This window comes from Mesonia maritima (assembly GCF_042433895.1).
GTDB lineage: Bacteria > Bacteroidota > Bacteroidia > Flavobacteriales > Flavobacteriaceae > Mesonia > Mesonia maritima.
In genome coordinates this window covers 1-57671 of the sequence record NZ_JBHLUA010000012.1, presented here as the reverse complement: position 1 = coordinate 57671, position 57671 = coordinate 1, and the positions used below count along the sequence as shown (strand labels likewise).

At 33.9% G+C, this 57671-nt stretch carries 51 protein-coding genes and 1 tRNA gene (1 of these 52 running past the window's edge); 30 read left to right on the top strand and 22 right to left on the bottom strand.

Translation table 11 applies throughout. From position 1 onward, the window contains the following. On the bottom strand, positions 1–598 hold the beginning of the coding sequence (locus ACFFGL_RS07035; protein ID WP_309727095.1) for a thioredoxin domain-containing protein. Its footprint begins 1436 nt before the window's first position; the window shows 598 of its 2034 coding nt (coding positions 1–598); the start codon lies at positions 596–598; the stop codon falls past the left edge of the window. Positions 599–769: 171 nt separating this feature from the next. Between ACFFGL_RS07035 and ACFFGL_RS07030 the strand changes: the two genes are divergently transcribed. Continuing rightward, positions 770–3022, top strand: a complete 2253-nt coding sequence (locus ACFFGL_RS07030; RefSeq protein ID WP_309727096.1) for an inorganic phosphate transporter — start codon at positions 770–772, stop codon at positions 3020–3022. A 73-nt stretch (positions 3023–3095) separates the two neighbouring features. Here ACFFGL_RS07030 and ACFFGL_RS07025 read toward each other — a convergent pair whose 3' ends face one another. Then, positions 3096–4007, bottom strand: coding sequence for a NifU family protein (locus ACFFGL_RS07025; protein ID WP_309727097.1), 912 nt, complete (start codon positions 4005–4007; stop codon positions 3096–3098). A gap of 224 nt (positions 4008–4231) precedes the next feature. On the opposite strand from ACFFGL_RS07025, the gene ACFFGL_RS07020 reads away from it, so the two are divergent. Then, positions 4232–5236, top strand: coding sequence for a PorP/SprF family type IX secretion system membrane protein (locus ACFFGL_RS07020; RefSeq protein WP_309727098.1), 1005 nt, complete (start codon positions 4232–4234; stop codon positions 5234–5236). A 3-nt stretch (positions 5237–5239) separates the two neighbouring features. Here ACFFGL_RS07020 and murI read toward each other — a convergent pair whose 3' ends face one another. The 8 genes from murI to ACFFGL_RS06980 form a co-directional block, all read right to left on the bottom strand. Then, complete coding sequence (gene murI, locus ACFFGL_RS07015; protein WP_309727099.1) at positions 5240–6034, bottom strand: glutamate racemase; 795 nt, start codon at positions 6032–6034, stop codon at positions 5240–5242. Between the two features lie 73 nt (positions 6035–6107). Further along, positions 6108–6623: an OmpH family outer membrane protein gene (locus ACFFGL_RS07010; protein ID WP_309727100.1), complete on the bottom strand. Its 516-nt coding sequence runs from the start codon at positions 6621–6623 to the stop codon at positions 6108–6110. 47 nt (positions 6624–6670) lie between these two features. After that, positions 6671–7501 carry an OmpH family outer membrane protein gene (locus ACFFGL_RS07005; protein WP_309727101.1) on the bottom strand — a complete coding sequence of 277 codons (831 nt, stop codon included), beginning with the start codon at positions 7499–7501 and terminating at the stop codon, positions 6671–6673. A gap of 34 nt (positions 7502–7535) precedes the next feature. Beyond that, on the bottom strand, positions 7536–10112 hold the full coding sequence (locus tag ACFFGL_RS07000; RefSeq protein ID WP_309727102.1) for a BamA/OMP85 family outer membrane protein: 2577 nt from the start codon (positions 10110–10112) through the stop codon (positions 7536–7538). A gap of 7 nt (positions 10113–10119) precedes the next feature. Further along, positions 10120–10860 (bottom strand): isoprenyl transferase, encoded by a 741-nt coding sequence (locus ACFFGL_RS06995; protein WP_309727103.1) that lies wholly within the window; start codon positions 10858–10860, stop codon positions 10120–10122. Then, the gene (gene porG, locus ACFFGL_RS06990; protein ID WP_309727104.1) at positions 10861–11553 is read right to left on the bottom strand and encodes a type IX secretion system protein PorG; all 693 of its coding nucleotides are present in this window, start codon (positions 11551–11553) and stop codon (positions 10861–10863) included. It lies immediately after the preceding gene. A gap of 105 nt (positions 11554–11658) precedes the next feature. Continuing rightward, entirely contained in the window at positions 11659–12543 is an 885-nt protein-coding gene (locus ACFFGL_RS06985) for an NAD kinase (protein ID WP_309727105.1), read from the bottom strand. 4 nt (positions 12544–12547) lie between these two features. Further along, positions 12548–13207 carry a CBS domain-containing protein gene (locus ACFFGL_RS06980; RefSeq protein WP_309727106.1) on the bottom strand — a complete coding sequence of 220 codons (660 nt, stop codon included), beginning with the start codon at positions 13205–13207 and terminating at the stop codon, positions 12548–12550. A gap of 86 nt (positions 13208–13293) precedes the next feature. Between ACFFGL_RS06980 and ACFFGL_RS06975 the strand changes: the two genes are divergently transcribed. The 9 genes from ACFFGL_RS06975 (at position 13294) to ACFFGL_RS06935 (ending at position 23525) form a co-directional block, all read left to right on the top strand. Continuing rightward, complete coding sequence (locus ACFFGL_RS06975; protein WP_309727107.1) at positions 13294–14010, top strand: pyridoxine 5'-phosphate synthase; 717 nt, start codon at positions 13294–13296, stop codon at positions 14008–14010. 18 nt (positions 14011–14028) lie between these two features. Beyond that, positions 14029–14802, top strand: coding sequence for an alpha/beta fold hydrolase (locus ACFFGL_RS06970; protein ID WP_309727108.1), 774 nt, complete (start codon positions 14029–14031; stop codon positions 14800–14802). Positions 14803–14905: 103 nt separating this feature from the next. After that, positions 14906–16162: an OmpP1/FadL family transporter gene (locus ACFFGL_RS06965; protein ID WP_309727109.1), complete on the top strand. Its 1257-nt coding sequence runs from the start codon at positions 14906–14908 to the stop codon at positions 16160–16162. 15 nt (positions 16163–16177) lie between these two features. Beyond that, positions 16178–17770: a G-D-S-L family lipolytic protein gene (locus ACFFGL_RS06960; RefSeq protein ID WP_309727110.1), complete on the top strand. Its 1593-nt coding sequence runs from the start codon at positions 16178–16180 to the stop codon at positions 17768–17770. 75 nt (positions 17771–17845) lie between these two features. Then, positions 17846–18196, top strand: coding sequence for a phage holin family protein (locus ACFFGL_RS06955; protein WP_309727111.1), 351 nt, complete (start codon positions 17846–17848; stop codon positions 18194–18196). A gap of 69 nt (positions 18197–18265) precedes the next feature. Next, positions 18266–19588, top strand: a complete 1323-nt coding sequence (tig, locus tag ACFFGL_RS06950) for a trigger factor (RefSeq protein WP_309727112.1) — start codon at positions 18266–18268, stop codon at positions 19586–19588. Positions 19589–19698: 110 nt separating this feature from the next. Beyond that, positions 19699–20385, top strand: coding sequence for an ATP-dependent Clp endopeptidase proteolytic subunit ClpP (clpP, locus tag ACFFGL_RS06945; protein WP_309727113.1), 687 nt, complete (start codon positions 19699–19701; stop codon positions 20383–20385). A 3-nt stretch (positions 20386–20388) separates the two neighbouring features. After that, complete coding sequence (gene clpX / locus ACFFGL_RS06940; RefSeq protein WP_309727114.1) at positions 20389–21621, top strand: ATP-dependent Clp protease ATP-binding subunit ClpX; 1233 nt, start codon at positions 20389–20391, stop codon at positions 21619–21621. Between the two features lie 47 nt (positions 21622–21668). Continuing rightward, positions 21669–23525 carry a mucoidy inhibitor MuiA family protein gene (locus tag ACFFGL_RS06935; protein ID WP_309727115.1) on the top strand — a complete coding sequence of 619 codons (1857 nt, stop codon included), beginning with the start codon at positions 21669–21671 and terminating at the stop codon, positions 23523–23525. Positions 23526–23585: 60 nt separating this feature from the next. On the opposite strand, the gene groL is transcribed toward ACFFGL_RS06935, so the two are convergent. From groL to miaB, 7 genes are all read right to left on the bottom strand, one after another. After that, positions 23586–25226: a chaperonin GroEL gene (gene groL, locus ACFFGL_RS06930; protein ID WP_309727116.1), complete on the bottom strand. Its 1641-nt coding sequence runs from the start codon at positions 25224–25226 to the stop codon at positions 23586–23588. A gap of 67 nt (positions 25227–25293) precedes the next feature. Beyond that, the gene (locus ACFFGL_RS06925; protein ID WP_309727117.1) at positions 25294–25569 is read right to left on the bottom strand and encodes a co-chaperone GroES; all 276 of its coding nucleotides are present in this window, start codon (positions 25567–25569) and stop codon (positions 25294–25296) included. A gap of 153 nt (positions 25570–25722) precedes the next feature. Continuing rightward, positions 25723–26070: a preprotein translocase subunit SecG gene (secG, locus tag ACFFGL_RS06920; RefSeq protein WP_309727118.1), complete on the bottom strand. Its 348-nt coding sequence runs from the start codon at positions 26068–26070 to the stop codon at positions 25723–25725. Continuing rightward, complete coding sequence (locus ACFFGL_RS06915; RefSeq protein ID WP_309727119.1) at positions 26067–26897, bottom strand: hypothetical protein; 831 nt, start codon at positions 26895–26897, stop codon at positions 26067–26069. Before ACFFGL_RS06915 ends, secG begins: the two co-directional genes overlap by 4 nt. 3 nt (positions 26898–26900) lie before the next feature. Then, the gene (locus tag ACFFGL_RS06910) at positions 26901–27428 is read right to left on the bottom strand and encodes an LptE family protein (RefSeq protein WP_309727120.1); all 528 of its coding nucleotides are present in this window, start codon (positions 27426–27428) and stop codon (positions 26901–26903) included. After that, on the bottom strand, positions 27428–28693 hold the full coding sequence (locus ACFFGL_RS06905) for a sigma-54 interaction domain-containing protein (protein ID WP_309727121.1): 1266 nt from the start codon (positions 28691–28693) through the stop codon (positions 27428–27430). Before ACFFGL_RS06905 ends, ACFFGL_RS06910 begins: the two co-directional genes overlap by 1 nt. A gap of 104 nt (positions 28694–28797) precedes the next feature. After that, positions 28798–30243 (bottom strand): tRNA (N6-isopentenyl adenosine(37)-C2)-methylthiotransferase MiaB, encoded by a 1446-nt coding sequence (miaB, locus tag ACFFGL_RS06900; protein WP_309727122.1) that lies wholly within the window; start codon positions 30241–30243, stop codon positions 28798–28800. Between the two features lie 137 nt (positions 30244–30380). Between miaB and ACFFGL_RS06895 the strand changes: the two genes are divergently transcribed. The 8 genes from ACFFGL_RS06895 to ACFFGL_RS06860 all read left to right on the top strand — a co-directional run bounded on the left by ACFFGL_RS06895 (position 30381) and on the right by ACFFGL_RS06860 (position 40898). Further along, positions 30381–31136 carry a hypothetical protein gene (locus ACFFGL_RS06895; RefSeq protein ID WP_309727123.1) on the top strand — a complete coding sequence of 252 codons (756 nt, stop codon included), beginning with the start codon at positions 30381–30383 and terminating at the stop codon, positions 31134–31136. 179 nt (positions 31137–31315) lie between these two features. After that, on the top strand, positions 31316–33850 hold the full coding sequence (topA, locus tag ACFFGL_RS06890; protein WP_309727124.1) for a type I DNA topoisomerase: 2535 nt from the start codon (positions 31316–31318) through the stop codon (positions 33848–33850). Between the two features lie 3 nt (positions 33851–33853). Beyond that, a complete protein-coding gene (locus tag ACFFGL_RS06885; protein WP_309727125.1) occupies positions 33854–35023 on the top strand; it encodes a formimidoylglutamase in 1170 nt (389 codons plus the stop codon). A gap of 115 nt (positions 35024–35138) precedes the next feature. Continuing rightward, positions 35139–36545 carry a T9SS ring complex lipoprotein PorK/GldK gene (porK, locus tag ACFFGL_RS06880; protein ID WP_309727126.1) on the top strand — a complete coding sequence of 469 codons (1407 nt, stop codon included), beginning with the start codon at positions 35139–35141 and terminating at the stop codon, positions 36543–36545. A 75-nt stretch (positions 36546–36620) separates the two neighbouring features. Then, a complete protein-coding gene (porL, locus tag ACFFGL_RS06875) occupies positions 36621–37259 on the top strand; it encodes a type IX secretion system motor protein PorL/GldL (protein WP_309727127.1) in 639 nt (212 codons plus the stop codon). A 47-nt stretch (positions 37260–37306) separates the two neighbouring features. Continuing rightward, complete coding sequence (gene porM / locus ACFFGL_RS06870) at positions 37307–38866, top strand: type IX secretion system motor protein PorM/GldM (protein ID WP_309727128.1); 1560 nt, start codon at positions 37307–37309, stop codon at positions 38864–38866. A gap of 21 nt (positions 38867–38887) precedes the next feature. Further along, entirely contained in the window at positions 38888–39784 is an 897-nt protein-coding gene (porN, locus tag ACFFGL_RS06865) for a type IX secretion system ring subunit PorN/GldN (protein ID WP_309727129.1), read from the top strand. A 70-nt stretch (positions 39785–39854) separates the two neighbouring features. Then, a complete protein-coding gene (locus ACFFGL_RS06860) occupies positions 39855–40898 on the top strand; it encodes an NAD(P)/FAD-dependent oxidoreductase (RefSeq protein WP_309727130.1) in 1044 nt (347 codons plus the stop codon). On the opposite strand, the gene ACFFGL_RS06855 is transcribed toward ACFFGL_RS06860, so the two are convergent. Continuing rightward, entirely contained in the window at positions 40895–41278 is a 384-nt protein-coding gene (locus tag ACFFGL_RS06855; RefSeq protein ID WP_309727131.1) for a DUF983 domain-containing protein, read from the bottom strand. The genes ACFFGL_RS06860 and ACFFGL_RS06855 overlap by 4 nt on opposite strands. Before the next feature lie 68 nt (positions 41279–41346). On the opposite strand from ACFFGL_RS06855, the gene ACFFGL_RS06850 reads away from it, so the two are divergent. The 5 genes from ACFFGL_RS06850 (at position 41347) to ACFFGL_RS06830 (ending at position 49199) form a co-directional block, all read left to right on the top strand. Continuing rightward, positions 41347–43266, top strand: a complete 1920-nt coding sequence (locus ACFFGL_RS06850; protein WP_309727132.1) for an ABC-F family ATP-binding cassette domain-containing protein — start codon at positions 41347–41349, stop codon at positions 43264–43266. A gap of 87 nt (positions 43267–43353) precedes the next feature. Then, a complete protein-coding gene (locus ACFFGL_RS06845; protein WP_309727133.1) occupies positions 43354–44487 on the top strand; it encodes an efflux RND transporter periplasmic adaptor subunit in 1134 nt (377 codons plus the stop codon). Beyond that, positions 44487–47687 carry an efflux RND transporter permease subunit gene (locus ACFFGL_RS06840; RefSeq protein ID WP_309727134.1) on the top strand — a complete coding sequence of 1067 codons (3201 nt, stop codon included), beginning with the start codon at positions 44487–44489 and terminating at the stop codon, positions 47685–47687. The genes ACFFGL_RS06845 and ACFFGL_RS06840 overlap by 1 nt, the downstream gene beginning before the upstream one ends. Continuing rightward, positions 47674–49008 (top strand): TolC family protein, encoded by a 1335-nt coding sequence (locus ACFFGL_RS06835; protein WP_309727135.1) that lies wholly within the window; start codon positions 47674–47676, stop codon positions 49006–49008. The genes ACFFGL_RS06840 and ACFFGL_RS06835 overlap by 14 nt, the downstream gene beginning before the upstream one ends. A gap of 11 nt (positions 49009–49019) precedes the next feature. Beyond that, positions 49020–49199, top strand: a complete 180-nt coding sequence (locus ACFFGL_RS06830; RefSeq protein ID WP_309727136.1) for a CPXCG motif-containing cysteine-rich protein — start codon at positions 49020–49022, stop codon at positions 49197–49199. A gap of 45 nt (positions 49200–49244) precedes the next feature. Here the strand turns inward: ACFFGL_RS06830 and ACFFGL_RS06825 are convergent, their stop codons facing one another. From ACFFGL_RS06825 to ACFFGL_RS06815, 3 genes are all read right to left on the bottom strand, one after another. Then, positions 49245–49406 (bottom strand): DUF1328 domain-containing protein, encoded by a 162-nt coding sequence (locus ACFFGL_RS06825; RefSeq protein ID WP_309727137.1) that lies wholly within the window; start codon positions 49404–49406, stop codon positions 49245–49247. 31 nt (positions 49407–49437) lie between these two features. Next, complete coding sequence (locus ACFFGL_RS06820; protein WP_309727138.1) at positions 49438–49779, bottom strand: hypothetical protein; 342 nt, start codon at positions 49777–49779, stop codon at positions 49438–49440. A 113-nt stretch (positions 49780–49892) separates the two neighbouring features. Next, positions 49893–50921, bottom strand: coding sequence for a helix-turn-helix domain-containing protein (locus tag ACFFGL_RS06815; RefSeq protein WP_309727139.1), 1029 nt, complete (start codon positions 50919–50921; stop codon positions 49893–49895). A gap of 120 nt (positions 50922–51041) precedes the next feature. Here ACFFGL_RS06815 and ACFFGL_RS06810 point away from each other — a divergent pair, with 120 nt between their 5' ends. From ACFFGL_RS06810 to ACFFGL_RS06785, 6 genes are all read left to right on the top strand, one after another. Beyond that, positions 51042–52115, top strand: coding sequence for a glycosyltransferase (locus ACFFGL_RS06810; protein ID WP_309727140.1), 1074 nt, complete (start codon positions 51042–51044; stop codon positions 52113–52115). A gap of 59 nt (positions 52116–52174) precedes the next feature. Then, positions 52175–52247 (top strand) — tRNA-Met (locus ACFFGL_RS06805). Positions 52248–52351: 104 nt separating this feature from the next. Further along, a complete protein-coding gene (locus tag ACFFGL_RS06800; protein WP_309727141.1) occupies positions 52352–53524 on the top strand; it encodes a tyrosine-type recombinase/integrase in 1173 nt (390 codons plus the stop codon). Between the two features lie 312 nt (positions 53525–53836). Continuing rightward, positions 53837–54553, top strand: a complete 717-nt coding sequence (locus ACFFGL_RS06795; RefSeq protein WP_309727142.1) for a hypothetical protein — start codon at positions 53837–53839, stop codon at positions 54551–54553. Positions 54554–54735: 182 nt separating this feature from the next. Beyond that, a complete protein-coding gene (locus tag ACFFGL_RS06790; protein ID WP_309727143.1) occupies positions 54736–55266 on the top strand; it encodes a hypothetical protein in 531 nt (176 codons plus the stop codon). 636 nt (positions 55267–55902) lie between these two features. After that, complete coding sequence (locus tag ACFFGL_RS06785; RefSeq protein ID WP_309727145.1) at positions 55903–56058, top strand: hypothetical protein; 156 nt, start codon at positions 55903–55905, stop codon at positions 56056–56058. Positions 56059–56410: 352 nt separating this feature from the next. Here ACFFGL_RS06785 and ACFFGL_RS06780 read toward each other — a convergent pair whose 3' ends face one another. Continuing rightward, positions 56411–57346, bottom strand: a complete 936-nt coding sequence (locus ACFFGL_RS06780; protein WP_309727146.1) for a cold-shock protein — start codon at positions 57344–57346, stop codon at positions 56411–56413. Between the last annotated feature and the right edge of the window lie 325 nt (positions 57347–57671).

Below are 57671 nucleotides of genomic sequence, written 5' to 3'. Positions count from 1 at the left end.
ATTTAGGCGCACCTTTCATTCCTCCGTGAAGATGATCGAAATTTTCACGCCATTTTTTTAAGACTTCATCGATAAACGAAGTAGAAAATTCTTCTTTTTCGTTTGAAGGGTCAATTATATTTAACTGCTGAAGACCTTTTTCTAATTTTTCAGCATATTCATACATTTTCTCGGGCGCACTTTTATATAAATCTTTCAATTGAAATAAAGTTCCCATCCAATTTTTCTTTGGTAAGTAGGTGCTTGCCCAAATGGGTCTTCCGTCAGGTAAAGCAACTACATTTAATGGCCAACCGCCACGACCGGTCATTGCTTGTAGCGCTTGCATGTAAACATGGTCAAGATCGGGTCGTTCTTCCCGATCAATTTTAATATTGATAAAATTTTCGTTCATTACCGAAGCTACTTCATTATCTTCAAAACATTCTTTCTCCATCACGTGGCACCAGTGACAAGCTGAATACCCAATACTTATGAGCAATAATTTTTTCTGATTGAGTAAATTTTTATCCCAAGCTTGCCAATGTACCGGATTATTTGCGTGTTGAAGCAGGTAAGGACTTGATTCTTTGGCTAAATTGTTTGTTAGATTTTTCATTAATTACAGAATGTTTCTTGCTAGAAAGGTAAAAAAAGTATCTTTACAAGCAAGTATTTACATTTATGCCATTATTTTTGTGCACACTAAATTTTAATGTTTTGATAACAATAGGATGGAGAACATTAAAAATTAAAAACACATTTTTGCAGATTTAGAGATAAGTTTTTTATGGAAAATATGTACTTGGTAATGCTCGTGATTTTATTCGCGCTCGCGATTACCGATTTAGTAGTAGGAGTTAGTAACGATGCGGTGAATTTCTTAAATTCAGCTATCGGGTCTAAGGCTATTTCAATGCGAACTATACTTATTGTCGCTAGTATAGGAGTAGCAATTGGAGCTGTCTTTTCTAGTGGAATAATGGAAGTAGCCCGAAAAGGTATTTTTGTTCCCGGTCAATATTACTTCGACGAAATTATGATAATTTTCATGGCAGTAATGATTACCGATGTCTTGCTGCTCGATTTCTTTAACTCATTAGGCTTACCCACTTCTACAACCGTTTCCATTGTATTCGAATTATTAGGAGCAGCGGTGAGTATTGCAGCTATAAAAACTTACAACGAAACGGAAGATTTTGGTGTAATTTTAGAATATATAAACACTTCAAAAGCTACTGAAATTATAACCGGTATTTTGCTCTCGGTCGTAATTGCTTTCTCGATTGGTGCAATTATACAGTATCTTTCGCGGTTGGTATTTTCGTTTCAGTTTGAAAGAAAAATAAAATATGTAGGTGCCATTTTTGGAGGTCTTTCGATGACGGCCATTACGTATTTCATTTTTATAAAAGGATTAAAAGGAATTTCTTTTGTTCCAGATGAAACAGTTGCCTACGTTACGCATCATACTTTACTGATTACCGCGGCTAGCTTTCTAGTTTGGACACTTATTTGTCAAGTAGCGATGCTAGTTTTAAAAACCGATATTTTACGTGCCATAATTGTGGTAGGAACATTTGCACTCGCATTAGCTTTCGCAGGAAACGACTTAGTGAACTTTATTGGAGTTCCTATTGCTGCGTGGCAATCTTTTATGCTGTGGACAGATTCCGGAATGGAAGCAAACCAAATGTTAATGAGCGGTTTATCTGGTGAAGTGCAAACTCCAGAATTTTTACTAATTATCGCTGGGTTGGTAATGGTGGTGACGCTTTGGTTTTCCAGCAAAGCCAGATCTGTAGTAGATACAGGAGTTAATTTAGCACGACAAGGTGATGGCGCAGAACGCTTCAAACCAAATAATTTATCGCGTGTGATTGTACGATATTCTATGCTGGCAGGAAACGCGGTTTCTGCAATTTTACCTTCAACAGTAAAAACTAAAATTGAAGCTAAATTCGAACGTTCTAACGATGTTTTATCAGATAGACGTATTGATGCGCCGGCTTTTGATAAAGTGCGAGCTTCGGTAAATTTAGTAGTTGCCAGTATTCTAATTTCAATAGGGACAAACTTAAAACTTCCACTTTCGACGACTTATGTAACGTTTATGGTGGCGATGGGTACATCGTTGGCCGATAGAGCTTGGGATCGTGAAAGTGCAGTTTATCGTGTAGCTGGAGTTGTAAATGTAGTAGGAGGTTGGTTTGTAACGGCTTTAGTAGCTTTTCTTGCAGCAGCTTTATTTGCTTGGATAATTTGGTGGGGCGAAATGATTGCAATTATAGCTCTAGTTGCCTTAGCGGCTTTCTTAATTGTTAGAAGCGCGATTGTTCATTCGAAAAAGATGAAAGCTGAAAAAAGCAAAAAACGTTTTAATAGAAGTGATATTATTACCATTAATGAAATTACCATTGAAACTTCCCAAAATATTTCTAGTGTAATCAACGGAATTAATAAGCGTTACAGCAAAGTTGTTGATCATTTAGGATATCATGATTTAAGTAAGCTTAGAAAAGACGTTAAGAAGCTGAATAAGTTGGAAGATGAGGTAGAAGAATTAAAGGATAATGTTTTTTACTTTATTAAATCCTTGGAAGATAATTCTGTTGAAGCGAGTAAATTTTATATTCTGTTTTTAGATCATTTACAAGATATGGTTCAATCGATTAGTCAAATAGCGAGATCGAGCCATAAACACGTGAATAATAATCACAAGAATTTGAAATTTAACCAGATTCGGGACTTAAAAAGTATCGATCGCGAAATGCAAGTGCTTTTTGATGAAATTATCGAAACCTTCGATACCCAAGCTTTTGGAAACATCAATAAATTAATTGATGATAAAAAAGTTCTACTTGAAAAAGTTTCAGGTTTAATTCAGAAGCAAATCGATCGTATTCGAACTTCAGAAACCAGTCCGAAAAACACCAAATTATATTTCGGATTGTTATTGGAAACTAAAGACTTAATAACTTCAACAATGAGTTTATTAAAGTTATTCCAAGATTATTATGAAGACGCTAAGCGAGAATTTTAATTAATAAAATAAGATACAGATAAAAAAAGTCCGATGTTTTTCATCGGACTTTTTTATGATTTAAACTTTTCTTTTATCCATTAATCGCTTCTACGGTTTCCACTTTATCGTGAAGCATTTCTTTCAGCATATTTTCAATTCCATTTTTTAAAGTGAATGTTGAAGAAGGGCAACCGCTACAAGCACCTTGTAAAATAACTTTTACGCGTTTATCTTCAGCATTATACGATTCAAATTTAATATTTCCGCCATCACTTGCTACAGCAGGTTTTACATATTCGTCTAAAATTGCAATAATTTGTTTTGAAGTATCGTCGAGGTAATCAAAATTCTCGGAAACTTTTTCTTCTGTTTGCTGAGGTTGTGCGGTTTCTTGAACATTTTCTTTAAGAACCGTTTTGCCTTCTTGCAAATAATTTCTGATAAATTCACGCAATTCTAGTGTAATTTCTTCCCATTCTGCGATATCATATTTACTAACAGAAATATAATTTTCATCAATAAAAACTTCTTTTACAAAAGGAAAATGAAATAAAGATTGCGCTAAGGGCGAATTGCTGGCTTCGTCAATATTCTTAAATTCTTGGACGCTTAACACCAGTTTTCTGTTCGATACAAACTTCATCACTTTAGGATTTGGCGTGCTTTCAGCGTAAACTGTAACCGGAATATTTTTATTAGAATCTTTAGCAGAATTTACAACAATTCCGCCGTCATTTAAATATTCGTTAATTTGTGTAGCCACTTCATTTTGAACATCATTCCACTCTACAATGTTAAATTTTTCGATCGCAACAAAATTTTGTGCAATAAAAACCGTTTTAACAAAAGGAAGGTGAAAAAGTTGTTGAGCCAACGGAGATTTAGAAGCCTCTTCAATGTTCTTAAATTCAAAGGTTTCGTGTTCTACCAAGAACCGATTTGCTTCAAATTTAACAATAGAATCATTGCTGGTTGGTTTTATTTCTATATTATAGTTGTTCATAAATGCAAATTTTTCAGCAAAATTACTAAAAGAAATACAATGAAATGAATATATTTACGCCTTATTAATTTGAAAAGCAGAAGTAAAGTTATTTTACTTTAAAGAAAAATTGTATTTTTCGCTGTTGAAATGTAAAACTTGATCGATATTTAGTATGGAAATAAGTTTTGCTTGAATAAATTTTAAGTTTATTTTTACTTTTTTGAAGAGATAACCCTTATTATATGAAGTCTATTAAAGCATATCTACTTTTAGCAATTGCATTTTTACCATTAGTAGTATTTTCTCAAGAACGGGGAATTCCTGTTTACTCTGATTATTTAACCGATAATTTGTATTTACTTCACCCGTCTATGGCTGGTGCGGCAAATAGAAATACAATTCGTCTTACAGCAAGGCAACAATGGTTTGATGTGGACGACGCACCAAGTTTACAAACGCTTGCCGTAAATGGTAAATTAAATGAGAAAATAGGTATTGGTGGTATTTTATACAACGATAGCAATGGTAATTTTTCTCAGCAAGGAGCTTACGCTACTTTTGCGTACCATTTAATGTTATCGAGAGATCGAATCGCTTTAAACCAATTATCGTTTGGTTTAAACGTTGGTGTAATGCAAGAAAAATTAGATCAATCCGGTTTTACGCAGCCTGATCCAACTATTGTTCCTGGAGCAGAATTAACCGATTCTTATTTCAATGTTGATTTTGGGATGTCTTATTATTACTTAGATTTTTACACGCATTTTACGGTGAAAAATATTATTCCACAGAATCGTGAAATATTTGATGATCTAGAAACTGACAATCAGCGTCAATATCTAGCATCTGCGGGTTATGTAATTGCACCTTACGGATCTGATTGGTCATATGAGCCTTCATTAATGTTTCAATACAAAGAAGAAACTACAGAAGCTTCTATAGATGCAAACTTTAAGGTTTACAGAAATTTTGATTTTGGAAGTCTTTGGGGTGGTTTATCTTATAGAAGAAGTTTTGATGGTTCAGAATATACCGAAAATCTTTCTACAGTAGAAAGTCAAAAATTACAATACATCACACCGTTTTTAGGAATAAATTATAATGACTTTATGTTTGCTTATACCTATACTTACCAAGCAAATTCAGTTGTGTTGACAAATTCAGGTTTTCACCAAATTACTTTAGGATATAACTTTGGAGAAAGTAACGAACGTTACCATTGTAACTGTCCTGCAATTAATAATTAAGGCTTAAAAATCTAAATAAGAAATATTATTAAACCTTTTTTTGGTAGAGGTTTTTAAAAGCATCTGTAACACATTAATATTAGTATTGGTGTAAAAAACAGGTTCTTTAGAAGCTTTTTCCGAAAGAAGGTTTAAACTTTTTAAAACCGTTTTGGTTTGTCTTGCCACCGCTTCACCGGAATCGATAATAAAAACTTCTTCAGGTAAAATTTCTTTCAGTTGCGGAATTAAATAAGGGTAATGACTACAGCCTAAGACAAGATAATCAATTCCTTTAGTTAGCATTGGTTCTAATAAGCTTTGTAAGTGCTTTTTTGTTTCCGCAGTATTTTGCTCACCTTTTTCAATTGCTTCTACCAGACCGGTTCCAATAACTTCTATTACGTCAATTCCTTTCGCGAATTCATCTGAGGTTTCTAAAAATAATTCACTAGAAAGTGTTCCTTTGGTAGCTAAAATTCCTATGACTTTTTTTCGGCTATTTAGTGCTGCGGGTTTTATGGCCGGTTCAATCCCAATAATAGGAACTTTGTAACGCTGTCTTAACTCTTTTATAGCATTAGTAGTCGCTGTATTGCACGCTACAACAATGATTTTACAATTTTGCTGAAGAAGAAAGTCGGTGTTTTTGAAACATAGATCTATAATTTCCTGCTTGCTTTTATTGCCGTAGGGAGCATTTTTACTATCGGCGAGGTAAATAGTATCTTCATTTGGTAAAAGCTTATGTAACTCCGCGAAAATTGAAGTTCCGCCAACGCCAGAGTCAAAAATTCCGATAGGATCTGTTTTCTTCATAAGTTAAGTTTTGAGCAAAAAAAAAGCACTTCTGTAAAAATAAGAAGTGCTTTTAAATATTTGGAAAATTAGGTTATTGAATTCCTAATTCTTTTTTTACGTCTGGTAATAAATTATAACCATCAGCTAAAATTACGCCGGTTCCAGTAGTAGAATCTAACACGTAATCGTATCCTTTATCTCTCGCTACTTTTTGAATAGCAGTTCTAGCTTTTTCGTAAACCGGTCTTAAAAGATCTGTTTCTTTTTTCTGAAGATCTTCTTGTGCGGTTTGGCGATATTGCATAATTTTTTGTTGCGTAGCTTGCAATTCTCTAGCGCGTTCTGCATTTTCTTCTTCAGTTTTCTGAGTAGCTTCAGCTTGATATTTTTTATTTTTATTTTGAGCTTCTTTTAATAAATCGTCAATATCGCTTCTATACGTATTCTGAAGTTTTTCTAACTGTGACATTGCAGATTGATAACCCGGCATCGACTCAATTAATTCTTGTGTCGCAATATGAGCAACTTTAGAGTTCTGTGCATTTGCAAAGGCAATTCCTCCTACAATAAACGATACGGCTATTAAAAATGTTCTAAATTGTTTCATTTGTTTTGAATTAAATTGTGTTCTTACTTTTTGTTTGATTATTCTATTTAGTTATTATTTCTCTCAGCGTTACGAGCTTTTTCAATTGAATCTCTTCTTTGTTGGCGCTCTTCAAGCATTTTTTGGCGACGTTGTTCGTACTCTAGACGTTTTGCTTCTCTAATGGAATCACGAACACGTTGACGCTCGTTCATTTCATTTTCACGTTTGTCTTCAATCGCTTGTCGTTTTTCTTCTCTTTGTTGCTCTTCTATCTTATCTTCTTTAGCTTGAATAACCGATTTGTATTCTTCTGGAGCAGCATTTTCATCTTCTCCTTCTTTATTTTCAGTTTGTTCTTCGCGTTCTAATTTGCGTGAAGATCGTGTAATTTTTGCTAAAATTTGGTCGCTGATGTCGTGTCTTTTAGCTGAAAATAGCATTAACGCATCTGCTGAATTTTCATAGATAAAATCATATTCTCGGGTTTGTCCAATTTCTTGAACGGCGTTAAAAACTTGATCTTGTACTGGTTGAATTAATTGCCTTTTCTGCGTAATAAAAGCACCTTGCGGCCCAAATTTATCTTGTTGATATTTTACAATTTGGTCTTCTTCATATTTAATTTCCTCTTCGCGTTCTTCAATTAATTCTTTGGTAAGAAGCGGACGCTCATTTTCGAGATTCTGCTTCATATCTTTTACCTTCTGCATTTTCGATTCAATCTCAGCTTTCCATTGTTGAACTCTTCCACTAAGTTGTTGTGAGGCTTGTTTATATTCAGGAACATTGTCTAAAATATAGTCCATATCAACATAACCAATTTTTAAGCCACGTTGCGCTTGCAATTGAAAGCTCGAAATGAACCCGATTAGTAGTATTAAAAGACTTTTTTTCATCATGTATTAGTTTCTTAGAAAATATCGTGCCAAATTAGAATTGTTGCCCTATTATAAAGTGAGGTCTCCAACCACTACTTTCGCCAGAGGAAGTGCCCGGGATTGGATCAAAACCGTATCCGAAGTCAATTCCTAATAAACCGAATGCTGGCATAAATATACGAACTCCAAAACCAGCGGAACGATTTAATTGAAATGGATTAAAATCTCTGAATCCATCATACGATGCTCCACCTTCAGCAAAAGCTAATCCATAGATAGAAGCAGAACGATTTAGTGTGATAGGGTAACGTAATTCTAACGAGTATTTATTATAAATTGTTGCCCCGTCATTTCGAGTTGCTCCAGAAGTTGGATCGCGATCGATAGGCGTTAAAGATTGGTTTGGATAACCACGTAAACGAATAGTTTCTCTTCCGTCTAAACTATAACCGCCTAAACCGTCACCTCCTAAATAAAAACGTTCGAATGGTGGAATTCCTCTTTCGTTATTATAGGCTCCTAAAAATCCGTATTCTACGTTTGTTCTTAATACCAAATCGCCAACAATACTGTTGTACCAATCTCCTTTAAATTTGATTTTATAATATTCTAACCAATCAAAACGTTTCTGGTCGATTTTTGCAGGATCAGGTTGTCCGTTGGTTTGGTATGCTGGATTATTCTCTAGGTTTCCATAATCTACGCCATTCCAAAGTGAATATGGAGGAGTAAATTTTGCGGTAATACTAAATTCAGAGCCGCCTTTAGGATAAATAGGATTGGTAAACTGATTATTTCTTGTTAAACCTAAAGTAATCGCAAAGTTGTTCGCGTGACCGTCAGGGAAATTGAAAAGACCAATATCATAATTTTTTAAAGAATAATGTTGGTAACTAACCGCGCTAGAAACCGTAAAATAATCATCAGGAATAGTTAATCGTTTTGCAAGACCAACTGAACCTCCTGTAATTAAAAATCGACGATCTCTGTTCGCATCACGATTTACAGCATCATAAAAATATTGTACAGTATGCGAAAATGAAGTTGTTAATCGAATTGGTTCTTTTCCGCCTAACCAAGGTTCAGAAAAAGATAGACTATACGTTTGGTAAAAGTTAGCCGCTTGTGCTCGTAAAGATAAAGTTTGACCGTCACCCATTGGAAGTGGATGATATGCATCTTTATCGAAGATTCCTTTTAAAGAAAAATTGTTGAAACTTAAGCCTAAGGTACCGACGAAACCACCACCACCGTAACCTCCTTGAAGTTCAATTTGGCTAGCGCCGCTTTCTATAACATTATATTCTAGATCTAATGTTCCGTCATTAGGATTTACGTTTTTGAATTCTGGCGCTAATTTTTGAGCGTCAAAAAAGCCTAATTGACCTAATTCTCGAACAGTTCTTACAACGTCTCTTTTGCTGTAACGCTCTCCCGGCCGTGTTCTTAAATTTCTATAAATTACGTGATCGTTTGTTTTGTCGTTTCCTTTTACCACGACTTCATCAAAATACGCGACTTTTCCTTCTCTAATTCGAATTTCAAAATCGATAGTATCATTATAAACTCGAGTTTCTACCGCATTAATTTGTGAGAAAAGGTAACCGTTATTTTGGTAAAGGTTAGTTAAATCATCTGCGTCGGGTTTTGTTTGGTCAGCAATGCGTTGCTCTAATAAAGTCCCGTTATAGGTGTCACCTTTTTTTATTTTTAGAACTTGTTTTAGTTGTTTATCGGTGTAAACGCTATTTCCTAAGAAAGAAATATCACCAAAATAATATTTGTCGCCTTCTTCAACTTTTAGGTTTATAGCGATGTTTTCTTCATCTTTTTTGATGATGCTATCTGAAATAATTCGCGCGTCACGATAACCTTCAGATTTATATTCTTTTATAATTTCTTGTTTATCTTCTTCGTAATCTTCTTCAATAAATTTTGAACGTTTCCAGAATCGAAGGAAGTTTTTGCGTTTGGTAGACATTTGTCTTCTTACTTTTCCATCACTAAAGACTTCGTTTCCTTCAATATTAATCGCGCTAATTTTTACTTTTTCTCCAACATTAATATCAATATCTAAATCTACTAATTGTTTGGTGCTTCCTTCTAGAGTGTCTTGAACAGGAATAGTTCTAATATCTACATCGGCATTTAAATAACCTTCTGAACTATAAAATTCTTCGATATTATTTCGAGTAGTCGCGATTAAGTTTTCGGTAACTTTTGTTCCGGGATCTAAATCGTTCTTTTTAATAAACTTTTCTTTGTGCTTTTTCTTTTTATTTCCGCTTATAGTTACTTCGTTTAATTCGGGAACTTCTTGAATTTCGAGCTCTAAGTTCGCTACGTTTCCTTCGCTAATAGTGTAATAAAGGTTAATATCACTAAAGAGACCTAAATCCCAAAGTTTATTGATTACCTGACTTATTCTATCGCCCGGAATATAAATTTTTTCGCCTTTACGTAAACCTGTAAAAGCGATAACGGTTTGTTCGTTATAGCCAGTATTTCCGGTTACGGTAATTTCACCAACGGTATATTGCTCGCCGTTTGCAAGAGGAATATCTTGCGCCGAAAGATTAAGGCTGAAAGCAAGGTAACCTATAAAAAAAATAACTATTTTTTTAGTCATCAATGCGCTAACTGAGTTGCTCACTTGTTTTTCCAAATCGTCGTTCTCTGTTTTGATAATTTAAAATAGCCTCTACTAAATGTTCCTTTCTGAAATCGGGCCATAAAATTTTGGTGAAATATAATTCTGCGTAAGCGATTTGCCAAAGTAAAAAATTACTAATTCGCTGTTCGCCACTTGTTCTTATTAATAAATCTACATCGGGTAGATTGTGGGTATATAAATTTTGTTGGACAAGGTTTTCGTCGATAGCTTCAATAGCAACTTCACCTTTTTTAATTTTTTCTCCTATTTTTTTTATGCAAGTCAATAATTCTTCGCGCGAACCATAGCTTAAAGCTAAAGTTAACGTCATATGTGAATTATTGGCGGTTTTGTCTATTACTTCTTGTAATTCTTTTTGTGCTTTTTCAGGTAAATTATTTAGACAGCCAATTGCACTTAGCTTAATATTATTATCCATTAATGTTTTAATTTCTTTTTTTAAGGAAGAAACTAATAATTTCATTAATGTTCTAACTTCAATTTTTGGTCTGTTCCAGTTTTCTGTTGAAAATGCAAAAAGAGTAAGGTTTTTTACGCCCAATTCTGCGCAAGATTCTACGCTTTCTCGAACCGCAAATGTTCCTTTTTCGTGACCAACTACGCGAAGCAAACCTTGTTGTTTTGCCCAACGACCGTTACCGTCCATGATAATGGCGATATGCTGCGGAAGTTTTTCGGTATTTACTTGGTCTTTTATATTCATTTAAAAATTACAATAACATGGTTTCCTTCCGAAGGTATAAGTTAACGTGATTCCGGTAAACATATACCAATCGTTTGTGTTTGGGTTTCCGAAACTAGGTAAATTTTGCCCACCATCAAATTCTTCGGGATTACTTCCGTCAATATTATCGGTAAACGTATAGCGCGCTCCTATTTCTAGAGCTAAAACCCAATGTGTGTCTAAGGTTCCTTTTATCCCAATAACCATTGGAATCGCCATATTTATTTTGGAATCGTTACGGGTTAATTCTTCTCTGGCATTCAGATAAAAATCGTCATACTTAATTCCTGTTAAACCGGTGTACAAATAAGGTGTAACTTGCGGTTTAAAATTATGTAAATTCCATTCCCAAAAAGTATATTCAATTCCTAAAGAGGCTTCAGTTACTGAATTTTTAAAGGAATATCCTCTTAATTGTCTCCTTGTTTCGTCAGAATCCAGATCGTCTGCTTCCAAATCGGCATGAATTATGCTAAGTCTAAAGGAATGGCGTTCGCTTCTATTCCATTTAAAAACGCCGCCAAAAGCTAACGTGTTTGGGTTTATATAATTGGTAGCGCCTACATCGCCAATAAAGTTAGCAGCCCCAACATAAGGGCCAACTTCATAGGTTTGCGATTGCAATTGACTACTATATAAAAGCATAATTATTACTACCGTTAAATATCTCATAGATTTTCAAAAGTTTGCAAATATATGAATTAAGTTTTCTCTAACTTAATTTAATAAAGATTTGTATTCGCTATGATTAACAAATTTCCGGAAGTTTTATTGTTTTTAGTTGCGTTTATCTTCGCCCCAGAGTAATTTTTTTCGCAATGTTTTTATGAAACTGTCTTCGTGAAGTAAAACCAGTCCGATAGTGAAAGGTGCTTTTTTTATGGTGATTTCGGTATCTTTATCTAAACTCGTGATGCGAGAATCTAAAGAGACAAGATAATCATCTTCGCGACCGGAAACTTTTAATTTCAATTCAATATCATCTGGAATTACTAATGGGCGAGCATTTAAATTATGTGGTGCAATGGGTGTAATTGCAAGTGCGTTGGTTTCAGGATTAATTATAGGTCCGCCGCAACTTAGCGAATAGCCTGTAGAGCCGGTTGGCGTAGAAATAATTAGACCGTCTGCCCAATAGGCATTTAAATATTTTCCATCTAGCCAAGTTTCAATTGTAATCATAGAGGTGGTGTTTTTCCGACTTATCGCAATTTCATTTAATGCGAAATTTATATCAGAAAGACCTTCGTTTTTTGGAGATGTTGCAATTGTTAACAAACTTCTTCTGGAAATACTGTATTTTTTTTGAAGAATAGAAGAAATAGTTTCGCTTATTTCTTCTTTTTGAATAGTAGCTAAAAAACCTAATCTTCCAGTATTTATCCCGACAATGGGAATGTCTAAGTTTTTTATAAAATTGACGCTTTTTAAAATTGTTCCGTCTCCGCCGATGCTGAAAAATAAATCGAAACTTGAATCTAATTCTTTAAAAGTTGAAAATTCTGAGTATTGCTTTTTAATGGAATCCTTCTTGTGAATTATTTCTAGAAATTCTTTTTCAATTACCACCTCGATATTTTTTTCTTCCAAAAGGTCTAGTAATTCTTGAATGTATTTTCCGGAATTTTCATGATAAAACTGTCCGTAAATGCCTACTTTCATAAAATTAAATATTGAGGTATTTGTTCAAATAATCTGAACGTTCTTTTAAATTTTTCAGAAATGTGTCTTCTTGATGGCTGCTAACTACTTTATAACTATAGCGTCTAAACGACTGGATAATTTCATTAATACTAGAAAGCCCGATTTTTATAGTGATTTGAACTAAATCTTGTGAAAGCTGACTAATAAAAAGCCCGAGAATTTTTCCTTCATTCGATTCGATAATTTGCGTAATTTCACTAAACGAATAATCTTTAAACCCCTTTTCAATCACCAACACCGAACCAACTTCACTTAAAAATGGCGTTTCGTTAAAAATTGAAATAATATCACTAAGTTCTAAATATCCGATATATTTATTAGTTCCGGCTTCTAAAACCGGCATAAAATTGGTATTCTGTCTTGCAAAAGCCTCTAAAATATCTAACCAATTATCATTTTCTCGAACAAAAAAAGTTTCAACTGCGTGGCGATAATCTTTAATACTTTTTTTTCCGTCAAAACAGCGTACATCATTTTCAGAAATACAACCTATAAACTCTCCTTTTTCCGCGATCGCCAAGTGGCTATATGTAAGCTCGTTAAAAAGATCTTTTAAATTTTGAATAGGCGCATCTAACGGCTGAATTTCAACATCATTAATAATATAAGTTTGTATATTCATTGCCACAGGTTTTCTTGCAAATTAATTAAAATATAGCACATGAAAGCTCGGTAACTTTGTATTTTTGTAGTTAAAAAACTGTAAAGATGACAAAGTTAAGTGTTAATATAAATAAAATTGCAACGCTTCGAAATGCGCGCGGCGGAAATATCCCCAACGTAGTTGAAGCTGCAAAAAATGCTGAAAAATTTGGAGCTCAAGGAATTACCGTTCATCCGCGACCCGATGAGCGTCATATTCGCTATCAAGATGTGCGAGATTTAGCGCCTGTTGTAACTACGGAATTTAATATAGAAGGAAATCCGTTTGATGATTTTATTGATTTGGTGCTCAAAAATAAACCCACACAAGTTACACTCGTTCCCGATGATGATAATGTGTTAACTTCAAACGCAGGTTGGGATACTATAAAACATCAAGAATATTTAAAAGAAATAATTGCTGAATTTAAAAAGCATAATATTCGCACTTCGATTTTTGTAGATCCCGATCCTGAAATGATTAAAGGAGCCCAAAAAACCGGAACCGACAGAATAGAATTATATACTGAAGAATACGCTGTTCAATTTGCCAAAGGAAATAAAGAAAAAGCCGTAAAACCGTATGCTGAATGTGCTAAAATTGCGCAAGAGTTAGGTTTGGGAATAAACGCTGGGCACGATTTATCGCTTCAAAACATTAAATATTTCAAAGAAAATGTTCCCGGTTTGTTGGAAGTTTCCATCGGTCACGCCTTAATTGCGGAAGCACTTTATGACGGATTGGAAAATGTAATTCAGCAGTATTTAAAACTTTTAAAATAAGCTGATAAAAAAGTAACTATGAAATTACACTCAAACATAATAGGAGAAGGAAAACCATTTTTAATACTCCACGGATTTTTAGGAATGGGCGACAATTGGAAAACTTTAGCTAAAAAATTTGCAGACGAAGGTTACCAAGTTCATTTAATAGATCAGCGCAATCACGGAAGAAGTCCACATACCGAAGAATTCAGTTACAAACTTATGGCTGAAGATATTCAGGAATACTGCAAAACGCATAATTTAGAAGAAATAATTCTGTTAGGTCATTCTATGGGCGGGAAAACTGCAATGAAAGTTGCGGTAATGTTTCCCGAATTATTAAAAGAATTAATTATTGTAGATATAGCTCCTAAATATTATCCGCCGCATCATCAAACCATTTTAGAAGGACTCACCATGCTAAGTGATAGTGAATTAACTTCCCGCGGAGAAGCCGATGAAAAACTTCAAGAATATATAGAAGAATGGGGCGTTCGTCAATTTCTACTAAAAAATCTTTATTGGAAAGAAAAAAACAAACTCGCTCTCCGTATGAATTTACCCGTGCTAAAAGAAAAAATTGAAAATGTCGGAATTGCGTTGGAAGAAAATGAAATCTATCCGAAACAGACACTTTTTATAAATGGAGAAAAATCGGGGTATATTAAAGAAGAAGATAGAGATTTAATAAATAAACATTTTCCGAAGAGTAATCTTGCCACCATTAAAGGAGCTGGACATTGGGTTCATGCCGAAAAAATGGACGAATTTTATGAAATCGTCATTGGCTATCTTAAAAATTTAGCATAAATTTACTATGCTTACATAATATTTTGTAAATTTAATCGATTAAATCAATTAAATTCTTAATTTGGGATTGTAAACAGCAAACCTTTATAACCTTAATTTACTTATGAAAAAATCTTTACTTTTCGCGGTAATAGCTTTATTTTCTGCTTCAATTTATGCAGGTGGCTACCGTGTAAGCACGCAAGGACAACGCGCTTTAGCGATGGGGCATTCTGGCGTAGCAGTTGTTAACAGTGCAGAACTCGCATTTTTTAATCCCGCTGGGTTGGTTTATTTAGAAAATAAGCTGAATGTTTCAGCCGGAGTTACCGGAGTTATTTCTAATGTTCGATGGCAAAATACACAAACTGGAAATTTTGCTGAAACCGAAAATAATTTAAGTACGCCTTTTTATGTGTATGCCTCTTATAAAGTAACCGATTGGTTTACGGTAGGTTTGAGTGCGTATACACCTTACGGAAGTAGTGTAGAATATCCTACCGATTGGGCTGGTTCTCATTTAATTAACGATATTGATTTACAAGCTATTTATATTCAACCGTTGGTGTCTTTAAAAGTTTCAGAATATTTTAGCGTTGGAGGAGGGCCAATTTTTGTAACTGGCGGTGTTAATTTTAACCGTAATATTAACCGAACCTTAACCAACGAAGAAGGCAATCGCGGTAATGTAGAGATTGATGCTTCGAATGTGACCAATATGGGTTGGTCGGCAAGTTTTATGTTTAATCCTACAGAGCAATTAAGAATAGGAATGAATTACCGTTCAGAAATTATTTTAGAAGCGGAAGATGGTGATGCAACGTTTAGCAATATTCCAAATTCTCCTTTAGCTCCTGTAGAAAATGGAACGGTTGCTTTTGATGCTTCTTTACCACTTCCTGCTGAATTTACCGTTGGGTTATCATATGAATTTTGTGATAAATGGTTATTCGCATTCGATTATAACAGAACGATGTGGGGAGTTTACAATTCATTAGATATTAACTTCGCTCCAGAGGGAATTCCAGATTCGGTAAATCCTAGAAATTATAAGAATTCATCAACTTATCGTTTCGGAATTCAATATGAAGCTTTAGAAGATTTAACCTTAAGATTAGGTTATTATTTTGATGAATCTCCTGTTCGTTCAGGTTATTTCGCTCCAGAAACACCAAGAAATGATTCGCATGGTTATACAGGAGGATTTTCTTATCAAATAACCCCAAGTATAGCTGTAGATGCTTCTTTTGTTTACTTACGCTTTGAAGAAGTGCAAGAATCGTATGATTATTACCAAGAAAACGGGCAAAATGTTTCTTTTGGAGGAACTTATAAGAGCAATGCTTTTTTACCGGGCTTAGGAGTTACTGTAAAACTATAATTAAGAAAAATAAATATGAAAAATTATATAAAATATATAACCGCGGTTACGTTAGGAGTAGCCTTGGTTTCGTGTGAACCTGAATTCGATAAATCTGTCGAAGATGGTGATTATTACTCAAGTGGGGAAGCGGACTTTAGCAATTATGTGGCGTTAGGAAATTCGTTAACTGCAGGTTTTGCTGATAATGCTTTGTATATTCAAGGGCAGCAAAATTCTTATCCTAATATTTTAGCACAACAATTTAAACTTGTAGGCGGCGGAGAATTCACCCAACCTTTAATGTCAGACAATATTGGTGGTTTGCTGCTGAATGGAGAACAAATTACAAATACAAAATTAATTTTAGATGTTGGTGCAAGTGGAAGCCCAGCTCCTACAAATATTCAAGGAACGCCATCTACAGAAATCACTAATACACTTTCTGGATCATTTAATAATATGGGTGTTCCAGGGGCAAAAAGTTATGAATTATTAGCGCCAGGTTATGGAAATGCTGCAGGATTACAAGCTGAACCTAAAACTGCTAATCCATATTTTGTAAGATTTCGTTCTTCAGCAGAAACTACAGTTTTAAAAGATGCAGTTGCGCAAAATCCTACATTCTTTTCCTTATGGATTGGAAATAACGATGTTCTTGGTTACGCGACTTCTGGTGGAGTAGGCGTAAATCAAACCGGGAATTTAGACCCTAAAACATATAATCGTAATGATATTACCGACCCTAACGTTTTTGCTAATTTTTACTCGCAAGAAGTTGAGGCGTTAACTGCTTCAGCTAGTGGCGGAGTTCTTATTAATATTCCTGATGTGGCAGCTACGCCTTTTTTTACAAGGATTCCATTTGACCCTATTACACCGGCAGCATTAGGCGATCGAATCACGCAATTAAATCAGACGTATGCGCAATTAAATCAGGCTTTTGCATTTATAGGGGTTCCTGAGCGTTCAATTCAATTTTCAACTACAGGTCCAAGCGCGGTGGTAATTCAGGATGAATCGTTAACTGATATTTCTGAGCAATTAACACAGGTTTTAATGGCAGGTGGACTTCCGCAAACACAAGCAACAATTTATGGAATGCAATACGGTCAGGCTCGTCAAGCTACTGAAAATGATTTAATTCTGTTAACAAGTCAAAGTGCAATTGGTACGGTTAATACTGAAAGAGTTCAGGAATTAGTAGGTTTAGGTGTTCCTCAAGAATTGGCAGGGCAATTATCTATTAATGGCGTTTCTTACCCAATGGAAGATCAGCATGTGTTGATTCCTGCTGAACAGGAAGAAATTGCTACGGTAACCGCAACTTATAACGCAACTATTGAAGCAATAGCGACTTCCAAAGGACTCGCATTCGTAGATGCAAACACACTTTTAAATAACGTAGCGAACGGCGGAGTAATGTATGACGGTGGAATTATAACTTCAGAATTTGCAACCGGCGGCGCTTTTTCATTAGATGGAATTCATTTAACTCCTCGTGGATATGCGGTAATTGCAAATAAAATTATTGAAGAGGTAAATGAAACTTATAATGCCACAGTTCCTAAAGTAAACGTAGGTACTTATCGTGGAGATCCGGCAATTGGTTCAGGTGTTATGGAATAATTTCTTCGATCTTAAAATGATTATAAAAGTGCCGAAATCAATCGGCACTTTTTTATTTTTATAAAAAATTATAAAATGAAATTAATCCTTCGAATACTCATCACCGCATTTATTGTTGTTGCTTTAGCAAATCTACTGCCAGGCGTTGCGGTTAGGAACTACCTTACGGGAATTTTTATTGCCATAGTGCTCGGTATTATGAATATTTTGGTAAAACCCATTTTAATACTTTTTACGTTACCGGTAACTATTATAACCTTCGGTTTATTTTTATTGGTAATTAACGCATTAATAATTTTAATGGTTACTGGTTTGGTAACCGGTTTTTACGTAGACGGATTTTGGTGGGCATTACTATTTAGCTTATTACTTTCATTTTGTCAATCAATTCTATTTAAAGCATTTGAAAAATCAAAATCCCGCTAATTAAAAACTTGGTTGGCAGGTAAATAAATTGTAATTTTGCACTCCAATTTTTAGAAAGAATAGTTAAGAATGAACATCACAAGAGAAAATATCGACGAGCTGAATGCTGTAGTGAAGGTTGAAATTGCTAAAGAAGATTACAACCCAAAAGTAGAAAAAGTATTAAAAGACTATCGTAAATCGGCTAATATTCCCGGTTTTAGAAAAGGACACGTTCCTATGGGCTTGGTTCAAAAGCAATACGGAAAAGCGGTACTTGTAGATGAAGTAAATAAACTTCTTCAAGAAGCCTTAAGTAAATACTTAACTGAAGAAAAATTAGACGTTCTCGGGAACCCGCTACCAAAAGAACAAGATAATTTTGATTGGAGTGATGATAATTATGAATTTCAATTTGAATTAGGACTTTCTCCTAAATTTGAAGTTAATCTGGATACTAAAGAACCAATCACACATTACACGATTGTGGCTGATGATACGATGATTGACAATCAAGTTAAAACCATTCAGAAACAATACGGGAAATTAGTAGCGAAAGATGAAGCTGCAGAAGGTGATCAAGTAACCGGAACTTTCAAAAACGAAGAAGAAGGTATAGAAAACACCACCACACTTCCATTAGACAAATTAAAAGGAAAAAGAAACCTTAATAAATTTGTAGGAGCAAAAGTAGGAGATACCATTACGTTAAAAACGAAAGGCTTATTTGAAGACGACCACGATTTAGTTGAATTCTTAAAAGTAGAACACGATAAAGCGCACGATCTTGATGTTGAGGTTAGCTTCGAAATTTCTGAAATAAACGAACAAGTTCCTGCAGATTTAGATCAAGAATTATTCGATAAATTATTTGGAAAAGGAAAAGTTACTTCTGTAACAGAATTGAAAGAAAAAATTAAAGAAGACGCAGAGGGTCAGTTTCAACAACAAAGCGATCAACAGTTACTAAACGACGTAACTGAGCGTTTAATTGAACAAACTAAATTCGATCTTCCAAAAGAATTTCTTCAAAAATGGATTCAAGTAAGCGGTGAAAAAGAATTAAGCGCCGAAGAAGCAAAAGAAGAATACGAAAAAAGTGAAAAGGGGCTTCGTTTTCAATTAATCGAAGGAAAATTAATTCAAGATAACGAATTACAAGTTCAGTTTGAAGAATTAAAAGAAATGACCAAAGAGCGCATTAAAATTCAGATGGCGCAATTCGGCCAAATGGATCCTTCAGATAAAGATTTAGAAGATATCGCTAGTCGTGTACTTTCAAATCAAGAAGAAGTAAAAAAATTATCAGAACAAGTAATGAATAAGAAATTACTTGATTTATATAAAGAAAAGGCGAACCTTACAAACAAAGAAGTAACATACGAAAATTTTGTTAAGGAAGTTTATAAGTAGTCTTTTATAGAATTAATACTTATCTTTAAGGCGTTTAACCCAAACTGGGCTAACGCCTTTTTTAGTACTAATACAAACGCTTTTCAGCAATAAAATAAGACAAGAAATTTATGGATTTCGGAAAAGAATTTGAAAAATTTGCGATTAAAGATCAAGGGATCAACAGCAATTATTATAATAAAATTATAACCAGCATGACGCCGGTTGGAATGACGCCAAACATTATCGAAGAACGCCAAATGAATGCGGTAGCAATGGATGTTTTCTCTCGATTAATGATGGATAGAATCATTTTTTTAGGCACCGCAATTAACGATCAAGTAGCAAATATTGTGCAAGCACAAATGCTATTCTTAGAAAGTACAGATGCCAATAAAGATATTCAAATTTATATAAATTCTCCTGGAGGAAGTGTTTATGCAGGTTTAGGAATTTACGATACCATGCAATTTATAAAACCCGATATCGCTACAATTTGTACCGGAATGGCAGCTTCTATGGGAGCGGTTTTATTATGCGCTGGTGAAAAAGGAAAACGTAGCGGATTGCCACATTCACGCGTTATGATTCATCAACCTTTAGGTGGAGCGCAAGGTCAAGCAAGTGATATCGAAATTACTGCACGCGAAATAATTACCTTAAAAGAAGAATTATATAAGATTATTTCGAAACATAGTGGTCAAGATTACGACAAAGTCTATGAAGATAGCGACCGTGATTATTGGATGAAAGCTGAAAAAGCTAAAGAATACGGTATGATTGACGAAATTTTAACCAGAGAAGAGAAGAAAGCATAATTTATGGCAAAAGAAGAGTTAGAATGTTCTTTTTGCGGGCGTAAAAAACCCGAAACAAATTTATTAATTGCCGGTTTAGATGCACACATTTGCGATCGTTGCATTGAGCAGGCACACGGGATTGTAGTCGAAGAATCAAAACAAGAAGGTACAAAAGATTTGAGTTCTGAACTCAAACTTAGAAAACCAAAAGCAATAAAAGATTTTTTAGACAGCTATGTAATCGGGCAAGAATTCACTAAAAAAGTTTTATCCGTAGCAGTTTACAATCATTATAAACGTTTATTACAACCTGAAGATGAAGATGAAATCGAAATTCAGAAAAGTAATATCATTATGGTTGGTCAAACCGGAACAGGAAAAACATTAATGGCAAAAACCATTGCTAAAATGTTGAATGTTCCTTTGGCAATTGTAGATGCTACCGTTTTAACTGAAGCAGGTTATGTAGGAGAAGATGTAGAAAGTATTTTAACCCGTTTATTACAAGCGGCAGATTATAATTTAGAAAAAGCGCAACAAGGAATCGTTTTTATTGATGAAATCGATAAAATCGCTCGTAAAAGCGACAACCCTTCAATTACCAGAGATGTAAGTGGAGAAGGAGTTCAGCAAGCTTTATTAAAATTATTAGAAGGAACTACTGTAAATGTTCCACCAAAAGGAGGAAGAAAACATCCCGATCAAAAATTTATAGAAGTAGATACCAGCAATATTTTATTTATTGCCGGCGGAGCTTTCGACGGAATTGAACGAAACATCACCAAACGTTTAAATATGCAAGCGGTTGGTTACAGTGCTTCAAAGTCTGAAGATGTAATCGAAAAAGATAATTTACTAAAATATATTATCCCAAAAGATTTAAAAGATTTCGGCTTAATACCAGAAATTATTGGTCGTTTACCGGTGTTAACGTATATGAATCCATTAGATGGTGAAACGCTACGAGCAATTTTAACCGAACCAAAAAATGCGTTGGTAAAACAATATACCAAGCTTTTTAAGATGGATGATATCGATTTTGAAATCACCAATGGAGCGTTAGATTATATTGTAGAAAAAGCAATAGAATATAAATTAGGAGCAAGAGGTTTACGCTCTCTTTGTGAAGCGATTTTAACCGATGCAATGTTCGAAATGCCAGAAGGTGAAGAACACGAACTAAAAGTGACTAAAAGTTATGCTGAAAAAGCTTTACAGAAGTCAACCATTAAAAAGTTAAAAGCGGTTTCCTAAGAAACAAATTATTTTATCTTATTTTAGAGGAAGAAAAAACTGTCATTATGAACGTTAAATTCTTCCTCTTTTTATTTTTACCCACGTTGCTTTTTTCCACGGAAATCAATCCGAAACTTACGCCTAAAAAAGTAACGGTTTTCCTAAGCGGTGCGCAAGTTACTTCCGAAGCCTCTTTTAATTTACCTGCCGGAAGTTCCAAAGTTATTTTTTCAGATTTATCACCCACTATTAATCAGAATAGTATTCAAGTTAGTGGCGTTGGAGCTATAACACTTTCAGCTGTAAATTATCGAATCACTTATTTAGGAGAAGAAGAATCTTCGCTAAAAATGATTTCTTTAGAAAAGCAATTAGCCACTAAAAACCGAGCGTTAACATTACTGCGGAATAAAATTGAAGGTTTGCGTGAGGAAGAATCGGTTTTACTTACCAATAAAAAAATTAATGCCGATAATGAAAGTGCTTCTTTAGCGAAATTAAAAGAATACGCTGTTTATTATCGCAATAGAATAAGCGAAATAAAAACAGAGATTTACGATACTAATCAGCAATTAAATGAATTACAGACTGAAACTACTAAAATTCAGCAAGAATTAAATCAATTAAAGAGTGAGCAATCTGGCCGTCGTGGTGAAATTGAACTTTTATTAGATGCGCCACGTTCCCAAAATGTGGAATTAAGTATTACGTATAATGTTTCAAACGCGGGTTGGTTTCCTACGTATGATATTAAAACCGATAAGACTGAAAGTCCTTTGCAGTTCTCATATAAAGCGAATGTCTTTCAAGAAACCGGTGTAAACTGGGAAAATGTTCAGTTAAAATTATCTACCGGCGATCCCGGAATCCCTACCGAAAAGCCAAGTGTAAATCCACATTACTTAAACTTTCTTAATTCAAGAAACAGTAATCAAAATTATTACCAAACCAATCGGCCTTATAATCCATCGGTAAAGAAAGTATACGGAACAATTACCGATCCTGAAGGTTTACCGTTGCCGGGCGTAAATATTGTTGAAGAAGGCACAAGCAATTATACGCAAACTGATTTCGATGGAAATTATAATCTATCCATAACGAGCGGAAAAAAATTGGTTTATAGTTATGTAGGTTTTCAAACAGCACGTATTCCTATTTATGCTAACCAAATGAATCTTCAAATGCAAAGCAACAATACTTTAGATGAAGTTGTAGTGACCGCTTATTCCAATAAATCTCGAGGAATGAGTTCTGATAGAGAACAAGTAGAAGAAAAATCTATCCAAACACCGAATGTGGTGAGAGAGGAAAATGTGATGAGTACAGAATTTACTATTGAAAAAGCGTATTCAATTCCATCTCAGGCAGAAAATACGGTGGTTACTATTAAGAATTTTAAAATTCCTGCGGAATATGAATATTACAGCGCTCCATTGCTTAAATCTGCTGTTTATTTAACCGCTACGATGAAAGAATGGGAAAACTTCGATTTACTTCCTGGAGATGCAAATATTTATTTTCAGAATAGTTTTGTAGGAAACACTTTTTTACAAACCCAAGAAATAGATAAAGATTTAAAATTATCGCTAGGCGTAGATCCTTCAATTGTAGTTGAAAGAAAACAAGTAAATAATAAAAAGGATAAATCGTTTTTTGGCGGAACTCGAATTCTTAACCGTAATTATGAAATCACCTTAAAAAATAATAAGAATACAGCAGTAGAAGTTCATTTGGAAGACCGAATTCCTATTTCTCAAAATGATGAAATTAAAGTGGAAGAACGAGAATACGGAAAAGCTTCTTACAATGAAAAAACAGGAATTTTATCTTGGGATGTAAAACTTTCGGCTAAAGAATCACAAACCAAAACCTTTAGTTATGAAATTAGACATCCAAAAGAAAAACAGATTAATTTGAATTAACCGTAATAAAAAACCCGTTTTCACTGAAAACGGGTTTTTTACTTTATAAAAGAATGGGAATTACATCATTCCTGGCATTCCGCCGCCCATTCCTTGTGGCATTCCACCGCCGCCATTGTCATCTTCAGGAATATCGATTAACGCACATTCTGTGGTTAAAATCATTCCGGAAACAGAAGCAGCATTTTCAAGTGCAATACGCGTAACTTTTTTAGGATCGATAATTCCGGCTTTTAGCATATCTACATACGCTTCCGCTTTTGCATCATAACCAAATCCTTTTTTACCTTCCAATACTTTACTGATTACTACAGAACCTTCTCCACCTGCGTTTTCAACAATTGTTCTCAAGGGAGCTTCAATTGCACGACTTACGATTTGGATTCCGGTTTCTTCGTCTTTATTTTCAGCTTTCAGTTTTTCTAAAACCGCTTTTGCACGAACAAGAGCAACTCCACCACCAGCTACAATTCCTTCTTCTACAGCTGCGCGAGTTGCGTGAAGGGCATCGTCTACACGGTCTTTTTTCTCTTTCATTTCCACTTCTGAAGCTGCGCCTACATAAAGTACAGCAACACCGCCAGCTAATTTAGCTAAACGCTCTTGAAGTTTTTCACGATCGTAATCTGAAGTAGTACTTTCAATTTGTGCTTTAATTTGGTTTACTCTGGCTTTAATGTCAGAGTCTTGACCAACTCCGTTTACAATTGTAGTGTTGTCTTTATCGATGCTGATTTTTTCAGCAGTACCTAATTGCTCTAACGTAGCATTTTCTAAAGTGAAACCTCTTTCTTCAGAAATAACGGTTCCTCCGGTAAGAATTGCGATATCTTCCAACATCGCTTTTCTACGATCTCCAAATCCTGGTGCTTTTACGGCAGCGATTTTTAATGATCCTCTTAATTTGTTTACTACTAAAGTAGCTAATGCTTCACCATCTACATCTTCGGCGATAATTAATAAAGGTTTACCGCTTTTTGCAACTGGTTCTAATATTGGCATTAAATCCTTCATTGTAGAAATTTTCTTATCGAAAATTAAAATGTAGGGATTTTCTAAGTTGGTTGTCATTTTTTCGCTATCGGTAACGAAATAAGGCGAAAGGTAACCTCTGTCAAATTGCATACCTTCAACTACGTCTACGTAAGTTTCAGTTCCTTTAGCTTCTTCAACGGTAATTACTCCTTCTTTTCCAACTTTTCCGAAAGCTTTAGCGATTAATTCACCGATTACTTCGTCGTTATTAGCTGAAATTGAAGCAACTTGTTTAATCTGCTCAGATGAGCTTCCAACTTCTTTGGTTTGCTTTTCAAGATCTTTTGTTAAGGCTTCAACAGCTTTGTCGATTCCTCTTTTTAGATCCATTGGGTTAGCTCCGGCAGCAACGTTTTTTAATCCTTCTTTTACGATTGCTTGCGCTAAAACGGTTGCGGTTGTGGTACCGTCTCCGGCTAAATCATTGGTTTTAGAAGCAACTTCTTTTACCATTTGCGCTCCCATATTTTCTAACGGATCTTCTAGCTCAATTTCTTTTGCTACAGAAACACCATCTTTTGTTACAACAGGCGCTCCAAATGATTTGCTTATAATTACGTTACGACCTCTTGGCCCTAAAGTTACTTTTACTGCGTTTGCTAATGCATCTACACCACGTTTTATTCCGTCACGTGCTTCGATGTCAAATTTTATATCTTTTGCCATAGTGTTTATTTTTTAATTCTGAAAAATGTTGAAAACCTATTTTAGGTTTTCAGGTAATAATTTTTGCTTAAAGTATTCCTAAGATTTCGTCTTCTCTCATAATGAGATAATCTTTGCCGTCTAATTTAAGCTCTGTTCCGGAAAATTTTCCATAAAGCACGCTATCACCTTTTTTTACGGTCATTTCGTGTTTTTTGGTTCCTTTTCCTACCGCAACAACTTTACCTTGTTGTGGTTTTTCTTTTGCAGAATCAGGAATGTAAATTCCAGAAGCCGTTTTGGTTTCTGCGGCTTCGGGCTCTACAACAACTCTATCGGCTAGAGGTTTAAAATTTAATCCCATTTTGTTTATTTATTTTAGTTAGTATTATTTTAAAATAACTCAGTTCTACTAATTCGAAAATTATGCCAATAGGGGATTGCTGTCAAGATTCAAAAAAAAATGCCAACTTGTCATCGACAGTTGGCATTTTAAATTATTTATAAGACAGTTTGGTTATTCTGCGTCTTCTGTAGTATTTGTTTCTGCTGGGGTAGTTTGTGCAGGTTGTTCTTGTTGCGCAGCAGGAGTATTTTCGTTAATTATTCGAGATTCAGTAACACCTCGACTATCCATAATGGCAACGTTAGATAATAAAATAAGTACCAATAATACGGTTGCTAATGTCCATGTACTTTTATCTAAAAAGTCTGTTGTCTTTTTTACTCCGCCCATTTGCTGGCCACCACTGCCGCCAAATGAAGAAGATAAACCTCCACCTTTAGGATTTTGAACCATAATAACCACGACCAATAAAAAGGCCACGATAACGATTAATGCTAAGAATATTGTAAACGTACTCATATATTTTTATTTTCTTGTATTTTTTCGATTGCTCGAATTTGGTCTGCAAATAAACCACTTTTTTCGGGATTTTTCAAAATTAATATTTTAAATGCTTGAATTGCTTTCGAATAATTTTTTTGTTCTAAATAAACCCTTGCTAAAGTTTCGGTCATTAATTGGTTGCTTGGGCTGTCATGTTCAATTGGTTTTTGCGATGATGGTAGATTTTCTTTTGAAGGTTTTATCTTCGGGTTTTTAGAAATAAATTCGTCTATTAATTGAAATTTCCTACTGTTTTCTTCGGCTGAATTTTCTTCTGTGGTATTTTCTGCTTCAGAATTTTCTCTTTCAACAGGTTTGGCTTTAGTTAATTTTAACCATTCTGAGAAGGAATGAGATTCTGAAGAATTAAATTCTAAAGGTTTACCTATTTCTAAATTATCTGTTTCTTTTTTAGAACTTGGACGATTAAATAAAGCCGGATCGAGCACTTTATTTGCTTCTTCTAAATTCATAGGAAGCTCGTGCGATTTTTCTTCTTCCGCTGAAAAATTGTTTTCTTCAGTCTGAATACGTTGCTTAATTTCTTCAGCAATATAATCTTGTTGAAAAGCTTTGGAGGTAATATATTCAAACAAAATTCCTCTGTCTAACGTATGCGAGGCTGTTTTTTTTAATTCAGCATTATACGAAAAGCTATGATTCTGTTTTAATCCTTTTAAACGCAGGGCGCGAGCGGCTTGAAAATAAGGAAATTGTTCTACTAGCTGTTTTAACCGCTCGGTTTCTGAAGCGGTAAGAAAAACTGATTTTTCTAGTAAATTATGAAATTCTTCTTGTTGCATAAATTACCAACCTGTTAGAGATTCCGTAAAAATGTCTTGTGTAATTCTATTGTAAATATCTTCTAAAGCGGTATCTAAGCGAGAACCGACAAGTTGTTCACCTGCAGGATAATCGTGGTAAAAAGAAAAACGCTTTTCAAAATCTTTTTCCGGATTTAAATTGTTGTAAAATCGAACATTTACCGCAATGGTAAGTCGGTTTTGTGCCGCTGTATTTTGACTGGTAGAAGTCATTGGCGCAACATAATACTGTACAATTTCTCCTTCATAAACCAAATCTCCATTTTGATTGGTAAGGTTTAAGCTTGTCTGACTTTGAATTAAATCTTGCAATTGTAAAGTAAATGTTCTGTCGATACCTGGTTCTACTAAATCTGCATTATTCTGAAAATAATTTACTTGAAAAGTTTCCGCATTTCCGGTATCTGCTCCCGAAAGCGAATAAATTCCGCAAGAAGTAAAACAGGAAAAAATAAGAATACTGAAGATAAAAAAACTACTTCGTAAAAATAAGGTTGAACTTTTTTTCATTACAAATCGTATTGTTTAATTTTTCGGTACAAGGTTCTCTCGCTTATGCCTAATTCTTCGGCGGCAGCTTTTCGTTTTCCGTCATGACGTTCTAACGATTTTTTTATGAGTTCAAGTTCTTTGTCTTGTAACGAAAGGGTTTCTTCTTCTTGAATTTCTTCAGCAAAGGAATATTTATCTTCTTTTGGCGGAATATATTCTTGCTCATTTTTTTCAGGAATTTGAAGTACTTCCATTTGCTCTTCTAATTCTTCTTCGTACGCTTCTTGTTCTTCGTCGTTTCCGTAAATTTTTCTGATGAGCTTTTCATTATCGCTTCGAACTTCTTCATTATTCCCGCTTTGCATTAATTCCAACGTCAATTTTTTTAGATCGTTGAGGTCACTTTTCATATCAAAAAGCACTTTGTAAAGAATTTCGCGTTCGTTGCTAAAATCGCTTTCCTTTTTCTTTTCGCCAATTACCGCAGGCAAATTACTACCCATATCGGGTAAATAACCTTTCAAAGTTTGCGCGTCGATGGTTCTTGTTTTTTCTAATACTGAAATTTGTTCGGCAACATTTCGTAACTGACGAATATTTCCGGCCCAACGATATTTGGTAAGCATCGCACTTGCATCATCTTCTAACCGAACAGATGGCATTTTATATTTCAGTGCAAAGTCTGAAGCAAATTTTCTGAATAATAAATGAATATCTTCTTTACGATCGCGCAATGGCGGAAGATGAATTTCTACCGTACTTAATCTGTAATAAAGGTCTTCTCTAAATTTTTCTTTTTTAATGGCTTCAAACATATTTACGTTTGTTGCCGCTACAATTCTAACATTTGTTTTTTGCACTTTTGAAGAACCAACTTTTATAAATTCTCCATTCTCTAACACACGAAGCAAACGTACTTGTGTGGTAAGCGGAAGCTCGCCAACTTCATCTAAAAAAATCGTTCCGCCATCGGCAACTTCAAAATAACCGCTTCTGGTTTGTGTTGCGCCGGTAAAAGCTCCTTTTTCGTGTCCAAATAATTCACTGTCGATTGTTCCTTCGGGAATTGCGCCACAGTTTACGGCAATATATTTCCCATGTTTTCTGTGCGAAAGCGAATGAATTATTTTGGGAATACTTTCTTTTCCAACGCCACTTTCTCCGGTAACCAATACCGAAATATCGGTTGGCGCGACTTGCATTGCTTTTTCGATAGCTCTGTTTAATGCGGCATCGTTACCGATAATTTCAAAACGTTGTTTTATAGCTTGAACTGATTCCATAAATTTTACTCGATAATCGAGATTTAAATGCTTCGAGGTTTTCCTCGAAATTCAACTATTTTTTCTTTAACTACTCTCTAAACTTGCGCCGAAGTAATATTAATTTAATTGTTTTCTGAATAGCCAACAGCCTCGCCAATGAGTGTTGCGCTGGTACAATCGGTTATTTTTACATTTACAAAATCACCTACTTTATAATTTTCTTTTGGGAAAACTACCATCGTATTTTGGGTATTTCTACCGCTCCATTGTAAATCTGATTTTTTAGACTCTTTTTCAATTAAGACTTCTTCAACTTTTCCTAAATGTTGTTGCGTGCGGTAATGAGAATGTTCGCGTTGAAGTTCAATAATTTCTTGTAGTCTTCTTTTCTTTACGTTTTCAGGAACATCATCTTCTAGTTTTCTTGCCGCCATAGTTCCTGGACGTTCAGAATAGGCAAACATAAATCCGAAATCATATTTTACATATTTCATTAAAGAAAGAGTATCTTGATGATCTTCTTCGGTTTCGGTAGGAAAACCGGCAATCATATCTTGAGAAATTGCACAATCTGGGATTATTCGTTTGATGTTGTCTATCAATTCAAAATATTCTTCACGCGTGTGTAATCTGTTCATTCTTTGTAAAATACGATCGCTTCCACTTTGTACCGGTAAATGAATATAATTACAAATATTTCGATGTCTTGCCATTGCTTCAATTACATCGAGCGTCATATCTTGCGGATTCGAGGTAGAGAAACGAATACGCATTTTTGGTTGCGCTTTGGCTACCAAATCTAACAAACCGGCAAAATTTACTGCAGTTGCTTTTTGCATTGCTGAAGCTTTGCTGAAATCTTTTTTTAGTCCGCCGCCATACCATAAATAGCTATCAACATTTTGGCCTAATAAAGTAATTTCCTTAAAGCCTTTTTCAGCTAAATCATTTACTTCTTCTACAATACTTTGTGGATCGCGACTACGTTCTCTTCCGCGCGTAAAAGGAACTACGCAAAAGGTGCACATATTATCGCAACCTCGCGTAATTGAAACAAATGCCGAAACGCCGTTGCTTTGTAAACGAACCGGAGAAACATCGCCATAGGTTTCTTCTTTCGATAAAATTACATTTACGGCATTTCTACCTTCTTCAACTTCGTTTACTAAATTGGGTAAATCTTTGTAAGCATCGGGACCAACAACAAGATCTACTATTTTTTCTTCTTCTAAAAATTTGCTTTTTAAACGTTCTGCCATACAACCTAAAACCCCAACTTTCATTTTGGGATTATGGCGTTTTACAGCGTTATATTTTTCTAAACGTTTTCTAACGGTTTGTTCTGCTTTCTCTCGAATAGAACAGGTGTTTACCAAAACTAAATCGGCATCTTCTAAGTTTGGCGTAGTATTAAAACCTTCTTTTGCAAGAATGGAAGCTACAATTTCTGAATCGCTAAAATTCATTTGGCAACCGTAACTTTCGATAAAAAGTTTACGGCTGTTTTCTTGTTTAGGTTCTAAGTTTAGTGAAGTTCCTTGTTTTTTTTCATCAATTACCTTCTCCATAAATCAACTTTCAAAATTAAAGTGAGGGACAAAGATACATTGAAAACAAATAGCTGACAAACTGACAGCACTAAGTTTTTTGTAGAAATCTAAAAATTATGGTTTCTTTGATAGTAACTAACCAATTTTTTATAGAGATGAACTTACAAGAAATTGAAGAACGTATCAATAGCGCACCTTCATTAGAATTCGGAAATATTTTTGATGAATCAACCGCGTTGTTTAAAAAAGTTTGGGTGCAAGGTTTAGTGATTGTTTTATTATCACTTTTATTAATGCTGCCTATGTATTTAGCTACAATCTTACCATTTGCGGTGCTAGATTTTTTACAGAATCCTGAAATGGTGCGAGATGAGGATATAAGTTTTTTATTACTCTTACCCAATATATTATTGCTAATGTTTTTTGTATTATATATAATGGTCGTCTCCTTTGCCTTGCAAGCAGCATTTTTTAGGATTTGTAGAAATGAAGATTTAGTGCTTGTTGAAGTCAATAATTATTTTTATTACTTTAAAGGAAAATACATTTCAAAAATAATTGTAATTGGTTTAGCCTCTTTCGGTATTTCTTTAGTAGCGATGATGCTCTGTTTTTTTCCACTTATTTATGTGAGTATTCCACTTTCTTTTTTCACCATTATTTTTGCTTTTAATCCAGAATTAAGTGTTTCAGAAATTATTAAAGCGAGTTTTTCTTTAGGAAATAAAAAATGGCTTATCACTTTTGGTTTGGTAATTATTGCTAGTTTTTTAGCGCAAATAATAGGAATGCTTCTATGTTTTGTGGGTGTTTTTGTAACGGCTTCTTTTGTTCATTTGCCTATTTATTTTGTCTATAAAAAAGTTATTGGGTTTAATGAAAGTTCAGATAAAAATTTTATAGGATTATAATAAGGTAATTACTGTTCCAATTATTTTTTCAGCGATTTGTGAAAAATTATTTCAGCTTTAAAGGCGATTTTCAGTAAGCTATGTAAAGGTTCTTTTAAGCGGTTTATTTACAAATATTATCGGGCAAATACTTCAAATAAAAAAAATACCATAGTTTTGTAATCCTAAAATCGATACGAATGGCGAAGAATTTAGTGATTGTTGAGTCTCCTGCAAAGGCAAAAACTATAGAGAAATTTCTAGGGAAAGACTATAAAGTAGAATCAAGTTTTGGGCATATTGCAGATTTGCCGACCAAAGAACTTGGTGTTGATGTTGATGCAGATTTCAAACCTAAATATGTAGTAAGTAAAGATAAAAAAGACATTGTTCGGAAGCTAAAAAAAATAGCCGATAGTTCTGAGTTAGTTTGGCTGGCAAGTGATGAAGACCGAGAAGGAGAAGCAATCGCGTGGCATTTAGCCGAAGAATTAAAACTCGATAAAGCCAAAACAAAGCGAATCGTTTTTCACGAAATCACGAAAAATGCCATTTTAAAAGCGATCGAAAATCCGCGAAGTATCGATTATAATTTGGTGAACGCGCAACAAGCAAGACGTGTTTTAGACCGTTTAGTAGGTTACGAATTATCACCAGTTTTATGGAGAAAAGTAAAAGGCGGTTTATCTGCCGGAAGAGTACAATCGGTTTCGGTACGTTTAATTGTAGAGCGTGAACGTGAAATTTTAGATTTTACGCCAACCGCCTCTTACAGAATTGATGCTGAATTTACTACTAGTGAAGGAAAAAGCTTTCGAGCTAAACTTCCAAAAAATATTCAGACCAAAAAACAAGCCGAAGCATTTTTAAAAGATAATATCGGTGCGAATTTTAAAGTTGCCGATCTTACCAAAAAACCGGCAAAAAAATCACCCGCCCCACCATTTACAACTTCTACGCTTCAACAGGAAGCTGCTAGAAAATTATACTTTTCAGTAAGTAAAACCATGACGATGGCGCAACGACTTTACGAGGCTGGTCATATTACTTATATGAGAACCGACAGCGTAAATCTTTCAGATGAAGCAAAAAAAGGAGCAGCGCGCGAAATAAATTCAGCTTACGGCGAAAAATACTTAAAAGCGAGAAATTACAAAGGAAAATCAAAAGGAGCGCAAGAAGCGCACGAAGCGATTCGTCCGACAAATTTTGCCAATCATTCGGTAAATGCAGATTACGATCAGCAACGTTTATATGAATTAATTTGGAAAAGAGCCATTGCTTCCCAAATGAGCGATGCGCAATTAGAGCGAACCAACGTGAAAATTGAAGCTGATAATCACGATAAACAATTTACTGCGAACGGTGAAATTTTAAAATTCGACGGATTCTTAAAAGTTTATTTAGAAGGAACTGACGATGAAGAGGAGGAGCAAGCAGGATTATTGCCAGCGATGAAAACCAACGATGCGTTGGAAAATGAATACATAAAAGCAACCGAGCGATTTACGCGACCACCATCGCGTTATACGGAAGCTTCGCTAGTGAAAAAATTAGAAGAATTAGGAATTGGCCGACCATCTACTTACGCGCCAACTATTTCTACGATTCAGAACAGAAAATATATTGAAAAGGGAAGCATAGACGGGAAAGAACGAGAATACAGTCAGTTTCGTTTGAAAAATGATAAGATTACTGAAGAAACACTCTCAGAAATGGTGGGTAGCGACAAAGGAAAATTAATTCCGACCGATGTAGGAATGGTCGTGAATGATTTCTTGGTGCAACATTTCAGCAATATTTTAGATTATAATTTCACCGCTAAAGTTGAACAGGATTTTGATGATATTGCGGGTGGAAATGAAAAGTGGACCGAGATGATGAATTCTTTTTATGAAGAGTTTCATCCAACAGTGCAAGATGTTGCCGAAAATGCAGAACGTGAAGTGGGTGAACGTGTTTTAGGAAAAGATCCCGAAAGCGGAAAACCGGTGAGCGTTCGTTTAGGAAAATTTGGTCCGATGGTTCAAATTGGTTCTGTTGAAGATGAAGAAAAACCGAAATTCGCCAGTTTAGGTCCTGAGCAAACTTTGAGCAATATTACGTTTGAAGAAGCGATGGATTTGTTTAAACTTCCGAAGGAATTAGGCGAGTATAAAGATGAAAAAGTTGAGGTGAATAACGGGCGTTACGGTCCGTATGTAAAATTCGGAAAAAAATATGTTTCGCTAGCCAAAGGTGAAGATCCAATGAATGTAGATTTCGATCGCGCATTAGAATTAATTAAGGAAAAAGAAAAAGCCGATGCCCCAATTTATAATTATGAAGATAAAGATGTGCAAAAAGGAGTCGGTAGGTTCGGTCCTTATTTAAAATGGGACGGCATGTTTATTAACGTGAATAAAAAATACGATTTCGATAATCTTTCTGAAGATGATATTGTAGCGTTAATTGAAGACAAAAAGAAGAAAGAGAAAGAAAAAGTTATTCATAATTGGGAAGATGAAGGTATTCGTGTAGAAAAAGCACGATGGGGAAGAAGTAAAATTGTAAAAGGAAAAACAAAAATAGAACTTCCGAAAACCGTAGATGCAAAAGCGCTGACTTTAGAAGAGGTGCAAGATATTTTAGATAAAAATACCAAGAAGAAAAAAACGACGCGTAAGAAAACAACTACTAAAAAGGCGAGCGCTAAAAAGACTACAAAGAAAAAAACGACTTCTAAAAAGAAATAATTCATGGCATTTGAATTTTTAGAACCGGTTTCTGAAGAAATTCTGGAGGAAATCCTGAATTTTCCGCAAACTTCCCTCGGAAACAATATTGCTATTCATTCAGAAGAAAATGGAATTCCTGATTTAGAAGGAGTGAAAATTGTTTTATTCGGTGTAAAAGAAAGCCGAAGAGATGTGAATGGTGCTGTGGAGTCTTTTAATTTTAGTTCTGTTAGAAAAACCTTTTATCAGCTCTATCCCGGAAATTGGCAAACCAAAATTGCCGATTTAGGTGATATAAATCCCGGCGCAAGTGTAGAAGATACCTATTTTGCGATAAAAACTCTTCTAGCCGAACTTTTATCGAAGCAAATTATTCCAATTATTTTAGGCGGAAGTCAAGATTTGGTCTATGCGCAATATCGTGGCTACGATAATTTTGGCAAGATGGTTAATCTTGTAAATGTAGATGCTTGTTTCGATTTAGGCGATGCAGAAAAAGAAATAACAGGAAAATCGTATGTTGGGAAAATGGTGGTAAATCAACCTTATAATTTATTTAATTATGCGAATGTTGGTTACCAAACCTATTTTAATTCACAAGAAGAAATCGCTTTATTAGATAAGTTATATTTTGAATCATATCGGTTGGGCGAGATCACTTCAGATATCGCTACGGTAGAACCTGTAATGCGTGATGCAGATTTTGTAAGCATCGATGTGCATTCTATTGAAAATTTAGAAACACGATCTAATACGGCCTTTTTTTCGCCTAACGGTTTTAATACTAGGGAAATATGCGCTTTATCTCGCTATGCGGGAATTAGTGATAAGGTAACTTCATTCGGACTTTATAATATTCAAAATTTGGAATTATCGAAAAATAATTCTATGTTGCTGTCCCAAATTTTATGGTATTTTGTTGAAGGTGTAAATTTTCGAAAAAATGAAAACAATATATCTTCAAAAAATGAGTTTCTACAATATAAGGTTCCTGTCCACGATGAGGTTCTAGTATTTTATAAAAGTGAACGCTCAGGAAGATGGTGGATAGAAATACCGTATTCTTCAAATTTTAACAATAAATTAAAAAAGAATACGTTATTACCATGTACCTATCAAGATTATTTAGAAGCTTGTAATCAGAATATTCCGGAACGTTGGTACAAAGCGAGGCGGAAAAATGAGCTTTAAAAAAATGATATTAACACTGTTTTTTTAGAGATTTTTAAGAAAATTATTGTTTTTTAGGAAATAAATAAATAGGTTTACGCCCTTTAATTAAGATCATCTTAACCTAAATATAGTTATGAAGAGAATATTTTCTATTGTTGTTGTGATGTCATTCCTTGCAAGTTGTGGAGGAGGAGATCGAGGACAATTAGTTGGAGTCAAAGGAAATGACTTTCATCCCGAGAAGCCTTATGGAATGACCCTAGTTCCTGGAGGTTCGTTTATTATGGGGAAGTCTGATGATGATGTAGCAGGCCAGAAAAATGCGCCTACAAAAACAGTTACCGTAAGTTCATTCTATATGGATGAAACTGAAATCACTAACTCGGAATATAGACAATTCGTGAATTGGGTTAGAGATTCTATCGTTAGACAGCGTTTAGCTGAAGAGGCTGAATTCGCTGGCGGTGGCGGAGCTCAAGGTGGAGGTGGAAACAATGGTGGTTCCATTCAAGACTTTGCGTTTAAAGGTGCTGCAAATAATAACAATAATAATGGCGGAGGTGCGAATGGAGCAAATTCAAATCAAACTCCTTATCAGCAATACTCTATTCACTACGATCCTACGAATCAAAGTTTAAATTGGGATCCTGAAATTTTGTGGGAAACTGCAGACTATCCGGATGAGCCATATGTTCGTGTAATGGATGAAATTTTTCTTCCACCGGAACAATCTTATAATGGTGAGCGTTTAATGGATGTAACTAAATTTAAGTACAGTTACAAGTATATGGATATTGAGGCTGCTGCTAGAAGCCAGGGGAATAGAAAAGATTATATTATAAAAGAAGAAGTAGAAGTTTACCCAGATACTACTGTTTGGATTAAAGATTTCAATTATTCTTACAATGAGCCAATGCATAATGATTATTTCTCACATGCGGCTTATGATGAATATCCTGTAGTAGGTGTAAGTTGGAAACAAGCAAAAGCATTTTGTGACTGGAGGACTCTTTATCACAATGGTTACAGAAAAGAAAAAGGATTAGGAAATGTAAGAGTTTATCGTTTGCCTTTAGAAGCTGAATGGGAATATGCTGCTAGAGGAGGGCTTGAAGGAGCAACTTATCCTTGGGGTGGTCCTTACTCTAAAAATGATAGAGGTTGCTTTTTAGCAAATTTTAAACCATTACGTGGTGATTACGCTGCCGATCAAGCATTATATACTGTAGAGGCTGAATCATTTGAGCCTAATGAATACAACTTGTATAATATGTCAGGTAACGTATCAGAATGGGTGAATTCTTCTTACAGTCCAGATTCTTATCAGTTCTACTCTTCTATGAATCCTAGTGTGAATGATAAAAAGAATAAAAGAAAAGTCGTTCGTGGTGGTTCTTGGAAAGACGTTGCATATTTCTTACAAGTAAGTACACGTGATTATGAATATTCAGATTCAGCTAGAAGTTATATTGGCTTTAGAACTGTGCAAGATTATTCAGGAAATAGTGGTGATGTTCAATTGAATCAGCCACCACAATAACCAATATTCAATAAAAAACAATTAATACTCAAATATTTACATTTAACTTAACTTAAAACAACTAAAACTTTTATTATGGCAAAATCAAAAAAAAGTAAGAAGGTAATGAATATGGTGTATGGCTTAGGTGCTGCGATAGTTATCTTAGGAGCCCTATTTAAAATTATGCACTGGCCTTTTGGTAACGCAATGTTAATTGCTGGATTAATTACCGAGGCTTTAGTATTTACCGTTTCTGCATTTGAACCAGTAGATGATGAATTAGACTGGTCATTAGTTTACCCTGAACTAGCTGGTGGAGCATCAACTGCAAAAGTTAAAAAAGAAGCTCCACAAGAAGCTGAAGGAATGTTATCTAAGAAATTAGACGCTATGCTTAAAGAAGCAAAAATTGATGGTGCATTAATGTCTAGCTTAGGAGAAAGCATTAAAAACTTTGAAGGTGCTGCAAAAAATATGTCTCCAACTGTAGATGCTATTGCTTCCCAAAAGAAATACAGCGAAGAGTTGACACTTGCGGCAACACAGATGGAATCATTAAATAATCTTTATAAAGTTCAGTTAGAATCTACTAGTAAGCAGGCAGAAGTTAACCAAGCTGTTGCTGAAAATGCAACTAAATTAAGAGATGAGATGCAATCGTTAACTTCAAATCTTTCTTCTCTAAATGGAGTGTATGGTGGTATGTTAACGGCAATGAGACCAAACGCTTAATCCATATTTATAACTAATTTTATTAATTAAAAAATTTAACTAAGAATATGGCAGGAGGAAAACAAACCCCAAGGCAGAAGATGATTAACCTGATGTATTTGGTTTTCATCGCAATGATGGCATTAAATATGTCCAAAGAAGTCTTGACTGCTTTTGGAATGATTAATGAGGATTTGGCTGAAGCTAATGAAAATGCTGAACAACGAAACGCTAGTTTTATGGCAGGTTTAGCTGAAAAAGCTACGGAACAACCCAAAGTATATAAACCTTTACAACAAAAAGCACAAGAGGTTCAAAAGATCTCTTCTGAATTGAATAACTATATTGCAGGTTTAAAACAAGGAGCATTAGAAACAGAGGATGATCCTGAAGACTATGAGGCAATGGATAAATCGGGTTATTTTGATGAATTGTTTTATCAAAGTAAAATAACTGATGAAGGTCAGAAGTTCATTAACGAAATGGATGAATATCGTAACCAAATGATTGCTTTATTAGGAACGTTAGAAGGGCCTCAGTATAGACAAATTGAAGCAACCGTTAAGGAAAAATTCAAAACTGAAGAAGTGGTTGATGGTGAAGGAGTGAAAAAGGAATGGATCAATTATCATTTTATTGGTTATCCTCTTATTGCATCTCTTACAAAATTAACTCAATGGCAGAATAATATAAAAACTGTAGAGAATCAGTTATTATCTGCAATGATGCAAGGTGAGCAGGCTAGTCAATTATCAATGAGTAAATACCAAGCTATTGTAATTCCGGATAAAACAGCTTTCTTTAGTGGTGAAAATTTTAAGGGTAAAGTAGTTTTAGGTCGTTTTGATGATCAGCTTAGTTTTGACAAGGTGATGATTAATGGAAATGATGTGAGTGATGCTGGATCAACTGGTACCGTTCAGCTAGATTTTCCTGCTGGAAATGTTGGTGAGCAAAACATTACAGGAGAACTACAATTTAAAGAGGGAGATTCTATTGTTAAAATACCAGTTAAAACTTCATATGCTGTAATTCCTAAGCCAAATTCAGCAGTAATTTCCGCAGATAAAATGAATGTTGTCTATCGTGGTGTAGATAACCCGATGACCGTTTCAATTCCGGGTGTGCCAAGTGTAACGGCAAATGCTCCTGGACTTAGATCATCAGGAGGTGCTGGAAATTATGTTATGAATGTTACAAACGTAAAATCTCGAGATGTTACAATTAATGTTTCTGGTAAATTGCCAACTGGTGAAACAGTTTCAGATAGCAAGAAATTTAGAATTAAAGATATTCCACGTCCGGTTGGAACTGTAAGAGGTGAAGATGGAAATGGAGGGCCGGTAAGAATGCAACGTAATGGATTAGAAATTTCAACTATTAGTGCTGAAATTCCAGACTTTGATTTTGAATTAAAATTAAATGTTTCTGGATTTAAAATGCAAATTCCAGGGCAGCCTATTGTTCAAGTAAGCGGACAAAAATTAAATGGAGCTGCAAAACGTGCATTGCAAGGTGCAAAAAGAGGAGATGTAGTACAGATATTTGATATCGAAGCTAAAATTGCAGGAAACTCTAGTTATAGACTTCCTCCTGTATCTCCAGTTATTGTACAGCTTACAAACTAAGAATATAATATTTATTAAGTTATGAAGATGAAGAATCTATTTGTATTACTAATAGTAGCAGTTTTAGGAGGAAATCTCTACGCTCAAACTAATATTTTGAACGCAGATACGCCTGATGAAATTGGAAAGAAAACTGACGCTCAGATCGCTAATGATAATGACGAACCATTACCTTACGGTTATGTAGACGAGCGTGATATTCTTTGGGCAAAAACTACTTGGGAATATATTGATTTGGATGAGCGCGTAAATTTACCATTGCTTTATCCTATCGATACAGGTAGATTAGGGAGTGAACGTATGTCTTTATTTAATGTTCTTTTAAAAGGAATTAGAAGTGGTGAAATTAAAAATGTTTATGCTGATTCTTATTTCAACAGAAAGAGAACCTTAGAAGAATTAGGGCCTACTTTATCTCGTAGAGATACACTTCAAGCTGGATATGAGCAATTAAACGCTGGAGAAGAATTAGATCCTCAATTTGTTAGAAGAACAGATGTAGATGGAGCTGATGTTGAAGGCTACAGAGTTAGAGGTTATTGGTATTTCGATACTCGCCAAGGTGAATTACGTTACCGTTTATTGGGTATTTGCCCAATGGTGATCGATGCCTATGCGAAAAGTCAAAATAACCCGAATGCTCAACCGGTAGAATTGTTTTGGATTTTCTATCCAGAAGCTCGAAATGTTTTGCATGACGCTCAAGTTTTTAACCAATCGAATACCGCACAACCGCTCACGTTCGACCATTTATTAAATGCAAGGCGTTTTGACGCTGTAATTTATAAGGAAGACAACGTTCAAGGCGATCGTGAAGTAGATGAGTACGTTGCAGATAATGCGCTTATGCAACTATTAGAATCGCAACGAATTAAAGAATCTATCAGAAACTTTGAATCTGATATGTGGAATTACTAAATTCATAACTTAGTATATAAGAATTTAAAACGCCCTTTTCTAGAGGGCGTTTTTTAATTTAAGTTTGTTTATGCAAGACTATATAATTGTAGGTTCAGGATTAAGCGGTGTCACTTTAGCTCATTTTCTAAGAAGAAAAGGCTACACTTTTACGTTAATTAGTGATTATTCTCAGCAATCTTCTATTGTTGCTGGTGGAATAATGAATCCAATAGTGCTGAAGAAATTTACGTTAGCTTGGCAGGGAAATCTCCAACTCAAAAAAGCCACTGCTTTTTATAGAACAGTAGAAAAAGAATTAGCTATTGATATTTTAAAATTCTATTCAATATATAGAAGATTTAATTCTATTAAGGAGCAGAACGATTGGTTTGCAGCTTTAGATAAACCATATTTAAGCGATTTCTTAGGGGAAAATTTAGTAAGCAACATTCCTAACATTCAGTCTAATTATTCTTTTGGAAAAATGGAGGGAGCGGGAATTTTAGACACAAATTTATATTTAAAAGAATCCATCAATCTTTTACAAAAAGAAAATGCTTTCCAAGAAGAGAAATTTAATTATAAGAATCTTTTAATTAATGCTGATCACGTTTCCTATAAAAATACTTCAGCGAGAAAAATTATTTTTGCTGAAGGTTTTGGAGTAATGCAAAATCCCTATTTCAATTATTTACCAATTCAAGGAAATAAAGGAGAATATATTATCATTGAGTCTTCAGAATTAAAACTTGAAAGTTTATTGAAATCATCTGTGTTTATTATTCCTTTAGGAAATGATTTATATAAAGTAGGAGCGAGTTACGAACGAAATTTTTCAGATGCTAAACCCACTTCAGAAAAGCGTGATTATCTAAAGAATAAATTAGATGATGTAATGAGCTGTGACTATAAAATTATAGATCAACAAGCCGGAATCCGCCCAACAGTTCGCGACCGAAGAACAATAGTAGGTCAGCATCCAAAATATAAAAATTTATTCATAAGTAATGGTTTCGGAAGTCGTGGAATTTTAATGGCTCCCACAGTCAGTGAACAATTAATCGATTTCATTGAAAATGACAAAACTTTACCTCCGGAAATAGATTGCAATCGCTTCAATCATTTATATTAACGACCTGCCGATTTTTTGTAACTGAAGAAGAAGTTTATCCAAATATTTCTAGATAAACGCATGATTATCGGCATAAAAGCGATTAACGTTCCAATAATTGCAAGAAAAGAAACTAATAAGTCAGCACCTAAAAAAAAGTGAGCGATAACGAATGCTGCTACAGAAAAAGCCACGCCAAGTCCATAACTTACATACATTGCACCATAAAAAAATGAAGGTTCAATTTTGTATTTTGTGTGGCAATGCGAACATTTTTCGTGCATATCGTGAATACTTCCTAATTTATACGGATTCGATTTTTTATACATACTTTCTTCCTGGCAAACTGGACAAGTTCCGGTAATAATGCTGTATAATTTGGTGCCTTTCAAGAATTTCATAACTAGTTTTTTATAGCTGTACAAATTTAAGCATCTTTGCAGTTAATCCTGTTACATAAGTTACACTAATGTTGAATATTCATAATTTATCAATTTCCTTTCAAGGAGAGTTTTTATTCGAAGAAATTACTTACAGACTCGGTGCTGGAGATCGTATCGGTTTAGTGGGGAAAAATGGCGCCGGAAAATCTACGATGCTCAAAATTTTAGCGGGAGATTTAGAAGCCGATACCGGACAAATAGCGAAAGAAAAAGATTTGCGAATTGGCTTTTTACGTCAGGATATTGATTTTGATGAAGGAAGAACGGTACTCGAAGAATCTTACCAAGCTTTCGTGGAAATCAAAAAGCTTGAAAAAAGGCTGGCTGAAATAAATCATGATTTAGCTGAAAGAACCGATTATGAAAGTGAATCGTATCATCAATTAATGATCGATTTAAATGATGTTCAGCACCAATATGAAATTTTAGGCGGTTATAATTATCAAGGTGAGACCGAACGTATTTTACAAGGTTTAGGTTTCGAACGGGAAGATTTCAATAAACTAACGGAAACTTTTTCCGGGGGTTGGCGTATGCGAATAGAACTCGCAAAATTACTGCTTCAGAATAACGATATTTTATTACTCGATGAGCCAACAAACCATTTAGATATTGAAAGTATTATTTGGTTAGAAGATTTTTTAAAATCTTATTCGGGTTGTGTAGTCATTGTTTCGCACGATAAAATGTTTTTAGATAATGTTACCAACCGTACCATAGAAATATCGCTTGGTAAAATTTATGATTACCCAAAACCTTATTCTACCTATTTAACCTTACGGAAAGAACGCAGAGAGCAACAATTTGCCGCGCAAAAAAATCAGCAAAAGGAAATTGAGCATACCGAAAAGCTCATCGATAAGTTTAAAGCCAAAGCCTCAAAAGCTTCAATGGCAAAATCTTTAGAGAAAAAGCTCGATAAAATTAATAGAATTGAAGTCGATGAAGACGATAATAGTGTGATGACTTTAAATTTTCCGGTCTCTGTAAATCCCGGAAAAGTGGTTATTGAAGCCGAAAATATTTCGAAAAGCTACGGAAATAAAAATGTACTTCAACATATAGATTTAGAAATTGAACGCAATGCAAAAACGGCTTTTGTAGGCCAAAATGGGCAAGGGAAATCTACCTTAGCAAAAATTATTGTCGGCGAAATTGAATACCAAGGAAAACTGAAATTAGGACATAATGTGCAAATCGGATATTTTGCTCAAAATCAAGCCGAATATTTAGACGGAAATAAAACCGTTCATGATACGATGTTAGATGCCGCAAACGAAAAAACACGTACCAAAGTCCGCGATATTTTAGGTGCATTTTTATTTAGAGGCGACGATGTCGATAAATATGTAAAAGTACTTTCAGGAGGAGAACGAAATCGATTAGCACTCGCTAAAATGCTGCTAGAACCGTTTAATGTGTTGGTAATGGATGAGCCAACAAACCATTTAGATATTCAGTCTAAAAATGTTTTAAAAGAAGCGCTCGCAAAATTTGAAGGAACGTTAATTCTAGTTTCACACGATCGTGATTTTCTGCAAGGCTTAACGCATACAATTTATGAGTTTAAAGATCATAAAATAAAAGAATATTTAGGCGATATCGATTATTATTTACAAGAGCGAAATATTGAAAATCTACGTGAAGCAGAAAAAAGAACTACTGTAAAAAAAGAGGAAAACTCATTAAACGAAAAGCCTACAAAACAGTCTTATAAAGACCAGAAGAAATTGAAATCGCTTAATAATAAGTTGAGCAATGTTGAAGCGAAAATAAGTAAGTTGGAAAAAGAAATTAAAGAAGACGATGTAGAACTGGCAACAAACTATGATAAAACCGTTGCAGATCCTGATTTTTTTACACGTTATGAAGCGAAAAAAGAAGAATTACATACGTTAATGAAAGATTGGGAAGAAATTCAAGAACGCTTAGAACAATTCAACTAGCCTTAAAATATTGCTAAACTTTCAGCATTTTGCCAAGGTTTAGTTTAACTAATCTTATTATTAATAAATTTTTATAAATACCTCTTAATGAGAAAGTTTATTAGCATTTTTATTGGCTTAATTATTTTAATCGGTGCCAGTGCATTAGCTTATTATTTAATCGATAGTAATAAAAAAGAAAAACCACCCGTAAAAAAAGTGGTGAAAACCGTGTTTGTAGATACCGTTCAAAACAAAACGATTCCTATTCAACTTCCGGCAAACGGGACATTAGTCGCAAAAAATAGAATTGAATTATTTTCTGAAGTTCAAGGTGTTTTTCAATATAGCGCAAAAGAGTTTAGACCTGGTCAAACTTACAATCGCGGACAAGTTTTACTGAAGTTAAACGCACAAGAATATACCGCTTCGGTACAATCGGCTAAAAGTGAATTATATAATCAAATTGCGGCGATTATGCCCGATTTGCGTCTAGATTACCCTGAAGTATTTCCGAAATGGGAAAAATATCTAAACAATTACGATTTAAATAAAACAACTCCAAAACTTCCTGAAATTTCCAATTCAAAAGAACGGTATTTCATCACCGGAAGAGGAATATTATCTACCTATTACAACGTAAAAAATTTAGAAGAAAGGCTTGTAAAATATACTATTGTTGCTCCGTTCGATGGCGTTTTAACCGAAGCTGTTGTAACTAAAGGCGCGTTGGTTCGGCAAGGTCAAAAATTGGGAGAATTTATAGATCCTTCAGTTTATGAATTAGAAGTTTCCATTGCTAAAGAATATAGCGATTTGCTAAAAGAAGGTGAAAAAGTAAGCCTTACAGATCTAGAAGGTAAAAAAGATTACACGGGAACCGTCTCGCGTATAAATGCCAGTATCGATCAAAATACACAATCCATTCGCGTTTATATTGAAGTAAAAAATGATGCTTTAAAAGAAGGAATGTATTTAGAAGCGCAACTAGAAGCAAAAAAAGTAGAAAACGCTATCTTAATCGACCGAAAATTATTGGTCGATCAAACGCAATTGTACATTGTAAGAGAAAACGTTCTCGATTTAGTTGAAGTAAATCCGGTTTATACTTCAGAAAAAAAGGCAGTTATCAAAGGTTTAAAAGATGGAACAAAATATATAAAAAAACCTGTTCCCGGAGCCTATGCCGGAATGCCTATTAAAATTTTTCAAGATAAAAAGCAAGCTAAAACCAACGACTAATGCGTAAAATTATCAGTTATTTTATTCGTTATGAAGTTGCGGTTAATATTGTAATTCTCGCTTTTATTGCCTTCGGAATTATAGGCTTAACAAGAATGAAATCTTCATTCTTTCCTTTAATCGAGTCACAAATTATCAATATCGATCTAAATTATCCCGGTGCCACGCCACAAGAAATTGAAGAAGGAATTGTTCTTAAGATTGAAGATAATTTAAAAGGCTTGGCCGGTATAGATCGCGTAACATCTACTTCCCGACAAGGCGGCGGAAGCATTACCGTAGAGATCGATCAAGATGAAGATATCGATGTCATGCTAACCGAAGTGAAAAATGCGGTAGATCGCGTTCCTACTTTTCCGGCAGATATGGAACCGCTCGTTATCGCAAAAGAAGAAAACATTCGTGAAACCATTTCTTTTGCAATTAATGGTGAAGGAATTTCCCTAGAAACTTTAAAAGAAATAAGCCGTTCTATAGAAAATGATCTTCGCAGAATGGATGGAATTTCGCAAATTGAAATTACCGGTTTTCCTGAAGAAGAAATTCAAATTGCCGTTCGGGAGAACGATTTATTAGCGTATAATTTAACCTTTCAGGAAGTTGCCAATGCCGTTGCAGAAACCAATATTTTAACTACCGGCGGGAATATAAAAACAAATGCTGAAGATTTTTTAATTCGAGCCAGTAATCGTTCGTATTACGCAGATGAATTAAATAATATTGTAGTTAGAGCCAACGATAATGGGACGCTCGTTCAGTTAGAAGATGTAGCAACTGTTCGCGATCAATTTTCAGAAACGCCAAATGCTTCTTATTTCAACGGGAATGTTGCGGTAAATGTAAATATCAGCAATACTAATAATGAAGATTTACTTTCTACTGCTGAAAAAATTAATGAGTATGTAAACGATTATAATGAAAGTCACGAAGTAGTTCAACTTGATATAACGCGTGATTCTTCAGTCCGATTAAATCAGCGAACGCAATTGCTTATTGAAAATGGAATTATGGGAATTGCCCTGGTATTAATTTTTCTTTCCTTTTTTCTGAATACACGCTTAGCTTTTTGGGTAGCTTTTGGTTTACCGGTTGCTTTTTTAGGAATGTTCATTTTTGCAGGTTCGCTGGGAGTTACCATTAACGTACTTTCCCTTTTTGGAATGATTATAGTAATCGGAATTTTGGTAGATGACGGAATTGTAATTTCAGAAAATATTTATCAACATTACGAAATGGGAAAATCTCCCATAAAAGCCGCTATCGATGGAACGATGGAAGTTATTCCGCCAATTGTTTCAGCAATTATTACCACCGTTTTAGCTTTTGCCACGTTTCAATTTTTAGATAGTAGAATAGGCGAATTTTTTGGAGAAGTTTCAACTGTTGTAATTCTCACCCTGGTCGTCTCTTTAATTGAAGCTTTAATTATTTTGCCGGCTCACATCGCCCATTCCAAAGCCTTGATTAAAGAAACCGAAGAGGAACAGAAATCTAAAAAAGGAATCGATAAAGTTTTTTACAAACTGCGCTGGTTCAATAAAAAAGGAGATGAGTTTATGCAGTATTGCCGTGATAAAATTTACAGTCCGGCATTAAAATTCGTATTGCGTCAACGTTTTGTTTCGTTTGCATTTGTAATCGCAGCTTTTGTAATTACAATTGGCGCGATTGGCGGCGGAATTATTAGAATTACCTTATTCCCGAGTATTGCCAGTGACACGGTTAGTATTAACTTATTAATGGCAGAAGGAACCAACCCAAAACGGACCGATTCTGTAATTTCTATGGTTGAAGATGCAGCTTGGCGCGTGAATAAAGAATTTACCAAAAAACAAACCGGCAATAAAGAAGTAGTTGAAAATATTATAAAACGTGTGGGACCCGGAAATAATAAAGCTTCGCTACGGGTAAATTTATTACCGGGAGAAGAACGCGATTTCGGTTCACCAGAAATTACCAATGCGATTCGAGATGAAGTTGGCGAAGTTTATGGCGTTGAACAATTAACTTTCGGTTCCGGCGGAAATTTTGGCGGAAGTCCTATTTCGGTTTCATTGTTAGGAAATAATACTGAAGAATTAAAAGCAGCAACCGAAGAGTTGCGTGAAGCCTTAGAAAATAATTCGTTGTTAAAAGATATTACCGATACCGATCCGGAAGGCGCAAAAGAATTAAATGTGACGCTAAAAGACAATGCGTATGCGTTAGGTTTAACCCTAAATTCGGTTATGAGGCAAATTCGCGGTGGTTTTTTTGGAGCGCAAGCACAACGTTTTCAGCGCGGACAAGATGAAATTCGGGTTTGGGTTCGCTACGGATTAGAAAATAGAAATTCGTTAAGCGATTTAGATGAAATGCGCATTGTAACACCAGCCGGAGAACGTGTTCCTTTTCAAGAAATTGTCAGTTATAGAATCGCAAGAGGAGATGAATCGATTCGGCATTTAGATGGCGTTCGGGAAATTCAGGTGAATGCAGATATGGAAGATCCTAATGGAAGTTCTACTGAAATTTTACTAGATATTCAGAATAATGTTATGCCCGAAATTACTTCAAAATATCCTACGGTAAAAGCTTCTTATGAAGGGCAAAATAGAGAAGCCGGAAAATTAACCGATTCAGCAAATAAAGTTTTTCCGGTCATTTTATTTTTAATTTATGCCACGATTGCGTTTACTTTCAGAAGTTATAGCCAGCCGCTATTATTAATGCTAATGATTCCGTTAAGTGTAATTGCAATTGGTTGGGGACATTTAATTCACGGTTTCCCCATTAATGTACTTTCAGCATTAGGAATTATCGCGCTCATCGGAATTATGGTAAATGACGGTTTGGTGTTAATCGGAAAATTTAATGCCTTTTTAAAAGAAGGAATGAAATTCGATGATGCTTTATATGAAGCGGGAAGATCGAGATTTCGTGCCATATTTTTAACCTCTGTTACTACAATTGCCGGTTTAGCACCTTTGTTGTTAGAAAGAAGTAGACAAGCCCAATTTTTAAAACCGATGGCAATTTCAATTGCTTACGGAATAGGAATTGCGACTTTACTAACTCTATTATTTTTACCACTATTATTATCAGCTACAAATGAATTGAAAACAAAAATAAAGTGGTTGAAAACGGGAAATAAAATTTCGAAGGAAGAAGTTGAACGTGCTATTAAAGAGCAAAAAATAAAAGAAGATGAAAAAAATTAATCAGTTTCTTTTAGTCAGCATTTTTTTATTCAGTTGTGTTGTTCAAGCGCAAGAAGAGCTTCCTTTTTTATCGAAGAAAGAAGCCATCGAGCAAACGTTAGAAAATAATTTTGGAATTGAAGTATCCGAAAATAATACCGAAATAGCCGAAAATAATGCCAGTATTTTAAATTCCGGTTATTTACCGAGTTTAACTGGAAATGCGTTTACAAATTATAGTTTAAACGATCGTTTAACCGAAGTTAACGGGGAAGAACCGCGTGACCAAAATAATTTAGAAAATACCGGTTACGGCGCTTCCATCGATTTAAATTACACACTTTTTGATGGTTTAGGGAGATTGTATAATTACCGACAATTAAAAGAACAATACGATTTATCTGAACTTGAAGCAAGAGAAACGATAGAAAATACACTTTTAGAACTTTTTTCAGTTTATTTTGAAATTGCACGTTTATCTGAAAATGTAGAGGTTTTAAAACAAACGCTCGAAATTTCACAACAGCGCGTTACCAGAGCAGAATATCAATTTGATTACGGACAAAGCAATAAGTTAGAAGTTTTAAACGCCCAAGTTGATGTCACCAACGATAGCATAAATTTAATTAGTACTCGCCAGCAATTGCGAAACACCAAAAGAGATTTAAATGTAATTTTAAATAAGGAACCTAATGCTAATTTTGAAGTTGATACGCTGGTTTCGTTTACACCACAATTAACGATAGAAAATTATGTAGAAGAGGCAAAAAGTAATAATGTTTCCTTGCTTCAAATTGAAAAAAATCTTGTGATAAGCGAATATGATATTAAAGTGAATCGATCGGGTTATTTACCAACGGTTGGTTTAACGGGTTCGTACGGCTGGAATAGAAATAAGAGTGCTGAAAGTCCTTTTTTTCCGGGTTCATTACAAACCACTTCCGGGCTTTCTGCGAGCGTTAATTTATCGTGGGATATTTTTGATGGCGGATCGACAGCTGTTCGGGTAAGAAATGCGAAAATACGTTATGAAAATCAACAGTTGCAAAAAAAGCAAATTGAAAATGAAGTAAATCGCGATCTAAAAAACGCATTAGACAAGTATCAAAATCGTTTATATATTTATCGTTTACAAGAGCAAAACGTAATTACTAGTGAAGCGAATTTTGAACGTTCTGAAGAGCGATTTAAAATCGGTCAGATTTCTTCTATCGAATTTCGGCAAGCGCAAATAAATTTAATTAACGCAAAAACGAGTAAAAATTTAGCGAAATACGACGCTAAATTAGCTGAACTTCAGGTGTTGCAACTATCTGGTCAGCTTTTAAATGTTGAATTTTAGAATACTTTTTTATGATAGAACATTTTTTTCAATGTCCACATTGTTGGGAAGAAATATCGATGTTATTAGATCCTTCCGTAAGTCAAACTTATGTGGAAGATTGTGAGGTTTGCTGTAATCCGATAAAAATTGAAGTGAAGTTTGAAGCAGGAAATTTGGTAGTTTTTCAAGCGGAAAGTTTAGAGCAATAAAAAAGGCGCTTCTCTTGAAGCACCTTTTGTTTTTTCTGTTTTAGCTTATCTTCTAAACATTCTTGATATTAGTGAAATTACTAATAGTACAATAAAAATGTAGAAAATAATTTTTGCAATATCTGCAGCTCCTTCAGCAATACCACCAAATCCGAAGATTGCGGCAACTAAAGCGATTATCAAAAAAATAACAATCCATCTAATCATAATAATTAAGTTTTAAGGTTAGTAGTTAGTTTTAATTTAAGCTATAACTCGAATTTTTGGCTATTTTTCGAGAAGTCTTTTGTGTTCGTTGTCTTTTAATACACGTTAATAACAGTTGTTTCATGCTACTAAAATGTAATTCTACAATTTTAGATGAAGCGGTTGTTAGACGATCATCGGTATGTTGTGTAGAATGGTGGTATTGAAGATAAGCAATTTTTCGCTCATAATCAATCGCTACTTCTTGAGCCTGAAAATTTCTTTTAAGAAAATAACTGTACAGCCTGTCTGAAGTCTTATTTTTTGGGAAAGCAAAAGATTTTTTTATCTCTTCAATTATCGCTTCCTCGTAATAATATTCTCTAACTTTCATTCGTTTTTTTGTTTTAAAAATAGAATGAAACTGCATCATTTTCAATAAAAAAAACTTAATTAGCGCATTTTTAACACTAAAATGACAACTTCTTAAAAAAACATTAATATGTACTAAATCACCTTCTTAGTGTCTTTTCCTTTCCTAAATTGGTTTGGTGTTATATTATAGCGTTCCTTAAAAACTTTCGAAAAATAACTAGGATTGCTCAGCCCGATTTTTTCAGTAATTTCCTGCATACTTATTTCAGTATTAATTAATAATTCTTGAGCTTTCTCTAATCGTTTATTTTGAATAAAATTGTTTACCGTATCATTATAAAGGTATTTAAAACCTTCTTGAAGTTTATTAATGTTTATGCCAATGGCGTCGGCAATTTCTTTTACGGTATAAGTTACCGAAAGATCTTGAGTCATATTTTCGGTAAGGGCAATTATTTTTTCAATCTCTTGTTTGCGAAGAACTTGTTGATTTTTGTCCAGTTTTAAATCATCTTCATATTGATCTATCTGAACCGCTAACATTTCTAAGGCTTGAGATTCTAATTTTACCGCTCTAAGAAAATCTGAAAACAGGTCTGTATTCATTTGCGAAATTAAATCTGAAGTTCGCAAGCTATAATTTCCTTGATAATAGAAAAGCTTATTAGCCTCTACATCCATCAGTAAATTTTTTAGCGGGTGATCGAAGCGTTCTAAACTACACGGAAATTCTTTTACAAACATGGCGCGATCTATTTCTAAACTATTCATATGAACGCGTTTTCCCGCTTCGAATTCTAAAATATGTCCGTTATGCGAACTACTGGCAACTAAAGCATTTTGGTAGGTTTCAATAATATTTGGTTTATTGAGTTCTTCAAAACTATGTTTAATTATACCGTTGCTACAAAAAATAAATTTTAGCGGATGAATTTGGCTTAATGAGAAATGAATATTTATGTTCTCTTTAAAAACACAGTCGTATTCAATTACACCAATTCCTTTTCTGAAATTTATTCCGCGTACATAACCTTTTCCGTGTTTTTCAGGAATTTGAATAAGAAATTCTTCGCAATGATCAATCACTTCGCAGTTAAGTTCTGTTGCTAAATCGCGAATAACATCTTTTAGAGGTAGAGATTTTACATAAATGTGCCGCATGAATGATTTGTCTTATTATTTATGTTGAATGAGTCAATACTTATTAGGCTTTCTAAAGACCTTTGAATGTTAAAGGTAATAATTTACGGGAAAATCCCTAATTACAATTAATTTTTGTTGATGAATATAGCAATTATAGCACATAATAATTACCCGATTACTTCTTCAAGTTCTTCGCCTGAAGATAAACTCATTTTGGGTTTAATTGATGCTTTGCAGCAAAAAGGAGCAAATATTACACTATTTGCACAATCTGGGTCTCAGGCAAATTGCACTATTCAAACTTTTAATACCAATTCGATAGATTGGCAATATGAAACTGAAGAAAATCCGGCACAACGAAAATTAGTTGAAGAAAATCACGCGTATTTAGAAGCGTTTCAAATTTTAAAAAATTCTGATGTAGATCTGGTTCATAATTTTTCAACCCATCAATTACCAATTTTTACCGCTCAGTTTTTAACAATTCCTACGTTAACGCTACTTCAGCAAAAACCATTGGCCTCCTTACAGAGTGCGGTAAAATTGAATCAGCAGAAAAATTGCTTTTTCATTGCTCCAAACTATTATTTAAAATCTATTTGGTCGCCTCATTCTAAAATAGATGATATTATCTACAATGGAATTGATGAAGATCTTTGGAAATTTAGAAATGCTTATGAAGAAAAGCGCTTTATCTTTTGGGGAGAAATAGATCGTTCTTCAAATTTAGAAAAAATAATAAAAACGATTAAACGGAATAATTATAAGCTTTGGATTACAGGTAAAATTACCAATTCAGCTTATTTTGAATATGTAATACAACCGGAATTAACTAAAAACATTGAGTATTTGGGGGAGTTGGAAGATAGTGCAACAGCAAAATTATTGGGGGAAGCTAATGCCGCTATTTTCTCAACTACCCACCCAAATACTAGTGAAAAAATACTTCAATCTTTAAGTTGTGGGACACCCGTAACCACTTTTGCTGATGAAGAAGTTATGGAATATTTACCATCGAGTTGTGGGAATTTTGTAACCGAAGACGATGAGGATTCTTTGGAAAGAGCTTTGCAGGAAGCGATATTAAAATCTCGAAAAGGTTGTAGAACTTTTGTTGAAGAAAATTTTACTATTCAGAAAACAATAAAAGAATATTTAGCTCTTTATCAGAAAATTATAAATCAATATAGCCAAAAGCTAAATTTAATATAAAAAATAGCATTATTTTTTTGGAAAACACCGAAAAAGTATTGTATATTTGCAGCACAAATCGCGGGATAGAGCAGTAGGTAGCTCGTCGGGCTCATAACCCGAAGGTCACTGGTTCGAGTCCAGTTCCCGCTACTAGATTAACGAAACCCTTGCAATAGCAGGGGTTTTCGCATTTTTAGCCCTTAATTGTGGTTCATATTTGGTTCATCATTTTTAGGGATAACGCTAAAAAAAAAATGAATACTTTTCAAAAATCTACTTCTCAGAAAATTTTATTTGTTGATTATGTTCCTGCTGAATTAAAAGAAACAACTAGCGATAATTGGCGTGTGGTTTTTCAGGTTAAAATTCCTGGAAAGGAAAAAATGAAACGTTATAAAAGGCACGTTCCTAAAATCTCAAATAAAAGATTAAGAGAGCAACACGATAAAAGAATGTGCGAGAATATTAATAGAAAGTTAGCACGTGGGTGGTCACCATTTTATGAAGGTTATTCAGAAAATGAGTTTCAACTTTTAGTGAATGTTTTAGATAAATTTATTGAACAGAGCGAAAGACGATTTAAGGACAATTTACTGCGTAAAGATACTTTGCGCTCATATATTTCATTTTCAAAAAATATTGTAGTCTATCTAAAGCATATTGAAAAAGAGAAAATGTTTACCGTCGAATTTGACCGAGCATTTATTATTCAATTTTTGGATCATATTTATTTTGAAAAGAAAAGAACCGCCAGAACCAGCAATAATTATTTATCGTTTTGCAACCAGCTTGCTATTTTCATGGTAGATCGCGGTTATATTCCTTCAAATCCAGCTAGTAAAATTCAAAAAAGAAAAGTAGGGAAGAAGAAGCGAGAAATTTTACCAGGTTATTTGCGAAATGATATTTTTAAATACTTAGGAAGAAAAGACAAACCATATTTGACGCTTTGCCTAACCGTTTATTTTTGTTTTATCAGACGAACTGAGCTTACAAAATTAAAAGTAAAGCATATCGATTTAGATACTGATACTATTTTTATTCCTGCGGAAATTTCTAAAAACAAAAAAGATGGTGTTGTAACAATTCCTAAAATGCTTAAGAAAATGCTAGCTGACCATATACATAAAAGTTTAAATGAAGATTTTTTATTTTCTTCAGATAATTTTCAACCTGGCAGAGAAAAAATTGAACCGAAAAAGATTAGTGATGAGTGGACGAAAATGAGAAATATTTTAAAATTTGATTCTCGCTATCAATTTTACTCTTTAAAAGATACGGGAATTACACAATTATTTTTACTTGGAGTACCGGCAATGAAAATTAGAGATCAAGCAAGACATCACGATATAAAAATTACTGAAAGTTATACACCTAGAAATTTGGAAGCAGATAACTTGTTAAAAGAGTTAGATTTTAATTTTTAAAAAAAAATATACTTTTTACCACTTTTTTTTGTATTTCTGTAACTTTGCCTGTTTTAAGCGTTTAAGATATTGATATACAGTATTTTGAAAAGTTACAAAAACCTAAAATTTTTTGTAACTTTTTCTAACAAAGGCATAAATTTTTGTAACCGAAGTCATTTTGACTAATATTCGAGTTCGAATAATTTAATTTCAAAGAAAAGTTTACAATTCTTATAACCATAACAAAAAAGTTCTGTTATCCCGGAATAATATATTATAAACAGATATATTTGTTAGGATATAACCAGTTGCCACACATTTGAGAAAAATATGAGAAACATTATAATTTTAGGAATTACATTAATAATTCTGACTTCTTGTGGGAATGACGAAAAGCCAAAAGTAATTTACCCAGAAAATGAGGAAATTCAAACAACGGAATTAAAAAAAGACTCAACTCTAATAGAAATTGCTGACATTCCAATTCATATTGACAGTACAAAATATTTAATCCACCCGATTGGAGAATATAGAATGTATGGCTCTAGAGGAAAAGTTTATTTTGGTTCTTCTAGTTATAGTTCTGGAAGTTTCTCAATAACTAATTACAATAGATATGAAATCACTGGAAATCTTCACAATCTAAAATTTCAACAAATTGATTCTGAAAACCTAACATCATTAACCACGAAAAATATCCGAATCAAGTCAATCACCTTTTTAAGAGACCTATTTGATAACACAAAAAAACAGATTTTAATCTATCGTGTGTTGGACAAAGACACTAATCGAGACAATGAGCTTGACGATAATGATGTAGAAACTTTGTACATAAGTAACATTGATGGTTCTGAATTCGAAAAACTAACATCCGAATTTCATGAACTTATTGATTGGAAAGAAATAGGAATTAAAAACCGAATTTATTTTAGGAGTATTGAAGACACGAATAAAAATGGAGAATTTGATAAGGATGACAAAATTCATTATCAATATGTGGATTTTAACTCTGACAAACGACTTGTAACTGAATATAAACCGATATAAAAAACGTGTGGCAACAACGTATAAAATTAATTGCTAGTGCAAGCCAACCTACGAAAATCCTCGCGGATTTTCTATTCGGTTTGTATTTGCTAAATTAGGTGCTTAAACACGCAACTAATATTATACACACACGTTGTGCAACATTTGAATCGAACCCACAAACTAAAATTAAACTATTGACTTTGAAATCAGAATTAAACATAAACTCTTTGCTAAAGAAAACGCTTTTGATTGTATTCATTACATTCTTTTCTTGTAAAAACAGTTATGATTCAGAGTCTGAATTTATGGATTGCATTTATTCTAAAACTACTGATTCCAAATCCCTAATTGAAAGTGCAATATTCCAACACGAAGTTTATTTAAAAACTAAAGGTATTATCGACGATAATAAAGGAAAAGACTATAAAAAATTTATTAGAGAGATTGGTGAGGGAAATATCAATCCGAATATGATTGAAAAAACATTAGCTCTTAATGTGGACGAATTAGATATTGATGTCATCGGTTGTGGAAAAAAATATTCGGCAAAAAGTACTAAAGCAAAAAAATTCCGTAATTTTTTTAAAGATATTCTTGAAAACAAAAAAGACATTAAAACAGCATTTAATGATTTTGATAAAATTGCAAATGAAGAAGACTTTGAGCATCCCTTTTTTAAAATCTGCACTTTTGTAATATTGGATTATTATATTTTAAACTTAAATGAATAAAAAACGTTGCACAACAATGTATAACCGCAATTACGGCGGATTCGACTACGTCCGAATCCACTCGGAATTGCTAGCGTCTATGCTTAACCGAAAATTATTAACTTTAAATCCGTAACTGACGGTTATACGAGACCGTTGTAAACAAGGCAAAAAAAATGTTATATTTACAACAAGCAATAAAAAGTTATTAAATGAATCAATTACTGAATTTTTACGACAAGCTTTTTCTTTTTTGTTATGATTTTCAAAAGAGCAGAGTTACATCTCTTTATTTTCCTCTTTTAGTCCTTTCTACTGCACAAGCTGTCAACCTTTTTTTTCTTTTTATTCTAATCTTTCATTTTTTGAGAATAGAAACACCTCTACGTGAAATTTTCTTAGGTTTTGAGGTAGGTATGATATTGTTAAATTTTTATATGTACGAAATCAGGAATAGAACAGAAATTGTGCTCAAAAAAAAACTAAGACTAACTTTCTTTTTTAAAATTGCCTCCTACTTCTATGTTTTAGCATCATTCTCAGCACCTTTTGTATTAATTTATTTTATAAATGGATATAATTAAAAAAATAGTGTTATTGAGACTCGGCTTCTCCTTTTTATACAAAAAGTTTAAACTAATAAAAATCTGATATATTATGGCTAGAGCAGGCGCAATTTTAATTATTATTTGGATTATATGTCTTGCCTTTATGGTAATTACCAAAAAGGACAAACAACAAATAAAAGAAACATTTTTTGTGGGATCATTCTTTACTACTATCTGGATTGTGATTTACCTATTAGTATTGTAAATATCTGTTTATGAAACTTCTTTACAACCGATTTATTTTAAACATTTAAAACTCGTAAACATCGCAAAAAGGAAAAATATAAATGGAATAGTTTATTGCACAGGATTGGCAAGACGAATCAAAAAATGAAACAGGGAAAAAGCCCTGTTTACAACACAGTATATAACAAATAGCTGCTTCTTTTCTAAAACGGAAATTTTGGTATATTTATGAAGTCGCCAAATCTTTTGATTTGGCTTTTGTAAGAAAAAGATAAAAACAAAATGCAAAAGTTTTGGCTTGTCGCAAGATTGAAAAATAACTCATAATTTCACGCTACTGGTCATATACAATCACGTTAGCAACAAGCATTCTAAAAAAATTCAGATAAATCATTTTCTACTCCTTCAGCAAGTTCTTTTTTACTTACCCATTTTATATCATAATCATCAGTATTGTTAAACAAAAACTCGTCAATTTTATCAGATATAAAGCTTCTAAATGGATAATTAGCTAAAGGTGTAGTTTTTTTAATCTTATGTCTATATTTTGATAAGTAATTGAGATGTTCATCCCTACTGTAATTTTCTCTGAAAACTTTTAATTTTCTTAAGCGTATTTCATTGAGTTCATCATCTTTAACATCAACCCGCTTAATATCAAAATTTCCTCCACTAGGATGTCTATCTCTGTAAAGGTATTCATAATAATTTAAAAATTCTGTAATGTAGTTATCTTCGAATTTTGGTTCGATTTTTCCTTTATTTGTTTCAAAATTGAGCTGATTGGAAATAAAATCTAAATCAAATTTATAATTTATATCATATTTGGATGAAATGAAATAAGTAAACCAAGCATCAGTCCAATCTTTACCACCAGTATAGCCAAATTTCGAATTGATGATAATTTTATAATCATTAATAAATTCTGATGTAGAGAACTGATTTACATATAAGTTTAAATATTCATCTTGCTTTTCACATAGAAAATTAAATTCTTTATCAATCTCAGTATTAAATAAGGTTCTTTCTAGCTCATAGAGTTTGCTGTCACTTACTACCGCCAACCATTTATAAAGTGGATTTTTTGAAATAAATAATTCTTTTTTTAAATCATAACATTTCTCAAGTAATCTGATATTTACAGCTGCTTTTCCTTTCGGTGTTTCTATAATATCAAAGGCTACATTACTTAACCTGTGAATATCGTCTTTTAAGTTAGAAAAATGGAAAAAAATACTTTCATCCAATGTTTTTATAAATCCGTATTTACTTAATGGAAAATATCTGTAAACAATCCCTACGTCCATATCCTATATTATTTTAAGTTAACTAATATAACAAAAAAAGCCAGTTGCTAACAACGTATATAACAAATAGCTGCTTCTTTTCTAAAACAAAAATTTTGGTATATTTGGTTAGTCGCCAAATCTTTTGATTTGGCTTTTTAAAATGTAAAGATAAAAACAAAATACAAAAGTTTTGGCTTGTTGCGAGATTGAAAATTAGCTCATAATTTCACGCTACTTGCCAAGAACTGTGTTAAAAAACAAATAAATTCGAATATTTATTTCGCTAATACGCTTCTATGATTTTCATCGTATTTCAAACCTGATTTGGCAATTGCAAAGGCCT

What these genes read in the sequence shown, in the direction of transcription:
- ACFFGL_RS07030 (WP_309727096.1), top strand. Translation starts at nt 770, where the DNA reads ATGGAAAATATGTACTTGGTAATGCTCGTGATTTTATTCGCGCTCGCG.
- ACFFGL_RS07025 (WP_309727097.1), bottom strand. Translation starts at nt 4,007, where the DNA reads ATGAACAACTATAATATAGAAATAAAACCAACCAGCAATGATTCTATT.
- ACFFGL_RS07020 (WP_309727098.1), top strand. Translation starts at nt 4,232, where the DNA reads ATGAAGTCTATTAAAGCATATCTACTTTTAGCAATTGCATTTTTACCA.
- murI (WP_309727099.1), bottom strand. Translation starts at nt 6,034, where the DNA reads ATGAAGAAAACAGATCCTATCGGAATTTTTGACTCTGGCGTTGGCGGA.
- ACFFGL_RS07010 (WP_309727100.1), bottom strand. Translation starts at nt 6,623, where the DNA reads ATGAAACAATTTAGAACATTTTTAATAGCCGTATCGTTTATTGTAGGA.
- ACFFGL_RS07005 (WP_309727101.1), bottom strand. Translation starts at nt 7,501, where the DNA reads ATGAAAAAAAGTCTTTTAATACTACTAATCGGGTTCATTTCGAGCTTT.
- ACFFGL_RS07000 (WP_309727102.1), bottom strand. Translation starts at nt 10,112, where the DNA reads ATGACTAAAAAAATAGTTATTTTTTTTATAGGTTACCTTGCTTTCAGC.
- ACFFGL_RS06995 (WP_309727103.1), bottom strand. Translation starts at nt 10,860, where the DNA reads ATGAATATAAAAGACCAAGTAAATACCGAAAAACTTCCGCAGCATATC.
- porG (WP_309727104.1), bottom strand. Translation starts at nt 11,553, where the DNA reads ATGAGATATTTAACGGTAGTAATAATTATGCTTTTATATAGTAGTCAA.
- ACFFGL_RS06985 (WP_309727105.1), bottom strand. Translation starts at nt 12,543, where the DNA reads ATGAAAGTAGGCATTTACGGACAGTTTTATCATGAAAATTCCGGAAAA.
- ACFFGL_RS06980 (WP_309727106.1), bottom strand. Translation starts at nt 13,207, where the DNA reads ATGAATATACAAACTTATATTATTAATGATGTTGAAATTCAGCCGTTA.
- ACFFGL_RS06975 (WP_309727107.1), top strand. Translation starts at nt 13,294, where the DNA reads ATGACAAAGTTAAGTGTTAATATAAATAAAATTGCAACGCTTCGAAAT.
- ACFFGL_RS06970 (WP_309727108.1), top strand. Translation starts at nt 14,029, where the DNA reads ATGAAATTACACTCAAACATAATAGGAGAAGGAAAACCATTTTTAATA.
- ACFFGL_RS06965 (WP_309727109.1), top strand. Translation starts at nt 14,906, where the DNA reads ATGAAAAAATCTTTACTTTTCGCGGTAATAGCTTTATTTTCTGCTTCA.
- ACFFGL_RS06960 (WP_309727110.1), top strand. Translation starts at nt 16,178, where the DNA reads ATGAAAAATTATATAAAATATATAACCGCGGTTACGTTAGGAGTAGCC.
- ACFFGL_RS06955 (WP_309727111.1), top strand. Translation starts at nt 17,846, where the DNA reads ATGAAATTAATCCTTCGAATACTCATCACCGCATTTATTGTTGTTGCT.
- tig (WP_309727112.1), top strand. Translation starts at nt 18,266, where the DNA reads ATGAACATCACAAGAGAAAATATCGACGAGCTGAATGCTGTAGTGAAG.
- clpP (WP_309727113.1), top strand. Translation starts at nt 19,699, where the DNA reads ATGGATTTCGGAAAAGAATTTGAAAAATTTGCGATTAAAGATCAAGGG.
- clpX (WP_309727114.1), top strand. Translation starts at nt 20,389, where the DNA reads ATGGCAAAAGAAGAGTTAGAATGTTCTTTTTGCGGGCGTAAAAAACCC.
- ACFFGL_RS06935 (WP_309727115.1), top strand. Translation starts at nt 21,669, where the DNA reads ATGAACGTTAAATTCTTCCTCTTTTTATTTTTACCCACGTTGCTTTTT.
- groL (WP_309727116.1), bottom strand. Translation starts at nt 25,226, where the DNA reads ATGGCAAAAGATATAAAATTTGACATCGAAGCACGTGACGGAATAAAA.
- ACFFGL_RS06925 (WP_309727117.1), bottom strand. Translation starts at nt 25,569, where the DNA reads ATGGGATTAAATTTTAAACCTCTAGCCGATAGAGTTGTTGTAGAGCCC.
- secG (WP_309727118.1), bottom strand. Translation starts at nt 26,070, where the DNA reads ATGAGTACGTTTACAATATTCTTAGCATTAATCGTTATCGTGGCCTTT.
- ACFFGL_RS06915 (WP_309727119.1), bottom strand. Translation starts at nt 26,897, where the DNA reads ATGCAACAAGAAGAATTTCATAATTTACTAGAAAAATCAGTTTTTCTT.
- ACFFGL_RS06910 (WP_309727120.1), bottom strand. Translation starts at nt 27,428, where the DNA reads ATGAAAAAAAGTTCAACCTTATTTTTACGAAGTAGTTTTTTTATCTTC.
- ACFFGL_RS06905 (WP_309727121.1), bottom strand. Translation starts at nt 28,693, where the DNA reads ATGGAATCAGTTCAAGCTATAAAACAACGTTTTGAAATTATCGGTAAC.
- miaB (WP_309727122.1), bottom strand. Translation starts at nt 30,243, where the DNA reads ATGGAGAAGGTAATTGATGAAAAAAAACAAGGAACTTCACTAAACTTA.
- ACFFGL_RS06895 (WP_309727123.1), top strand. Translation starts at nt 30,381, where the DNA reads ATGAACTTACAAGAAATTGAAGAACGTATCAATAGCGCACCTTCATTA.
- topA (WP_309727124.1), top strand. Translation starts at nt 31,316, where the DNA reads ATGGCGAAGAATTTAGTGATTGTTGAGTCTCCTGCAAAGGCAAAAACT.
- ACFFGL_RS06885 (WP_309727125.1), top strand. Translation starts at nt 33,854, where the DNA reads ATGGCATTTGAATTTTTAGAACCGGTTTCTGAAGAAATTCTGGAGGAA.
- porK (WP_309727126.1), top strand. Translation starts at nt 35,139, where the DNA reads ATGAAGAGAATATTTTCTATTGTTGTTGTGATGTCATTCCTTGCAAGT.
- porL (WP_309727127.1), top strand. Translation starts at nt 36,621, where the DNA reads ATGGCAAAATCAAAAAAAAGTAAGAAGGTAATGAATATGGTGTATGGC.
- porM (WP_309727128.1), top strand. Translation starts at nt 37,307, where the DNA reads ATGGCAGGAGGAAAACAAACCCCAAGGCAGAAGATGATTAACCTGATG.
- porN (WP_309727129.1), top strand. Translation starts at nt 38,888, where the DNA reads ATGAAGATGAAGAATCTATTTGTATTACTAATAGTAGCAGTTTTAGGA.
- ACFFGL_RS06860 (WP_309727130.1), top strand. Translation starts at nt 39,855, where the DNA reads ATGCAAGACTATATAATTGTAGGTTCAGGATTAAGCGGTGTCACTTTA.
- ACFFGL_RS06855 (WP_309727131.1), bottom strand. Translation starts at nt 41,278, where the DNA reads ATGAAATTCTTGAAAGGCACCAAATTATACAGCATTATTACCGGAACT.
- ACFFGL_RS06850 (WP_309727132.1), top strand. Translation starts at nt 41,347, where the DNA reads ATGTTGAATATTCATAATTTATCAATTTCCTTTCAAGGAGAGTTTTTA.
- ACFFGL_RS06845 (WP_309727133.1), top strand. Translation starts at nt 43,354, where the DNA reads ATGAGAAAGTTTATTAGCATTTTTATTGGCTTAATTATTTTAATCGGT.
- ACFFGL_RS06840 (WP_309727134.1), top strand. Translation starts at nt 44,487, where the DNA reads ATGCGTAAAATTATCAGTTATTTTATTCGTTATGAAGTTGCGGTTAAT.
- ACFFGL_RS06835 (WP_309727135.1), top strand. Translation starts at nt 47,674, where the DNA reads ATGAAAAAAATTAATCAGTTTCTTTTAGTCAGCATTTTTTTATTCAGT.
- ACFFGL_RS06830 (WP_309727136.1), top strand. Translation starts at nt 49,020, where the DNA reads ATGATAGAACATTTTTTTCAATGTCCACATTGTTGGGAAGAAATATCG.
- ACFFGL_RS06825 (WP_309727137.1), bottom strand. Translation starts at nt 49,406, where the DNA reads ATGATTAGATGGATTGTTATTTTTTTGATAATCGCTTTAGTTGCCGCA.
- ACFFGL_RS06820 (WP_309727138.1), bottom strand. Translation starts at nt 49,779, where the DNA reads ATGAAAGTTAGAGAATATTATTACGAGGAAGCGATAATTGAAGAGATA.
- ACFFGL_RS06815 (WP_309727139.1), bottom strand. Translation starts at nt 50,921, where the DNA reads ATGCGGCACATTTATGTAAAATCTCTACCTCTAAAAGATGTTATTCGC.
- ACFFGL_RS06810 (WP_309727140.1), top strand. Translation starts at nt 51,042, where the DNA reads ATGAATATAGCAATTATAGCACATAATAATTACCCGATTACTTCTTCA.
- ACFFGL_RS06800 (WP_309727141.1), top strand. Translation starts at nt 52,352, where the DNA reads ATGAATACTTTTCAAAAATCTACTTCTCAGAAAATTTTATTTGTTGAT.
- ACFFGL_RS06795 (WP_309727142.1), top strand. Translation starts at nt 53,837, where the DNA reads ATGAGAAACATTATAATTTTAGGAATTACATTAATAATTCTGACTTCT.
- ACFFGL_RS06785 (WP_309727145.1), top strand. Translation starts at nt 55,903, where the DNA reads ATGGCTAGAGCAGGCGCAATTTTAATTATTATTTGGATTATATGTCTT.
- ACFFGL_RS06780 (WP_309727146.1), bottom strand. Translation starts at nt 57,346, where the DNA reads ATGGACGTAGGGATTGTTTACAGATATTTTCCATTAAGTAAATACGGA.